Source organism: Flavobacterium sediminilitoris, from assembly GCF_023008245.1.
Taxonomy (GTDB): Bacteria; Bacteroidota; Bacteroidia; order Flavobacteriales; family Flavobacteriaceae; genus Flavobacterium; species Flavobacterium sediminilitoris.
On record NZ_CP090145.1, the window covers coordinates 1 to 57,671 of the forward strand.

52 protein-coding genes are annotated in these 57,671 nt (G+C 29.4%); 11 read left to right on the forward strand and 41 right to left on the reverse strand.

Annotated elements, in window-relative coordinates:
• From dnaA to LXD69_RS00020, 4 genes are all read left to right on the forward strand, one after another.
• Positions 1-1,428 (forward strand): chromosomal replication initiator protein DnaA, encoded by a 1,428-nt coding sequence (gene dnaA / locus LXD69_RS00005; protein ID WP_045972440.1) that lies wholly within the window; start codon positions 1-3, stop codon positions 1,426-1,428.
• Between the two features lies 1 nt (position 1,429).
• Positions 1,430-1,882, forward strand: a complete 453-nt coding sequence (locus LXD69_RS00010; protein WP_246916487.1) for a low molecular weight protein-tyrosine-phosphatase — start codon at positions 1,430-1,432, stop codon at positions 1,880-1,882.
• Between the two features lie 121 nt (positions 1,883-2,003).
• Positions 2,004-2,684, forward strand: a complete 681-nt coding sequence (gene cas1, locus LXD69_RS00015) for a type II CRISPR-associated endonuclease Cas1 (protein WP_246916489.1) — start codon at positions 2,004-2,006, stop codon at positions 2,682-2,684.
• A gap of 79 nt (positions 2,685-2,763) precedes the next feature.
• Complete coding sequence (locus LXD69_RS00020) at positions 2,764-3,495, forward strand: SAM-dependent methyltransferase (protein WP_246916491.1); 732 nt, start codon at positions 2,764-2,766, stop codon at positions 3,493-3,495.
• A gap of 4 nt (positions 3,496-3,499) precedes the next feature.
• Here LXD69_RS00020 and LXD69_RS00025 read toward each other — a convergent pair whose 3' ends face one another.
• From LXD69_RS00025 to dapF, 4 genes are all read right to left on the reverse strand, one after another.
• A complete protein-coding gene (locus LXD69_RS00025; protein ID WP_246916493.1) occupies positions 3,500-4,159 on the reverse strand; it encodes a peptidoglycan-binding protein LysM in 660 nt (219 codons plus the stop codon).
• Positions 4,160-4,369: 210 nt separating this feature from the next.
• Positions 4,370-5,410 (reverse strand): endolytic transglycosylase MltG, encoded by a 1,041-nt coding sequence (mltG, locus tag LXD69_RS00030; RefSeq protein ID WP_246916495.1) that lies wholly within the window; start codon positions 5,408-5,410, stop codon positions 4,370-4,372.
• Positions 5,411-5,420: 10 nt separating this feature from the next.
• A complete protein-coding gene (locus LXD69_RS00035; RefSeq protein ID WP_045972506.1) occupies positions 5,421-5,951 on the reverse strand; it encodes a GNAT family N-acetyltransferase in 531 nt (176 codons plus the stop codon).
• A gap of 21 nt (positions 5,952-5,972) precedes the next feature.
• Positions 5,973-6,755, reverse strand: coding sequence for a diaminopimelate epimerase (dapF, locus tag LXD69_RS00040; protein ID WP_045972507.1), 783 nt, complete (start codon positions 6,753-6,755; stop codon positions 5,973-5,975).
• Positions 6,756-6,943: 188 nt separating this feature from the next.
• On the opposite strand from dapF, the gene LXD69_RS00045 reads away from it, so the two are divergent.
• The 3 genes from LXD69_RS00045 to LXD69_RS00055 all read left to right on the forward strand — a co-directional run bounded on the left by LXD69_RS00045 (position 6,944) and on the right by LXD69_RS00055 (position 11,165).
• A complete protein-coding gene (locus tag LXD69_RS00045) occupies positions 6,944-8,323 on the forward strand; it encodes a Do family serine endopeptidase (RefSeq protein WP_246916497.1) in 1,380 nt (459 codons plus the stop codon).
• A gap of 142 nt (positions 8,324-8,465) precedes the next feature.
• Positions 8,466-9,914 carry a glyceraldehyde-3-phosphate dehydrogenase gene (locus LXD69_RS00050; protein WP_045972512.1) on the forward strand — a complete coding sequence of 483 codons (1,449 nt, stop codon included), beginning with the start codon at positions 8,466-8,468 and terminating at the stop codon, positions 9,912-9,914.
• A gap of 294 nt (positions 9,915-10,208) precedes the next feature.
• Complete coding sequence (locus LXD69_RS00055; protein WP_246916499.1) at positions 10,209-11,165, forward strand: carbon-nitrogen hydrolase family protein; 957 nt, start codon at positions 10,209-10,211, stop codon at positions 11,163-11,165.
• Positions 11,166-11,202: 37 nt separating this feature from the next.
• Here the strand turns inward: LXD69_RS00055 and LXD69_RS00060 are convergent, their stop codons facing one another.
• Positions 11,203-11,868, reverse strand: coding sequence for a Crp/Fnr family transcriptional regulator (locus tag LXD69_RS00060; protein WP_045972515.1), 666 nt, complete (start codon positions 11,866-11,868; stop codon positions 11,203-11,205).
• A gap of 173 nt (positions 11,869-12,041) precedes the next feature.
• Here LXD69_RS00060 and LXD69_RS00065 point away from each other — a divergent pair, with 173 nt between their 5' ends.
• Positions 12,042-12,707 (forward strand): complement C1q domain-containing protein, encoded by a 666-nt coding sequence (locus tag LXD69_RS00065; protein ID WP_246916501.1) that lies wholly within the window; start codon positions 12,042-12,044, stop codon positions 12,705-12,707.
• Between the two features lie 69 nt (positions 12,708-12,776).
• On the opposite strand, the gene LXD69_RS00070 is transcribed toward LXD69_RS00065, so the two are convergent.
• Both LXD69_RS00070 and LXD69_RS00075 read right to left on the reverse strand, forming a co-directional pair.
• Complete coding sequence (locus LXD69_RS00070) at positions 12,777-15,041, reverse strand: aconitate hydratase (protein ID WP_246916503.1); 2,265 nt, start codon at positions 15,039-15,041, stop codon at positions 12,777-12,779.
• Between the two features lie 253 nt (positions 15,042-15,294).
• On the reverse strand, positions 15,295-16,407 hold the full coding sequence (locus LXD69_RS00075; protein WP_246916505.1) for an acyltransferase family protein: 1,113 nt from the start codon (positions 16,405-16,407) through the stop codon (positions 15,295-15,297).
• Positions 16,408-16,448: 41 nt separating this feature from the next.
• Here LXD69_RS00075 and LXD69_RS00080 point away from each other — a divergent pair, with 41 nt between their 5' ends.
• Complete coding sequence (locus LXD69_RS00080; RefSeq protein ID WP_246916507.1) at positions 16,449-17,576, forward strand: hypothetical protein; 1,128 nt, start codon at positions 16,449-16,451, stop codon at positions 17,574-17,576.
• Positions 17,577-17,691: 115 nt separating this feature from the next.
• Here LXD69_RS00080 and LXD69_RS00085 read toward each other — a convergent pair whose 3' ends face one another.
• The 6 genes from LXD69_RS00085 to LXD69_RS18000 all read right to left on the reverse strand — a co-directional run bounded on the left by LXD69_RS00085 (position 17,692) and on the right by LXD69_RS18000 (position 24,332).
• Positions 17,692-18,423 (reverse strand): M949_RS01915 family surface polysaccharide biosynthesis protein, encoded by a 732-nt coding sequence (locus LXD69_RS00085; protein WP_052705403.1) that lies wholly within the window; start codon positions 18,421-18,423, stop codon positions 17,692-17,694.
• A 226-nt stretch (positions 18,424-18,649) separates the two neighbouring features.
• Complete coding sequence (locus tag LXD69_RS00090) at positions 18,650-19,603, reverse strand: AAA family ATPase (RefSeq protein WP_246916509.1); 954 nt, start codon at positions 19,601-19,603, stop codon at positions 18,650-18,652.
• A 205-nt stretch (positions 19,604-19,808) separates the two neighbouring features.
• The gene (locus LXD69_RS00095) at positions 19,809-21,167 is read right to left on the reverse strand and encodes a peptidylprolyl isomerase (RefSeq protein WP_246916511.1); all 1,359 of its coding nucleotides are present in this window, start codon (positions 21,165-21,167) and stop codon (positions 19,809-19,811) included.
• Positions 21,151-21,999 (reverse strand): hypothetical protein, encoded by an 849-nt coding sequence (locus LXD69_RS00100; RefSeq protein ID WP_045972527.1) that lies wholly within the window; start codon positions 21,997-21,999, stop codon positions 21,151-21,153. Before LXD69_RS00100 ends, LXD69_RS00095 begins: the two co-directional genes overlap by 17 nt.
• Positions 21,999-23,963 (reverse strand): peptidylprolyl isomerase, encoded by a 1,965-nt coding sequence (locus LXD69_RS00105; protein ID WP_246916512.1) that lies wholly within the window; start codon positions 23,961-23,963, stop codon positions 21,999-22,001. The genes LXD69_RS00100 and LXD69_RS00105 overlap by 1 nt, the downstream gene beginning before the upstream one ends.
• 234 nt (positions 23,964-24,197) lie before the next feature.
• The gene (locus LXD69_RS18000) at positions 24,198-24,332 is read right to left on the reverse strand and encodes a hypothetical protein (protein WP_255350306.1); all 135 of its coding nucleotides are present in this window, start codon (positions 24,330-24,332) and stop codon (positions 24,198-24,200) included.
• Between the two features lie 395 nt (positions 24,333-24,727).
• On the opposite strand from LXD69_RS18000, the gene LXD69_RS00110 reads away from it, so the two are divergent.
• Entirely contained in the window at positions 24,728-26,323 is a 1,596-nt protein-coding gene (locus LXD69_RS00110; protein WP_045972531.1) for a peptide chain release factor 3, read from the forward strand.
• A gap of 57 nt (positions 26,324-26,380) precedes the next feature.
• On the opposite strand, the gene LXD69_RS00115 is transcribed toward LXD69_RS00110, so the two are convergent.
• The 26 genes from LXD69_RS00115 to argS form a co-directional block, all read right to left on the reverse strand.
• Positions 26,381-27,262, reverse strand: coding sequence for a bifunctional 5,10-methylenetetrahydrofolate dehydrogenase/5,10-methenyltetrahydrofolate cyclohydrolase (locus LXD69_RS00115; RefSeq protein WP_045972533.1), 882 nt, complete (start codon positions 27,260-27,262; stop codon positions 26,381-26,383).
• Positions 27,263-27,348: 86 nt separating this feature from the next.
• A complete protein-coding gene (gene ffh / locus LXD69_RS00120) occupies positions 27,349-28,686 on the reverse strand; it encodes a signal recognition particle protein (protein WP_045972535.1) in 1,338 nt (445 codons plus the stop codon).
• Between the two features lie 149 nt (positions 28,687-28,835).
• Entirely contained in the window at positions 28,836-29,912 is a 1,077-nt protein-coding gene (gene cydB, locus LXD69_RS00125) for a cytochrome d ubiquinol oxidase subunit II (protein WP_045972537.1), read from the reverse strand.
• 3 nt (positions 29,913-29,915) lie between these two features.
• The gene (locus tag LXD69_RS00130) at positions 29,916-31,241 is read right to left on the reverse strand and encodes a cytochrome ubiquinol oxidase subunit I (RefSeq protein ID WP_045972539.1); all 1,326 of its coding nucleotides are present in this window, start codon (positions 31,239-31,241) and stop codon (positions 29,916-29,918) included.
• A gap of 119 nt (positions 31,242-31,360) precedes the next feature.
• Positions 31,361-31,567 (reverse strand): hypothetical protein, encoded by a 207-nt coding sequence (locus LXD69_RS00135; RefSeq protein ID WP_045972541.1) that lies wholly within the window; start codon positions 31,565-31,567, stop codon positions 31,361-31,363.
• Positions 31,568-31,864: 297 nt separating this feature from the next.
• Positions 31,865-32,683, reverse strand: coding sequence for an alpha/beta hydrolase (locus LXD69_RS00140; protein WP_246916514.1), 819 nt, complete (start codon positions 32,681-32,683; stop codon positions 31,865-31,867).
• Between the two features lie 444 nt (positions 32,684-33,127).
• Complete coding sequence (locus tag LXD69_RS00145; protein WP_045972543.1) at positions 33,128-33,622, reverse strand: VOC family protein; 495 nt, start codon at positions 33,620-33,622, stop codon at positions 33,128-33,130.
• A 75-nt stretch (positions 33,623-33,697) separates the two neighbouring features.
• Positions 33,698-34,513, reverse strand: a complete 816-nt coding sequence (locus LXD69_RS00150) for an AraC family transcriptional regulator (RefSeq protein ID WP_246916516.1) — start codon at positions 34,511-34,513, stop codon at positions 33,698-33,700.
• A gap of 476 nt (positions 34,514-34,989) precedes the next feature.
• Entirely contained in the window at positions 34,990-36,510 is a 1,521-nt protein-coding gene (locus LXD69_RS00155) for a S41 family peptidase (protein ID WP_246916518.1), read from the reverse strand.
• A gap of 64 nt (positions 36,511-36,574) precedes the next feature.
• Positions 36,575-37,348 carry an AraC family transcriptional regulator gene (locus LXD69_RS00160; RefSeq protein ID WP_045972549.1) on the reverse strand — a complete coding sequence of 258 codons (774 nt, stop codon included), beginning with the start codon at positions 37,346-37,348 and terminating at the stop codon, positions 36,575-36,577.
• A 279-nt stretch (positions 37,349-37,627) separates the two neighbouring features.
• On the reverse strand, positions 37,628-37,948 hold the full coding sequence (locus tag LXD69_RS00165) for a hypothetical protein (protein WP_246916520.1): 321 nt from the start codon (positions 37,946-37,948) through the stop codon (positions 37,628-37,630).
• 393 nt (positions 37,949-38,341) lie between these two features.
• A complete protein-coding gene (locus LXD69_RS00170; protein WP_246916522.1) occupies positions 38,342-39,283 on the reverse strand; it encodes a hypothetical protein in 942 nt (313 codons plus the stop codon).
• A 197-nt stretch (positions 39,284-39,480) separates the two neighbouring features.
• The gene (locus LXD69_RS00175) at positions 39,481-40,884 is read right to left on the reverse strand and encodes a hypothetical protein (protein WP_246916523.1); all 1,404 of its coding nucleotides are present in this window, start codon (positions 40,882-40,884) and stop codon (positions 39,481-39,483) included.
• A 263-nt stretch (positions 40,885-41,147) separates the two neighbouring features.
• The gene (locus LXD69_RS00180; RefSeq protein ID WP_246916525.1) at positions 41,148-41,726 is read right to left on the reverse strand and encodes a YdeI/OmpD-associated family protein; all 579 of its coding nucleotides are present in this window, start codon (positions 41,724-41,726) and stop codon (positions 41,148-41,150) included.
• 2 nt (positions 41,727-41,728) lie between these two features.
• Positions 41,729-42,118: a DoxX family protein gene (locus LXD69_RS00185; protein ID WP_246916527.1), complete on the reverse strand. Its 390-nt coding sequence runs from the start codon at positions 42,116-42,118 to the stop codon at positions 41,729-41,731.
• 7 nt (positions 42,119-42,125) lie between these two features.
• On the reverse strand, positions 42,126-42,590 hold the full coding sequence (locus LXD69_RS00190; RefSeq protein WP_246916529.1) for an SRPBCC domain-containing protein: 465 nt from the start codon (positions 42,588-42,590) through the stop codon (positions 42,126-42,128).
• A 3-nt stretch (positions 42,591-42,593) separates the two neighbouring features.
• Positions 42,594-42,917, reverse strand: coding sequence for an ArsR/SmtB family transcription factor (locus LXD69_RS00195; RefSeq protein ID WP_246916531.1), 324 nt, complete (start codon positions 42,915-42,917; stop codon positions 42,594-42,596).
• A gap of 242 nt (positions 42,918-43,159) precedes the next feature.
• Complete coding sequence (locus tag LXD69_RS00200; RefSeq protein WP_235271024.1) at positions 43,160-43,615, reverse strand: hypothetical protein; 456 nt, start codon at positions 43,613-43,615, stop codon at positions 43,160-43,162.
• A 309-nt stretch (positions 43,616-43,924) separates the two neighbouring features.
• Positions 43,925-44,128: a hypothetical protein gene (locus LXD69_RS00205; RefSeq protein ID WP_246916533.1), complete on the reverse strand. Its 204-nt coding sequence runs from the start codon at positions 44,126-44,128 to the stop codon at positions 43,925-43,927.
• A gap of 370 nt (positions 44,129-44,498) precedes the next feature.
• On the reverse strand, positions 44,499-44,678 hold the full coding sequence (locus tag LXD69_RS18065; RefSeq protein WP_394799757.1) for a DUF6597 domain-containing transcriptional factor: 180 nt from the start codon (positions 44,676-44,678) through the stop codon (positions 44,499-44,501).
• 239 nt (positions 44,679-44,917) lie between these two features.
• On the reverse strand, positions 44,918-45,460 hold the full coding sequence (locus LXD69_RS00210) for a hypothetical protein (RefSeq protein WP_246916535.1): 543 nt from the start codon (positions 45,458-45,460) through the stop codon (positions 44,918-44,920).
• Between the two features lie 195 nt (positions 45,461-45,655).
• Positions 45,656-46,483 (reverse strand): hypothetical protein, encoded by an 828-nt coding sequence (locus LXD69_RS00215; protein WP_052705408.1) that lies wholly within the window; start codon positions 46,481-46,483, stop codon positions 45,656-45,658.
• 716 nt (positions 46,484-47,199) lie between these two features.
• Positions 47,200-48,714: an MBOAT family O-acyltransferase gene (locus tag LXD69_RS00220; RefSeq protein WP_246916537.1), complete on the reverse strand. Its 1,515-nt coding sequence runs from the start codon at positions 48,712-48,714 to the stop codon at positions 47,200-47,202.
• A gap of 1 nt (position 48,715) precedes the next feature.
• Positions 48,716-50,146, reverse strand: a complete 1,431-nt coding sequence (locus LXD69_RS00225; RefSeq protein ID WP_246916539.1) for a GDSL-type esterase/lipase family protein — start codon at positions 50,144-50,146, stop codon at positions 48,716-48,718.
• The gene (locus LXD69_RS00230; RefSeq protein ID WP_246916541.1) at positions 50,136-51,533 is read right to left on the reverse strand and encodes an SGNH/GDSL hydrolase family protein; all 1,398 of its coding nucleotides are present in this window, start codon (positions 51,531-51,533) and stop codon (positions 50,136-50,138) included. The genes LXD69_RS00225 and LXD69_RS00230 overlap by 11 nt, the downstream gene beginning before the upstream one ends.
• Before the next feature lie 94 nt (positions 51,534-51,627).
• Complete coding sequence (gene argS, locus LXD69_RS00235; protein WP_246916543.1) at positions 51,628-53,412, reverse strand: arginine--tRNA ligase; 1,785 nt, start codon at positions 53,410-53,412, stop codon at positions 51,628-51,630.
• 184 nt (positions 53,413-53,596) lie between these two features.
• Here argS and LXD69_RS00240 point away from each other — a divergent pair, with 184 nt between their 5' ends.
• The gene (locus LXD69_RS00240) at positions 53,597-55,951 is read left to right on the forward strand and encodes an outer membrane beta-barrel family protein (protein WP_246916545.1); all 2,355 of its coding nucleotides are present in this window, start codon (positions 53,597-53,599) and stop codon (positions 55,949-55,951) included.
• 41 nt (positions 55,952-55,992) lie between these two features.
• Here LXD69_RS00240 and LXD69_RS00245 read toward each other — a convergent pair whose 3' ends face one another.
• The gene (locus tag LXD69_RS00245; RefSeq protein WP_161794170.1) at positions 55,993-56,427 is read right to left on the reverse strand and encodes a DUF4348 domain-containing protein; all 435 of its coding nucleotides are present in this window, start codon (positions 56,425-56,427) and stop codon (positions 55,993-55,995) included.
• Positions 56,428-56,520: 93 nt separating this feature from the next.
• On the reverse strand, positions 56,521-57,528 hold the full coding sequence (locus LXD69_RS00250) for a 3-oxoacyl-ACP synthase III family protein (protein ID WP_246916547.1): 1,008 nt from the start codon (positions 57,526-57,528) through the stop codon (positions 56,521-56,523).
• Between the last annotated feature and the right edge of the window lie 143 nt (positions 57,529-57,671).

Sequence of the window (57,671 nt, forward strand, 5' to 3'; positions counted from 1 at the left end):
ATGGATAAAACTGCGCAATCGGTATGGAAAAATTGTCTGCTATTCATAAAGGATAACATTCAGGAGCAAGCCTACAAAACATGGTTTGAACCCATACAGTCGGTTGACTTAAATGACAATGCGCTTTCTATTCAGGTTCCTAGTAAATTCTTTTATGAATGGCTAGAAGAACACTATGTTAAACTTTTAAAAGTTGCACTTACTAAAGAACTTGGTCCAAGTGCAAAATTATTATATAAAATTAGAATGGAAAATACCTATGGTAATAAACTTCCATTCACTGAACAAATTCCTAGTAACAATAGACAACCTGTAAAAACACAAGAAGTAGATGTACCTATAGTTCAGAAAAACCCTGAATTGAAAAATCCTTTTATTATTCCTGGTATTAGAAATATTAATATTGATTCTCAATTAAATGCTAATTATAGCTTCGATAATTTCCTTGAGGGAGATTCTAATCGTTTAGCTAGAAGTGCTGGTTTAGCTGTTGCAAACAAACCTGGAGGAACATCATTTAACCCTTTATTAATTTTTGGAGGAGTTGGATTAGGAAAAACGCATTTAGCACATGCAATAGGTGTAGAGATTAAAGATAAATTTCCTGAAAAAACTGTTTTATATATTTCAGCAGAAATTTTTACACAACAATATATAGATTCTGTTAAAAAGAATACTAGAAATGATTTTATTCACTTCTATCAATTAATTGATGTTTTAATAATTGATGATGTACAATTCTTATCTGGAAAAACAGGAACACAAGATGTATTCTTTCACATATTCAATCATTTACATCAAAATGGTAAGCAAGTTATCTTAACATCAGATAAAGCACCTGTTGATATGCAAGATATTGAACAACGTTTATTATCACGCTTCAAATGGGGATTATCAGCAGAGTTGCATCAACCTGATTATGAAACTCGTATTTCTATCTTAAAAAATATCTTATTTAGAGATGGTGTTGAAATGCCTGAAGATATTATAGAATATGTCGCAAAAAATATAAAATCTAATGTTCGCGAATTAGAAGGTGCTATTATTTCATTAATTGCTCAATCTTCTTTCAATAAAAGAGAAGTTACTATTGAACTTGCAAAACAAGTTGTAGAAAAATTTGTTAAGAATGTTAAACGAGAAATCTCTATTGACTATATACAAAAAGTAGTTTCTGATTATTTCCAATTAGATATTGAAACATTACAATCTAAAACAAGAAAAAGACATGTTGTACAAGCACGTCAGTTAGCTATGTTTTTTGCTAAGAAATATACAAAGTCATCATTAGCAAATATTGGAAACCAAATTGGAGATAGAGATCATGCCACTGTTTTACATGCATGTAAGACGGTTGATAATTTAGTTACTACAGATAAACAATTTCGCAAATTTGTAGATGATATAAATAAAAAGTTGTCATTATAAAATGAGTACAAAAATCTTAATGGTTTGCTTAGGTAATATTTGTCGTTCACCTCTTGCTGAAGGCATATTACAAAGTAAGTTGCCAAAAGATCAATTTATTATAGACTCTGCCGGAACAGGTGGTTGGCATGCGGGTCAATTACCTGATAAACGTTCGATAGAAACTGCAAAAAAACACGGAATAGACATAACAAATCAAAGAGCTAGACAGTTTAAGTTAACTGATTTTGAAGATTTTGATTATATTTATACAATGGATATATCTAACTACAAAAACATCTTATCTCTTGCTCCAAGTGAGATGGCAAAATCAAAAGTAAAACTTATCTTAAACGAACTTTTCCCTAATAAAAACATAGAAGTTCCTGATCCATATTATGGTGGACAAGATGGTTTTGAAGAAGTATTTAAAATGCTCGATGAAGCTTGTAATGTTATTGTGAAAAAATTATAGTATTCTCTTTCTATTTTACATTCATATTATCTAAAATTAAAACTAAAAGCTTTACCCATTTTTCTATTTACGGAAAACCGTAAAGAAAAACTATTGATTTTAAATAGATTAGCAATAAAAAATGCTAAAAAAATCTATATTACTCGAAAACAAAGCTTCTATTAACACTAAAAATATCCAACTTATAATAAAATCGGAAAGTAGAGAAAGTACTATTCCTATTGAAGATATTGGTTTTATAGTAATTGATAATCCTGAAATTTATATTAGCATTCCTGCATTAAATTTACTCATTGAGAACAATACTTCTGTAATCATCTGTAATACAAATCATTTACCAAATGGAATGTTTTTAAATCTAAATAGTCATCATGTACAACAAGAAATTTTCAAACAACAAATTAACGCTAGCATTCCATTAAAAAAGCAACTTTGGCAACAAACTATTATTGAGAAAATAAATAATCAAGGTATTCTACTGTCACACATCACAGAAAAATCAAATCATTTTTCTTACTTAGCATCAAAAGTATTAAGTGGAGACACTACAAATATGGAAGGTGTTGCAGCTAGTTTTTACTGGAAAACCTTTTTTGACGCAAAGAACAGTAAATCATCTAAATTTAAGAGAGAACGTTTTGGCGATTACCCTAACAATTTTCTTAACTATGGTTATGCTATCTTAAGAGCAGCAACTGCTAGAGCTTTATCAGGTAGTGGATTATTAAATACACTTGGCATACATCATAAAAGCAAATACAATGCTTTTGCATTGGCAGATGATATAATAGAACCTTTTTAAACCTGTTGTAGATGAAAATCTTTAGTCCTGCTTCGGTGGGACTTTTTTTGTATTTTTGCAAAAATTAAACAAATAATCGATGAACACTTCTTTTGGCAAACTATACTTAATTCCTTGTACATTGTCTAATCCTGGTGAAACAACTGTAGTTCCTGAGGATGTTTTACCTCATACTGTAAAAAGAGCTATTGATTTTATTGATTATTATATTGTTGAAAATGAAAAAACAGCCCGTAGGTTTATAAAAAGTATTCATCCTGAGAAAAAACAACCAGAATTAAATATTTCTGTTTTGAATAAGCATACTGAAATAGCTGAGCACTATGATTTTATCAAACCTTTATTAAATGGTAAAAGCATCGGTTTATTAAGTGAGTCTGGATGTCCAGGTATTGCCGATCCTGGAGCAGTAATTGTAAAATTAGCCCATGAAAAAGGTATTCAAGTAGTGCCATTAGTTGGACCTAGTTCTATTTTGCTAGCCTTAATGGCAAGTGGCATGAATGGACAAAGTTTTGCTTTTAACGGATATTTACCTATTGATGCCCATGAGAAGAAGAATGAGCTTAAACATTTTGAGCGTTTATCACAAGAAAGAAATCAATCGCAATTATTTATAGAAACTCCTTATAGGAACAATAAATTACTAGAAGATTTAATTCAAATATTACAGCCTTCTACACATTTATGCATTGCTTGTGATATTACTTTACCTACAGAATATATTAAAACTAAAACTATAAAAGAGTGGAAAAAAGACAAGGTCGACTTACATAAGCGACCTTGCATTTTTATTATTCACAAAATGTAAAATATTAACTTAATTTAACTTTTGCATTTCTATTTGCTGGGATATGAGAAACGTCATATCCTCCAAATTTCTTAATGTAACTTCTTAATGAAGTTCCAAAACCATCTTTGAATCCGTTTCTTCCATTACTTCTCAGGTATTTTTTAACTGATCCTGCTCCACCTAAATGTGCAGCTGCTAATAATCCTGATTCTGTAATCTTTACTCCGTTAATTACTCTACCGCAATATTTTTCAATTTCCTTTCTTAACTCCCACTTATTTTTAGCTAATAAAGCTTTAAAAGCTTTATCTTGCCAATCAGCGTTTCTTAAAAATTCTTGAAAATCATAAATTCCAATAGAGCGTAATGTACTCTTTCCAAATTGGTATCTCCCCATGTATCCATAAGGATTAACCATTGTTAGAATACCTCGAGATTCTTTAAATGCTAGTGCTTGTTTAAAGCCTACAAAAGTTTTTCCCACATAAGGAACAGCAATCTCTTTATTTACTGTTTCAGTTTCGATTTCATCCTCATTTTCACTTCTTACGTGATAGGAAACTATTTCGTTTTCCTCTAAATGAAATCCTTCTACTTTTTCAGTTTCAAAAGAATTGAATCCTGATGAAACTAATACTACTAGGACGGTCAATCCTAAAAAATATGAACCTTTTCTTACCATAAATTACCATTTCTCAGGAACTGTCACTTCACTGAAATTTGCGAGGGCAAAGATACGTAAAATTTTATAATATTGATTTGCAAGGTGTTAAACTTTTCTAAAAACATTTTTTATCATGTTTCAGCCCTTTAAAATTAACCCTTTAGAAAAAATATAGTTCTAAAATTTTATATCTAATTAGGACATAAAATCACATAATATGTTTGAACATTATCTATTAATTCCAAGTTTATTTACCCATTCACTATATTTTCTTGCATTAATTTGATGTTGGGTATAATTTGATGCAAATGCATGATATCCTGGATTATCTGGACTAGCACAAAAATATAAATAATCGTGTTTTTCAGCGTTTAAAACAGCATCTATAGCTGAAATATCAGGCATTGTAATTGGTCCTGGTGGCAAACCTAAATTTATATAAGTATTATATGGAGATATTATTTTTAAATCATCATATAATACTCTTTTTATAACTTGATCAAAATCGCCTGTTTTACTTTTAATAGCATAAATAATAGTTGGATCTGCTTGTAATGGCATTCCTGTTGTTAATCTATTTAAATAAACACCTGCAACCCTTGGTCTTTCACTTACTTTAGCTGTTTCTTTATGTACAATTGAAGCCAAAACTGAAACTTCAATAGGCGTTAAATCATGGTTCAATGCTTTCAATTTTCTTTCATTATTCCAAAATTTTCTATACTCCTTTGCCATTTTATCTGCTACTTTTGTTGCTGATGTATTCCAATAAAATTCATATGTATTAGGGATGAACATAGCCAAAATATTCTCTTCAGAAAAATCATTTTCAGCTAAAAAATCTGGATTCGTAAAAGCTTGTATAAAAGCGAGACTATCTGGTTCAGTTTGAGAAGCTAATCGTTGTGCCAATTTCCCAATACTTTCTTGATTATTAAAAGCTACTTTCACAGGAATATTATAACGTAACGCTCTTATAATATCAAAATTTGTCATTCCTTCTTTTAACAAAAATTTACCTGCTTTTATATTTTGAGCGTATTTTCTATTTGTTGCTACAAAATCGAAATTATTACTATCTTTTAAATATGGACTTAACAGTTCTTTAACCTCTTCATAATTAGCATTTGTAGGAATATAAACATATACTTCTTTTTCTGAAAATTTCGTATTTGGTACAAATGCTTTATTATAAACATAATATGATACTATTGCAGCAACTACTATTCCTATTATTGCTACAAAAGCAATGATTCTTTTTAAATTCAATTTTATCGATTTATTGATTATTAATTAACTGAAATATTAGCTCGTCGTGATAAATTCCATTCACTTTATTCCAGTCTTTTTTTATTCCTATTTTTTCAAACCCAAATTTAGAAAAAAGTTGCAGACTATGTTCATTTTCAATTCCAATATTTGCATAAAGCTGATGTAATTGCAATTGCTTAAATGAATAATCAATTAATAACGCTAATGCTTCAGTACCTATTCCTTTTGATCTGTTCTCAATATTCTGAATTAAAATTCCAATTCCTGCACGATTATTTTTGGGATCAAAATCAAATAAGTCAATTAATCCAATTGCACTAGTAGTATCGTTTAAACAAACTACCAAACGAAGTTGTTTTGCTTCATAAATATCTTGATGAGCATTTTCTAAATATTGTCGAATTAAAAAACGACTATAAGGCACTTGCGTATTACTAATTTCCCAGATAGATTCATCATTCTCTATTACATAGACAAACTCTAAATCTTCTGGTTCAAGAGCTCTTAAATGAATTGTATTTCCTTTTAATGTTACCAATTATTTTAACTTAAATTACATTTAAACTTCAATAGTTCCTTTAAAAACAAGAATAGCAGGTCCTATAAGAAATACGTTTGTAAATTTTCCATTCTCTTCTTTAAAACGAACCTCTAAATCTCCTCCTTCAACCTGAAGTTTTACATTATTAGAGTTGGTTTTTTGAGTTTTATACATTCCTATTGCTACAGCAGTTACACCTGTTCCGCATGATAAAGTTTCATCCTCTACTCCTCTTTCATAGGTACGAACTGCAAATTTGTCACTGTCAATTTGTTTCACAAAATTAATATTACTTCCTTCTTTACCATATAAATCAGAATAACGAATTTTAGCACCAATATTCTTAACATCAAAATTTTCTAGATTTTCAACCAATTCAACATGATGTGGAGAACCTGTATCTAAAAAAATATATCCTTCATTTAATGTCACATTTGACACATCTTTCATTTGTAATGATACTATATTATCACTACTAATTGTTGCATAATGGTAACCATCAATAGCTTCAAATGTTGCTTCATCTTTCACAATATCTAATTGTTTCGCAAATGCGACTAAACATCTACCACCATTACCACACATACTACTTTCATTCCCATCTGCATTATAATAGACCATTTTAAAATCATACTTATCATGATTCTCTAACAAAATAAGTCCGTCAGCACCTATGCCAAATTTTCTATCACATAATTTTGCAACAAGTTTGGTATTATTTTTGGGAAATGTACTTTGACGGTTATCAATCATAACAAAATCATTTCCTGTTCCTTGATATTTGTAAAATATAAGACTCATGTTCCTTTTTTTAATTAGAACAAAGATAAAATAAGATTATAAGATACAATTCTATAATCTTCAAAATATTTTAATTTTCCAGCTTCAATTATTAAAAAGATGTTAAACATTGTTAAGCGAGCGTTAAACTGATTTTTTGTTAATTTTTTGTATTTAACTTTACAATGAAAATAAATTATTAAATTATTATGAAAAGATTAGGAAGTATATTTTTAGTATCATTATTAAGTGGTGCCATTACATTAGGCGCATATAAATTTTTTATTGAACCTAAAAATGGATCAACAATTACTGTAGCGCCAAACTACGCAAGAAATGTTAGCCTAGGTTCTGAAAATATTAATTTTACTGATGCTGCGGAAAGCACCATTCATAGTGTTGTACACGTAAAAAACATGACAAATCAACGCATTTATAGAGATCCATTAGAGTTTATTTTCGGAATGAGGGGCGGAACTGAAAGACAAATGCAAGTAGGAACAGGCTCAGGAGTTATCATTTCCGAAGATGGCTATATTGTTACTAATAATCACGTAATTGATAATGCGAGCGAACTTGAAGTTACTTTAAATAACAACAAAAGCTACAAAGCAAAACTAATTGGTACCGATTCTAAAATGGATATTGCATTAATTAAAATTGATGCTGACGAAAAGTTACCTTATATTATATTTGGAGATTCCGAAAGTGTTAAAGTAGGCGAATGGGTTCTTGCTGTTGGTAATCCATATAATTTAACATCAACTGTAACAGCAGGAATCATATCTGCAAAAGCACGTGACTTAAGCAATGAAGGATTACAATCATTTATTCAAACTGATGCTGCTGTAAATCCTGGAAATAGTGGTGGTGCTTTAGTAAACACTCGTGGTGAGCTTATAGGAATTAACACTATGATTTCCTCTCCTACTGGAAGTTATACAGGATATTCTTTTGCTGTTCCTTCAAATATTACTAGAAAAATTATTGAAGATTTAATGCAGTTTGGTAATGTTCAAAGAGGAATATTAGGTGTTGAAGGTCGTGAATTAAATAGTACATTTGCAGAAGAAATTGGTTCTAAACAATCACGAGGATTCTATATTGAAGGTGTTACAAAAAAATCTGGAGCTGAAAAAGCAGGCTTAAAATCAGGAGATGTAATCATTGAATTAGATAATAAAAAAATCAATGGTTTCTCTGAATTAACGTCATATATCAATACAAAACGTCCAGACGAAGTTGTAAATGTAACCGTAATTAGAGATGGTAATGAAAAAACGATTCCTGTTAAACTTACAAAAAAAGAGCTTTTAATTTATGAATTTAACGGAGTTGAATTTGAAGATATTTCTTCAAACGATAAAAAACAATTCAAGATAGATTCAGGTGTTAAAATAAAATCAGTTAATAATGAAGAAATTATAGACTATGCAACAGAATTAGAAGGTAGTATTATTCTAAGTGTAGATGGAAGAAAAGTAGACGACATTGAAAAATTAACTCGCTACTTAAAAAGTAAAAAAAGTCCTAAATCTCAATATAGAATCATTACGAAAAAAGGACAACTAATTCAGGCTATTTTTTAATTTTAAAAATAATAATACTAAACCAGTCTAAATACGGACTGGTTTTTTTATTCACAAAAATCACAAAAAATTTCACGAAAACGTTTGAAAACTATATTTTTGTATAAATTTTTCAAAACAACACAATTATATTTTTTACTTCATGAGTAATAACAATTTATACGAGAAAGAACTTGCTTTTCAAGCTGATAGAAGAAAAGCATGTGTAGAGTTCATTAAGATTATTAGTGATTTATGGTACGACAAGTCTATCGAGTTAGTTTTATTTAGAAATCAACTAATTGATAGAAATGTTAGCGACATCATAAACTTACATGAATATGCTGGTGAATTTGTTGGAAAACCAATTAATGTTTTTGATTCAGTAGAAATTGCTGAAGCCATTAATAGCTTAGATTTACCACCATCAAAAATTGATATTGGAAAACTTACTTATGAATATCATTTAGAAGATGACAAATATAATGATGCTAAAGCTTTTGTAATCGATAAATTAAAGAATGCAAAAGACTATCATGAAATTAAACCTAAAGATGTCGTTCTTTATGGTTTTGGTCGTATTGGCCGATTATTAGCTCGTGAAATGATGAGCAAAATAGGAAAAGGACAACAGTTACGATTAAGAGCAATTGTTACTCGTGATAAAAATGATGCAACTTTAATAGAAAAAAGAGCTTCATTATTACGCTATGACTCTGTTCATGGAGATTTCGAAGGTTCTGTTCAAGCTGACCCAGAAAATAGCGCTTTAATTGTTAACGGAACAACTGTTCATCTTATTACAGCAAACTCTCCAGAAGAAATTGATTATACACAATATGGTATTGAAGACGCTTTAGTGATCGACAATACAGGTGCTTTCACAACAGAAGAAGCACTACAACGTCATTTAGTTTCTAAAGGAGTTAAGAAAGTATTATTAACTGCTCCAGGAAAAGGAGTTCCAAATATTGTTTATGGAGTAAATCATAAAGAATTTAATCCTGACGAAACTAATATTTACTCTGCAGCTTCTTGTACTACAAATGCTATTACCCCTATTTTAAAAGTAGTTGAAGATACTTTAGGAGTTGTTAAAGGACATATTGAAACAATACACGCATATACTAACGACCAAAATTTGGTTGATAATATGCACAAAAAATACAGAAGAGGTCGTTCAGCAGCTTTAAACATGGTAATCACAGAAACTGGAGCTGGAAGCGCGGTTGCAAAAGCACTACCTAATTTAGCTGGAAAACTAACTTCAAATGCTATCCGTGTTCCTGTTCCAAATGGATCACTAGTAGTTTTAAACTTAGAAGTTAACAAAGAAACTTCTGTTGATGAGTTAAATAATATTATGAAAAAATATGCTCTTGAAGGAAATCTTGTTGAGCAAATTAAATATTCATTAAATAATGAATTAGTTTCTTCTGATATAGTAGGCACACCTGCTCCATCAATTTATGATAGCAATGCTACAATTGTTTCCGCAGATGGAAAAAACATTGTTATGTATGTATGGTATGACAATGAATATGGTTATAGTCACCAAGTAATAAGATTAGCTAAATATATTTCTAAAGTAAGAAGATATACTTACTATTAGTAGATACAAATATTTAAATCAAAAGCGCGCTCAATAGATTATTGAGCGCGCTTTTTTTATAGTTAATAATCGGTTAATTTTCTACTACTTTTAAAAATGTTAAGTGTTTGATAACTAAAATTTTCAACATAGTAAATGTCAAGTTCTGCTATTATAAACTATTCATTTATTAATCAAATATTAAAACAAACTTATAATTATTCTTTTCAAGACAATGTTAGATGACTAACATTTCTTTCTTTTTAATAGTTTTACTTTACAAATAGTATTTTCACTTTTAAAATCTAACTAAAAATGGAGAAGAATAACAAATTAAAAATTGCAATAGCACAAATTTCACCTGTTTGGTTAAACAAGCAAAAAACTATTAAAAAAATTAAAAAGACAATAGAAGAAGCAGGTAAAAACAAATGTGAACTAATTGTTTTTGGAGAATCTTTTTTACCTGGCTATCCTTTTTGGCTTTCCATTACAAATGGGGCTACTTTTAACAATTCTCAACAAAAAGAGATTCATGCACATTATGTAAAAAACTCAATTCAAATAGAAATTGGAGAATTAGATACTATATGCGAATTGGCAAAAAAGTACAAAATTGCAATTTATCTAGGGTTAATGGAACGTGCAAAAAACCGTGGAGGTCATAGCATTTATTGTTCATTAGTATACATTAATTCTTTGGGAAAAATAAAATCTATACATCGAAAATTACAACCTACATTTGAAGAACGATTAACTTGGGCAATGGGTGACGGTAATGGACTACAAGTACATGAATTAAAAAACTTTACTGTTGGCGGACTGAATTGCTGGGAAAATTGGATGCCATTAGCTAGAACTGCTTTGTATGGAATGGGAGAAAATCTTCATATTGCTGTTTGGCCAGGATCAGAGAACAATACGGCTGATATTACAAAATTCATTGCAAAAGAATCTCGTTCTTTTGTTGTTTCTGTATCTGGTTTAATGAAAAAAGAAAACTTTCCCGAAGATACTCCTCATTTAAACAAAATACTTGAAAATTGTCCTGACGTATTAGCAAATGGCGGCTCTTGTATCGCCGGACCAGATGGAGAATGGATTATTGCTCCTGTTATCAATAAAGAAGGATTAATAATTGCCGATATAGATTTTCAAAAAGTATTAGAGGAAAGACAAAATTTTGATTGTGTTGGACATTATTCCAGACCTGATGTAACAAAACTAATTATAAATAGAGAACGACAATCGATTATTCAAATTATAGATTAAAAAATAGTAAGGATTTCTTGAAACTTTTATTTTTAGTCTAACTACTTCTTAGAATAATTTCCTTTCTATTAAAATTTAAATATTCTTCTTCTTTTAATTCATTAAGTAAAATATTTAATGTAGGTCTAGAAGTACCTATTAATGCTGCAATTTCTTTTTGAGTATAAGGATGTTTTATCACAATATCCCCAGAAACTTGATTTTTATACCCAAAATCTTCTGCCATTTCTTTTACATATTCTTTAAGCCTAGTTTTTGTGTCTTTAAAAAGCAACAATTGAAGTCTTCTTTCTAGTTTTTTAAACCTAAAACCAATAAACTTATATATCTTCAAACTGAATTCTCTATTTTCTCTTAATAACTCTATCATTAAATCAGATGTAATAGGACAAACAGTAGTGTTATCTTCAATTGCTTGTGCAAATTCATTTCTTTTATCTTCACCTAAGATTGCTTTCTCTCCAAAAATTTCTCCTCTAGACAAAATAGCTAAAATAATTTCATCCCCTTCTTCTGTTACGTAACCTATCTTGATTTTTCCTGAACTAATTAAATAAATCTTATCCGCACTGTCATCTTCAAAATAAACATAATCATTTTTATTGAAATCATTAAACTGATGAGTCTTTTTATACTCTTTAAAATTATGTGGGCACAATATTCCGAATAGATTAACATCTTCAAAAAACCAAAGTGAATTCATATTTAATTTATTTATTCAAAGTTAAACATTTTAACAAAACAATCATAAATAACAATACCTCAATACTTTAACAAAATACACATTATAGTTGTAAAATATTAACTATAACAGTAATTATCTTTGATAATAAACTCAAAAACAAACAATTATAATTTTAAAAAACAAACAACTTTATGAAAAAAAAAATACTACTCATTTTAATCCTTACCTACTTTCCTTTACTAGCTCAAGTAGGAATAGGAACATCATCACCTACAAAAGAATTAGATGTAAATGGAGAATTTAGAGTCAGAACAATTCCATTAACAACTAACGAACCAGCAGCAAAAGATTCTGTCTTAGTGGTAGACAATTTAGGAAACCTCAAAAGAATATCTTCCCAAAATATTGTTAATAGTTACCTTAAATCTGCTATAAAAGGCTCTTTTTCTACTAGTTCTACAGTAAGTTTAAATCTTATATCTAACAAAGTAAAAATCCCTTTTGACAATGCCGAATTTGATGTAAACTCTGAGTTCAATACCACTACAAATAGCTTTGTTGCTAAACAAAATGGAATTTATTCTATCAAAGTACAAATAAAATCAACTTCAGCAGTAGGTGCGGCTACAAACTTTGGTGTTGCTATTGTAAAAAACGGAACTGTAGTTTCTCAAAACAGTTATGCAAATCTTAGCGTATTAAGCATTAATGTAACACCACCTATTAGAAGTTCAGAAACACTTGTTTCATTGGCTGCTGGAGACGACATTACATTTAATATTGTAAGCGATTTACTTAATGTCAGCATTCTAGGAACAAGTGAAGATTGCTATTTTACTATTCAACAAATTAGATAAATTATTAATTCTTTATTTCAACAAAAAAGCGCTCAATTGAGCGCTTTCATATTTATTATTTATTATAAATTAAGCTTTTCCAGCAGCTATTAAGTTTAATGCAGAACCTGCTTTAAACCATTCTATCTGCCCTTCATTATATGTATGATTAGCCAAAATTACATCTTTAGATCCATCAGCATGAACAAATTCTAATGTTAAAGGTTTTCCTGGTGCAAAAGAAGTTAAGTCTAAAAAGTTAACTGTATCATCTTCTTGAATTCTATCATAATCTGCTTCGTTAGCAAATGTTAATCCTAACATACCTTGTTTTTTAAGGTTTGTTTCATGAATACGTGCAAATGATTTTACCAAAACAGCAGTAACTCCTAAGAAACGAGGCTCCATTGCTGCATGCTCACGAGAAGAACCTTCTCCGTAATTATGATCTCCTACAACAATTGAATCAACACCAGCAGCTTTATATGCTCTTGCAACAGCAGGAACTGCATCATAATCGCCTGTTAGTTGATTCTTAACTTTATTTGTTTGTTGATTGAATGCATTTACTGCTCCAATCAGCATATTATTTGAAATATTATCTAAATGTCCACGGAAACGTAACCATGGTCCTGCCATAGAAATATGATCTGTTGTACATTTACCAAATGCTTTTATTAACAATTTAGCCCCTGTAATATTTTCACCATTCCATGGTTTAAAAGGCTCCAACAACTGTAGTCTTTCCGACGTAGGAGAAACTACAACTTCTACAGATGATCCATCGGCTGCTGGTGCTTGAAAACCTGCATCTTCTACATCAAATCCTTTGTTTGGTAATTCATCTCCTTTTGGAGGATTTAACCTAACTTCTTCTCCTTTATCATTTAACAAAGCGTCTGTTAAAGGATTAAAATCTAATCTTCCTGAAATTGCTAAAGCAGCAACCATTTCTGGTGATGTTACAAAAGCATGTGTATTTGGGTTACCATCTGCACGTTTAGAGAAGTTTCTATTAAACGAGTGAACAATAGTATTCTTCTCTTCTTTATCAGCTCCTTCTCTATCCCACTGTCCAATACATGGCCCACAAGCATTTGTAAATACTTTAGTTCCCATTTTTTCGAAAGTAGCAATAATTCCATCTCTTTCAATTGTATAGCGAATTTGCTCTGAACCTGGGTTAATTCCAAATTCAGCTTTTGGAGAAATTCCATGAGCAACTGCTTGTTCTACAATTGAAGCTGCACGAGACATATCTTCATAAGATGAGTTTGTACAAGATCCTATTAATCCCCATTCCACTTTTACTGGCCAACCATTAGCAGCTGCTTCCTCTTTCATTTTTGAAACTGGAGTACCTCTATCTGGTGTAAAAGGACCATTGATATGTGGTTCTAATTCCGATAAATTGATTTCAATTAATTGATCAAAATACTGTTCTGGATTAGCATATACTTCTTTGTCTGCTGTTAAATATTCAGCTACTTTATCTGCTGCATTTACTACATCTTGACGATCCGTTGCTGCTAAGTATCTACGCATTGAATCATCGTATCCAAAAGTTGAAGTTGTAGCTCCAATTTCTGCTCCCATGTTACAAATTGTTCCTTTTCCAGTACATGACATTGATTCTGCACCTTCTCCAAAATATTCAACAATAGCTCCAGTTCCACCTTTTACAGTAAGAATATCAGCTACTTTTAAGATAACGTCTTTAGGAGCAGTCCATCCATTTAATTTACCTGTTAATTTAACTCCGATTAATTTTGGAAACTTTAATTCCCAAGACATTCCAGACATTACATCAACAGCATCAGCACCACCAACACCAATAGCTAACATTCCTAATCCTCCTGCATTAACTGTATGAGAATCGGTACCAATCATCATTCCACCTGGGAAGGCATAATTTTCTAAAACGATTTGATGAATAATTCCTGAACCTGGCTTCCAAAACCCAATCCCATATTTATTAGAAACTGAAGATAAGAAATCGAAAACTTCACTTGATTGTGACTTTGCGCGTGTTAAATCTGCATCTGCTCCTACTTTTGCTTGGATCAAGTGATCACAATGCACTGTTGTAGGCACAGCTACCGTTTTTTTACCTGCATGCATAAACTGTAATAACGCCATTTGAGCTGTTGCATCTTGACATGCTACTCTATCTGGAGCAAAATCCACATAGTCTTTTCCTCTTGTAAATGCTTGTGAAGGTGTTTTCTCCCACAAATGCGAATATAAAATCTTTTCAGACAATGTAAGTGGACGACCTACTAACTCACGTGCTTTATCAACACGTTCCGCCATAGTTGCATACACTTTTTCAATCATTTCTATATCGAAAGCCATACTATTATAATTTATTTTGTGATTAGTTTTAAAGTGGTACAAATTTAAGTAATCTTAACGAGATTTAAAAATTTTTAATAAAAGCATGTTTTCTGAGAAATATTATTTAAAAACATTCTATTTTACTGAAAATTATTCATTAAAACAGTCTTTTAGCTCCTTTTATTAAACAATTCTTAATTTAGAAATTAAATTTTATCAAATTCTCAAATTTTAAAGAAAAAGACTAAAAAGATAAAAACTAAAAAATAAGTTAAATTTTATTTTCCCTTAGATTTGTCATTGGTTTTTCATAGAATTTATACAATAAAAAGCTTGCTGTTATAGTTACTAATAAATAAACTATTGTAAACATATGAAGTTGTATATTAGAAAAAGAAGAGGTATCAATCCAATATTTCATTAATTGCATAACAATACAATAGTGAATTAAATATATTGAATATGATATTAGGCTAATAAACTGAACTGGTTTTACATATATACTTTTTGATGTTTTCCATTGGGATAAAACAGGTAAAAACATTGCAAAACATATTGAATTTAATGGCAAATAGAATATGTTCCAAAAATATGGATTTGTATCTATTAAAATTCTTAACGTTCCTATTCCAAGAAAAATAAATCCCATTAAAGCACATCCTATTAAGAAGAATAATTTCTTATGTTTTTCCCAAAAAGACTTATAATTATACGATATCCAAAACATTAAGAAACCTATCAAAATCGCATCTATTCTATATATAACAACCGATTTTAAAGAAAGATTCCATTGTGTCATACTTGAATTATCTGTTGTTACTGCATATACTATTTTTGTTATTAAGAAGAATAGTATTAGTATTATAATTACAGATAGAAATCGAATTGACTTGTTTTTTACTTTAATTTTCAACGAACAAAAAAGCACAATTGGCACAAGTAAATAAGTAAATTCTTCTACAGACAAACTCCATGACTCTGGAAAAAAAGGTAACATCGTAGAGCTAAAATTCTGTAAAAAAAAGAAATATCGCCACAAAGATTCCATTTCATAACCAATATAAGTAGCAACAACAATATTAATTATTAAAACTAGGTAATAATTTGGCAACGTTCTAAACCATCTTCTCTTTAAAAATATAAAAACTTCATTTATACTAAAGTTAGTGCTTGTGTATGTTTTATAAAGAATTCCTCCAATTAAAAATCCACTTAATACAAAAAAGATTTCTACACCCCAAAGTCCAAACATTTCAAATATATTAGAAATAAATCTGTTTTTTGAAGGATATATCCAAAGTATATGTGAACATAAAACCATTGTTATTGCAATGGCTCTCATTAAGTCTAATCCAAAAATTCTTTGTTTACTATTATCATTCATTATATAATTTGCTATTTTTGTTTATGATGAAAATATAATTAATGAGAAAATCAAAGATATATAAAAATTTAGGAGTTATTTTCCTAATTATTACTTTTAGTTCAGGAATTGGATACTATCAGTTATCCAAAAAGAAAAAAGCAGCAGTAAAGACTACATTACTTCACAAGCTTGGATTAGTTAGTAATGAATGGGAAATAAACAATACTTCGCAAGATTATAAGATGCTTTCTCCAACGTTTTTAGTTGATGACATTTATAAATCTATGGAAGGGCCTAGTGCATCTCGTTATATACAATTAAGTCAAGAGAATGATTTAATTTGGATTACAGGTTTTGATATAAAAGCTATTGATGCAAAATCAAATGAAAAAATATCAAATGATTTTATTTGCCACATGAATGTTAATTTAAATGACGCTAACTATTACTCTCACTGGAACTTAGAAGATCGTATTGGTAAACAATATCCAAGATTAATTTCTTTATCAAATGGTTTTATTCATTCTAATTTTCCAAAGGGTTATGGCATTCCTATAATGGGAAACGATTTCTTACATATTACTTCCCAAGCTTTAAATCATAATTATAAATCTATTTTTAAGAAAATAAAACATGAAGTTTCTATTACTCATGAAAAATATGATGGTACTCAAAAGCCTTTAATGAGTAGAACTGTTTACATTCAACTACCTTATAATAAAGAAACACCTTATAAAACATTAACTTCAGGAAGTAATCAATGTATTCCTGTGGATCCAAAATACCATAATTATACTGACAATATGGGAAACATGTTATCAGGTCATTGGATTATTCCTAAAGGAAAAAACACATATAGAAGTTCTATTAATGAACAGTTACAACTAAAGGATAGCTTACGATTGCATTATTCTGCTATTCATGTTCATCCTTTCGCAACATCTATTGCTTTGCATGATAAAACTTTGAATAAGAACATTTTTAAGAGTGAAATAACCAATTATAAAAATAAAATTGGATTACAAAATGTAGAACCATTTAGTTCAATCGAAGGTGTTTGGTTATATAATAACCATGATTATGAATTGGTTTTAGATGTAGACAATACTTCAATTACCGACGAAGACATGATGGGAAGTATGTTTTTGTTTTTTTACGACAAAGAGCTAGAAAATAAAATTAAGTAGGTGTTTTTAAACTATTTATTAAACCAAAGCTAGGTGTTTTTAAGTATAGAACATAAACAACATGTTTTTGGAATAAAATAAGATTGCGGATAATTGCTGTTTTTACTAATTGTTTCTAATAAAACCTATCATTTTCGCATTTATGAGTTTCCCAACGCTTTTTAAGAAAATCATATAGAGTACTTTCCTTTTTTAAATTATCACTTGGTTCAAATTCTCCTCCATAGTGCTCTTTACTTTTACACATAAGCATGGTTGTTCCTCTCAAAGCATATTTTACATTATCTTCATACATTATAATTTTCATTTCTCCTGGATCCATTCCACCTCGACAAATTAAAACATAAGGTAAAGTAATTTCAGATATTCCATCTTTATCAATATCCGTAATTGTTGTTGCTTTTGGAATAAAACCTGTAAACCAATCTACTCCGTAACATTTATTGTAATCATATAGTTTCCAAACTCGACTGAATTCATTTTCTGATCTTTTTTTTCGAAATAGATATGCAAAAAGTTCGGATTTGTCTTGTAACATAAAATCTGTTAAATTCTCATCATAATCTTTCCAATTAAAATGACCTGTTACTGTTTGAATGAGTATATTTTCTCCTAAAGCATCATTCCATCTTAATGCTTCCACAACTGTTCCTCTAAATTCTAGGTATTTTGGAATTTCATCGTAAAAAAGTGTGTCAATTTTAATGGATTTATCTGAATTTTCTTTATCCCAAATATTTAACCAAACATCTGGTTCAAGAGTTTTAAATTTTTCTGAATGATTTTTATTTTGTCCAAAAAACAAGCCAAATGTAAATACTAAAAATAATACTAGATTTTTTTTCATAAAATTATTTATAAAGCTAAACAGATGATGTGAAATTTACTATTGACAACAGTAAACAATTAAAATTTTTCTGGAGTAATACATGAAATCAACTTTCCTTTTTCAGTCGCCCCAATATAACCTAATCCTTTTTGATAATAAAATTTATAAATGAATAAATTCTAACCATCTCTTAAAAGCATACTAAAATAGAAAAATTAGAAAAGCGAACTTATTCATCATTTAATTAAAACAATTTTTTAATAATTTCTTCTTCACTTATTCCTTCTGCATCTGCTTTGTAATTTTTCACAATACGATGACGTAAAATACCTGTTGCTACCGATTGAACATCTTCTATATCTGGTGAAAACTTCCCATTTAAGGCAGCTTGTGTTTTTGCTGCTAAAATAAGGTTTTGAGACGCTCTTGGTCCTGCTCCCCAATCGATATAAGTTTTAACAAAGTCGTTTGTTAATGGATTATCTGGTCTAGTTTTACTAACTAAGGTTACGGCATATTCTATAACATTATCTGCTACTGGAATTTTACGAATTACGTTTTGAAAATCGGTAATTTCTTGTGCTGTGAATAATGAATTTACTACAGGTTTAAAATCGGAAGTAGTTGCTTTTACAACATCTACTTCTTCTTGAAAAGAAGGATATTCTAATTTTATTGCGAACATAAAACGATCTAACTGCGCTTCTGGCAAAGGATATGTTCCTTCTTGTTCAATAGGGTTTTGTGTTGCTAAAACGAAATACGGTAATTCTAATTTGTAATTATGTCCTGCTACGGTTACTGATCTTTCTTGCATTGCTTCTAGCAAAGCAGCCTGTGTTTTAGGTGGTGTTCTGTTTATTTCATCTGCCAAGATAATATTTGAGAAGACGGGTCCTTTTATGAATTTAAATTGACGATTTTCATCTAAAATCTCACTTCCTAATATATCTGATGGCATTAAATCGGGTGTAAACTGAATGCGTTTAAAGTTTAGTCCTAACGCTTTTGAAATGGTATTTACCATTAATGTTTTTGCCAATCCTGGAACTCCTATTAACAATGCATGTCCGCCAGCAAAAACACTTAACACAATTTGATTTATTACTTCATCTTGTCCTACAATAACTTTTGCAATTTCTTGTTTTAATGCTTTTTGTTTTTGTACCAATTGCTGAATAGCTGCTACATCTGACATATTTATTTTTGTGTTTTTAAGTTTAATTTTACAAGTTACTAAAGTAATAAAAAATACTTACAAAAAAGAAAGACAATAACTATTTAGCCCTGACAGAAGTGATATCCTTTTATTTTGAAGAAATAAAAGATAAAAGCGAATGGCAGGAAATACATTTAAGAATTTACCTAAGCCATTCGCTTTTAATTATTGTTTAAAAAAAAGATTACTTTTTTAACCAGTTATTAGTAAAATCGCAGTCTCTGTAATCGTCTCCTATTTTAATATATGTTTCTTCTATTTTCTCTTCTGCCCATTTTGCAATAGCTTTAATTTGCTTATCGCGAAGTGCTAATTCTTTAATTTTTAAATAATCTTGAGCAAAATCTGCTTTGTGTTCGCCTATTCTATTGTTTACTGTAATTAATTTATAGAATTTACCTATTCCTCTTTCTTCTGAAAGTATTGGTAGAGAAACTTCTCCATCTTTTAATTCTGAAACTTGTCCGTACAATGATGGATCCATTTTTGTCAACTCAAAACGCGGTTCTAATGTTCTTGGGTTTAACAAAACACCTCCGTTATTTTTTGTTTCTTTTTCATCAGAGAAGGTTTTTGCTGCTTCTTGAAATGTTATAGTTCCGCTTGTTATTTTAGAACGTATTAATTCCACTTTTTCTTTTGCTTCTTTTAACGCTTCTGGAGTAACTTTTGGACTCATTAATATGTGTCTTAGCTCTATATCTTGTCCTTTTATTTTTTCAACCATAATAATATGATATCCAAAAATAGTTTCAAATGGTTCTGAAATTTCTCCTTCTCCTAGTGTAAATGCTACGTCTTTGAATTCTTTTACAAATGATGTTTTACGGTTTATTTTATAAAAACCACCATTTGAACTAGATGCTATGTCTTCTGTATACAAAACTGCTCTACTAAAAAAGCTGCTTTCTCCATCTAATACTTCTTGACGAAGTTTTTTTAGTCTGTCAATTACTTTTTGTTTTTCTTCTTCTGAAACTACTGGTTTAACAACGATTTGTGATACTTCTACTTCTGCACCAAAAAGTGGAATTTCGTCTTCTGGAATTTCTTTAAAGAAATTGCGAACTTCTTCTGGTGTAATTTCGATACCATCAATGATTTTCTTTCTCATTTGGTCTGTTAGCTTATTGTTTTTGATTATATCAAAAAAGTAAGCTCTAAACTCATCTAAATTTTTCTTTCTATAGAATTTAAGTACTTTATCTATTGATCCTACTTGTTCTACCATTGCATCCATTTGCTCATTCATGAATCCGTTTACTTCTTCATCTGACACAATAATACTGTCTTGAATGGCTTGATGTGCGTATAACTTATCTTCTAATTGTTTTCCAAATAATTCGCAACGGGTAATTTCTTTTATATCTACTCCTTGCGCTTTTAATTGAATGTATTCTAAATCTATGTCTGAATCAAGAATAACATAATCTCCCACAACACCAACTACTCCATCAACCTTTTCTTTTTTTGCTTGTGCCATTATTACTGCTCCTGAAAGCAAAAAAAGTGCTAGTATTGATTTTTTATTTATAAATCTCATATTTATTATTTTTGATAGCATCATTTGTAATTTCCTTTTCTATTGTATTTATTAATTCTAGTTTTCTATTGTTTATTATAACTTGTTTTATTGTTGGTCTTAAAAATTGTAATGGTGCTGTACTATTTTTTGGCAGTACTTGCTTTACTTTTACCAACCATACTGTTGACGAATCTGGATATTGATAATTAATTCCATCTGATAAATATTGTTGTTTATTTTCAAGATTTATGAATGGTAATTTCTCATATATTTGATTAACATCTACCCAAACAGAATCATTAAAGGCATAACTTTTAAATTGTATTGATAATTCTTCTAGCTCTTTTTTATCTTTGGAAGCAAAGGAAGTAAACTTTGCTTTAATTTTTTCAAATTTTGGATTTTCTTTAACTAAATTAATATAGCGAAGTTTCACTAACTCTGATGAATTTTTAAAAAAATCTTTATTCTTTTCATAGTATTGTTTTATCTCTTCTTCTGTAATTATAGTATCTATTTTTCTAATTACTAATTCTTCAATATATGCTTTTGTGTATAAGTCTACTTTATATTGCTGAATTAAAGCATCAAATTCTACTGTTTTATCTTTACTTAAATTAATTTCGGCTCCTTTATATAATAGTTTTTGTGTTGCCCATCTATCTATATAAGCTTTAATAATAGCAATACTATCGTTTTTAGATGTTTCTTTTGGTATTAAATTTAAGATATCTTCCTTATACAAATAATCATTTCCAACTCTGGCTATTGCTTCGGGTTCTTTTGGCGTTTTAAAATATTCGCAAGAAGTGGTTAGTACAACTAATATGATTATTTGAAATAGTTTCATTATTTTTCTAATTGTCCTTTTATATTATTAAATACATCTTGATTTACTTGAACGGAAAATTCTTTCTTTAATTCATTAACCCAATTACTCTCTAAATATTGTTGATAATCGCCTATTAATTTTCCTTTACATTCATTAAATTCTTTTGGCTGAGGCTCTTTTACTTCTTTTACATTCGCCACAAAGTAATAACCATCTTTTGAAACAACTGAAGTTATTCCTTTAGATTTTACATTAAATGCTGATAAAACATCGTAATCTTCTTCAAATTCTCCCGATTTCACCATTACATTTACTTTTTCCTCTGTATTCAATTTTTCTTTAATGTATTCTAATGTTTTTCCTTTTTTCAAATAAGATTTTGCTTTTTTGATTATTTTTTCATCTGTAGAAGACAATAAATCTACATCTAATCTTTTCTTCCACATATAATCTTTTTCATGTTCTTTATGGAACTTAAATAATCCTGTTGTATCCGTTTTTGCTTTCGTCCATATTTCTTTTTCCATTAAATCAAATAGCAACAGACCGTCTCTATATTCGTCCATAACATATTTAAATTCTACAAATTCTTTTTCTAAGTTATTATCGTAATACTCTATCAATTTTTCATCCATCCACTTTTCAAAAAGTTCATCTATTAATTTTGAAATTGGTTTTGTTTTAATTCCATTTTTTTGTTGATTAAGAATATATTTCACAAAATCTGGAGTATATAATTTTCCATCACCATTTATAACAGCTATTTCTCCTTCAATTCCTTTTTTATCTTGTGGAATTTCCCATTTTTCATTGTAGTAATCGTTTGTTACAATCGATTTTATTGCAGTTAAAACATTATCATTTTTCTCAAATGAATATTTAGCTCTAACTTTTTTTGCTAATGAATTTGTAATTAATAATGAACGTTCATCTCTTTTTACTTTATTTTCTAACTCATATCGCATTTCTTCCAATGATTGCACTGGATGTTTTTCTATTAGTTTAACGATATGCCATCCGAATTGTGATTGAAATGGTTCAGAAATTTGATTTTTATCTTTTAGTCCAAAGGCTATATTTTCAAATTCAATTGAGGTTAATTGTCCTGTTCCAAATCGTTGTAAAAGACCTCCTTTTGCTGCACTAGATTTATCTTCTGAGAATTGATTTGCCAAGCTCTCAAAACTTTCCCCTTGTTTAATTTTTTTATAGATATCTTCTATTGTTTGTTTTGCTTTCAATTCTAATTCAGCATTAGGCGTAGCTGGTTTCATAATCATTATATGAGACACTGTAACTTCTCCTCTATTCTCTCTTTTATCAGTTACTTTTAAAATATGATATCCAAAACGAGTTCTAAATGGATTTGATGTTTTTCCTACTGAGGTTTTATATGCTGCTACTTCAAACGGATATACCATTCTAAATGCTGAAAAATATCCTAAATCTCCTTTATTTTCTTTTGCAGAAGGATCTTCAGAAAAACGTGAGGCTAAATCATCAAAATTTTCTCCTTTATCTATACGTTTTTTTATATCTACTATTTTATTATATGCTTTTAAAGTGTCTTCTGCTTTAGCATTTTCATCTACCATTACTAAAATATGCGACGCTCTAACTTCTTTTTTTATTCTATCATATGCTTCTTCAACTAACGCATTAGTTACTTTAGAATCATTTAAATAGTTTTTAGCTAATTGAGTTCTATATGAATTTAATTCATTTTGATATTTTGTATTGTTTTGTAAACCTAATTTATAAGCTTTTTCTACTTTTAATTTATATCCTAAAAAAAGTTCTAAATATTTATCTAAATCTTTTTGAGAATCATCTTTAACTAAATCTAAGTTTTTATTATAAACTCTTAAAAATTCGCTTGTATAGTATGGATGATTATCTATTGTAAATAATATTTCTTTTTCTTGAGCAGATAAAAAGAATGACGAATAAAAGCATATTACTATGAATACAAAATTTTTCATACAAAATTTATTTATTTTATTTCTAACCAACAAAAATAATAATTCAAATGTATAAACCAACTATATGTTGTACTATTAATAAAAAAATTAAGTAAATAAAAAAGCATCAATTTCTTGACGCTTTTATGACTTTAAAAATATAGTCTCATTTTTACAATAATAAATTTATTATAGTTCATTTCTCAATTCTTTTTCTCTAAGTACTTGCTATCTTGCTTTTATCAATTTTGATTCTCACACACCTTCTCTATTAATCAATCCGTTAGTAGTAGCTCTATTTTCAACCATCCATGCTATAATAGATTTAGCTTTTTTATTAGAAAGCTCTTCATTATAATAGTTATAAAATTTTAACCAAATTACTTTCATCTTTTTTATTGGATTTATTTTCTGTACCACTATAAAGTGGACAAAAGACAGAAAGACTATCAGTAAAAAAAATCTGTTTCTCATAACTCTGTTTTATTTTAGTTATACCATAAAATATACTTTTAACATCTATTACATCTTATTATAAATAATATTTAGACAAACACATTTAAAACTATTGTAAAAATAAACCGATCTCTTTATCTAAAAATGAGTATAAATACCTGTTTTGAATTCTTTAAAAGAAAGAATGAGCTAATTTCTTTAATATACTTTATAAATAAGGTTTCTATAATTTCATTATTTTTTGTTAATAAGTGACAATCAAATAGTGATAAAGACTTTTTTTTATAATGTAATAAGTGTAAAAACTTATATTTGCAAAAAATATTTTGATGAGCTTTAAAGACGAAATAAAAAGAAGAAGAACGTTTGGGATTATATCACACCCTGATGCTGGTAAAACAACTTTAACAGAAAAATTACTTTTATTTGGTGGTGCCATACAAGAAGCTGGTGCAGTAAAAAGTAATAAAATAAAAAAAGGAGCCACTTCAGATTTTATGGAAATTGAACGTCAAAGGGGAATTTCTGTAGCTACATCTGTATTAGCATTTAATTATAAAAACAAAAAGATTAATATCTTAGATACTCCTGGACATAAGGATTTTGCCGAAGATACTTTTAGAACACTGACTGCTGTCGATAGTGTAATTGTTGTAATTGACGTAGCAAAAGGTGTTGAGGAACAAACAGAAAAATTAGTAGAAGTTTGTAGAATGCGTAATATTCCTATGATTGTTTTTATTAACAAATTAGATAGAGAAGGAAAAGATGCTTTCGACTTACTGGATGAAGTAGAACAAAAATTAAAATTAACAGTTTGTCCTTTAAGTTTCCCTATAGGAATGGGGTATGATTTTAAAGGAATTTATAATATTTGGGAGAAAAACATCAATTTATTTAGTGGTGACAGTAGAAAAGACATAGAAGATACTATTTCATTTACTGATATTCTTAATCCTGAATTAGATACAATTATAGGTCAAAAACATGCTGACAAACTAAGAGAAGAACTAGAGTTAGTTAATGAAATATATCCTGAATTTGACAAAGAAGCTTATTTAAATGGAACTTTGCAACCTGTTTTCTTTGGTTCAGCCTTAAACAACTTTGGTGTTAGAGAATTATTAGATTGCTTTATTGATATTGCTCCAACTCCAAGAGCAAAAGAATCAGACACAAGACTTATTCAACCTGATGAAGATAAATTTAGTGGTTTTGTTTTTAAAATCCATGCTAATATGGATCCTAAACACAGAGACAGATTAGCTTTTGTTAAAATTGTTTCTGGTACGTTTGAAAAAAACAAACCTTATTTACACGTAAGACAAGGTAAAAAAGTAAAATTCTCTAGTCCGAATGCATTTTTTGCTGAGAAAAAAGAAATTGTAGATATTTCTTATGCTGGTGATATTGTAGGACTTCATGATACTGGAAACTTTAAAATTGGAGATACGTTAACTGAGGGAGAAAATATGATTTTTAAAGGCATTCCTAGTTTTTCACCTGAGCATTTTAGGTACATAAACAATGCTGATCCTTTAAAATCTAAACAATTAGAAAAAGGAATAGATCAATTGATGGATGAAGGTGTTGCTCAGTTATTTACTCTTGAAATGAATGGAAGAAAGGTAATTGGAACTGTAGGAGCATTACAATATGAAGTGATTCAATATCGTTTAGAACACGAATATGGTGCGAAATGTAACTATGAAAATTTTCCAGCTCATAAGGCTTGTTGGGTTAAACCTAAAGATCCGAAAAGCGAAGAGTTTATGGAGTTTAAAAGAGTAAAACAAAAATTCTTAGGCCATGACAAATATGGTCAACTTGTTTTCTTAGCCGATAGTGAATTTTCAATTCAAATGACACAACAGAAATACCCGAGTGTTGAATTATTTTTCACTTCTGATTTTAGAACGATATAATACTAAACAAAAGAGCTGCAATGAATTGCAGCTCTTTTGTTTTATAGAAATTAAATATTATTTATTCTTTTTTTGCTCTCTTGCCAATAATGTATTTTTTAAAAGCATTGCAATAGTCATAGGTCCTACTCCACCTGGAACCGGTGTTATATATGACGCTTTTTTAGACACAAACTCAAAATCCACATCTCCTGTAATTTTATATCCTTTTTCTGAGTTTTCATCAGGAACACGTGTAATACCAACATCAATAATTACAGCATCATCTTTAATCATTTCTGCTTTAAGGTAATTTGGAACTCCTAATGCAGTGATAATAATATCTGCTTGCGATGTTATTTGATTAATATTTTTAGTATGACTATGTGTTAATGTAACTGTTGAGTTTCCTGGAAATCCTTTTCTTCCCATTAAGATACTCATTGGTCTTCCTACAATATGACTTCTTCCTATAACTACAGTATGTTTTCCTTTTGTTTCAACATTATATCGTTCTAACAATTCTAAAATTCCAAATGGTGTTGCAGGAATAAATGTTGTCATGTCTAATGCCATTTTTCCAAAGTTTTCTGGATGAAATCCGTCAACGTCTTTACTAGGATCTATTGCCATAATAATTTTTTGAGTATCTATTTGCTCTGGCAATGGTAATTGAACTATAAATCCATCTATATTATCATCCTGATTTAGTTCTTTTATTTTTTTTAGCAATTCTGTTTCTGAAGTTGTACTTGGCATTTTAACTAAAGTTGACTCAAATCCAACTCTTTCACAAGATTTCACTTTACTTCCTACATAAGTTAAACTTGCCCCATCATTTCCTACAATAATTGCAGCTAAATGAGGTACTTTCTCGCCATTTGCTTTCATCTTTGCGACCTCAGCAGCAATTTCATTTTTAATTTCTTCCGAAACTTTTTTACCGTCTAATAAGTTCATTGTGTTGTGTTGTTGTTTACTAATTATCCTTTGAAAACTATAAAAAATTGTTATAAAAAAGACGCGAATTTTCGCGTCTCATTTTTTTATCTCATTCCTTTCATTCCGCCCATCATCTTCATAAGATTTTTTCCTGCTCCTCCTTGCATCATTTTCATCATCTTACTCATCTGATCAAATTGCTTCATTAATTGGTTTACTTCTTCTACTTTTCGTCCTGCTCCTTTTGCAATTCTTGCTTTTCGTTTTACATCTATTAATGATGGTTTACTTCTCTCTGCTGGTGTCATCGATTGAATAATAGCTTCTATATGTTTAAAAGCGTCATCTTCAATTTCTACATCTTTTAGGGCTTTTCCAGCTCCAGGTATCATTCCAACAAGGTCTTTCATGTTACCCATTTTCTTAATTTGTTGTATTTGTGATAAGAAATCATCAAAACCAAACTCGTTTTTAGCAATTTTCTTTTGTAACTTTCTTGCTTCTTCCTCATTATATTGTTCCTGAGCTCTTTCTACTAAAGAAACAACATCTCCCATTCCTAAAATTCTTTCGGCCATACGTGATGGATAGAAAACATCAATTGCTTCCATCTTTTCACCTGTACCAATAAATTTAATAGGTTTATTTACTACTGATTTAATAGAAATTGCTGCTCCACCACGCGTATCTCCATCTAATTTTGTAAGGATAACTCCATCAAAATTTAAACGATCATTAAATGCTTTTGCAGTATTTACCGCATCTTGCCCAGTCATCGCATCCACTACAAACAATGTTTCTTGTGGTTGAATTGCTCTATGAACGTTTGCAATTTCGGTCATCATTTCTTCGTCTACTGCTAAACGACCAGCAGTATCGACAATAACAACATTGAATCCGTTTGCTTTTGCATGCTTTATTGCATTTTGAGCAATTTCAACTGGATTTTTATTTTCTGGTTCTGAATATACTTCAACTCCTATTTGATCTCCTACAACATGCAACTGATTAATAGCGGCTGGACGATAAATATCACAAGCAACTAATAATGGTTTTTTATTTTTTTTAGTCTTTAAAAAGTTGGCTAATTTCCCTGAAAAAGTTGTTTTACCAGAACCTTGTAGACCAGACATTAATATTACAGATGGATTTCCAGATAAATTAATTCCTTCTACATCTCCTCCCATTAATTGAGTTAATTCGTCTTTAACGATTTTAACCATTAATTGTCCTGGTTGAAGTGTAGTTAGAACGTTTTCTCCTAATGCTTTTTCTTTTACTCTTGTTGTAAAATCTTTTGCTATTTTAAAGTTAACATCGGCATCTAATAATGCACGACGCACTTCTTTTAAAGTATCGGCAACATTTACATCTGTAATTTTACCGTGTCCTTTTAATATATGAAACGCTTTATCTAGTTTATCGCTTAAATTATCAAACATATTTGTATGTGATTTTAATAAGTTGCAAAGATAGTATAAACTGTAAAAGTTTCAAAGTTAGAACATAGTAAAATTATTTTTTTAATGCTATTACTTATACACTTAAATATTGTTAGAAATAAAATACATTATGATTTAACAAACTTTTTTTAATGCTCACCATAACCTACATCATCCATTTTTCCTTTAAATACTCTATATTGGATTACGAAATAAACAATTACTAATAATATTGCAATAACAAACCAATAAACACCAACGGAAAGTCCATAATTATCAGCCGCTACATTATAAAGTGTTAAAGATGGATTTACTTTATTTGTTGATGGTAATAAATTTGGAAAAATAGAAGCAACTGTTGATGCTAATCCACCAACCAAGAAGAGCGTTGAAAACATAAAACCTTGTCCATCTTTCTTGAATGTTTTTACTTTAAACAAACCAAACAGCCCTATGAGCATAATTATAGGCAACAACCAAAGAAATGGATATTTAAAATAATTATGAAACGGTTTTGGTTCTATAATATGCCAAACGAATAAAGAAACAATTACTAATGCTAAAAGCACAAAATTCAATTTAAAGATTACATTTTTTAATTTAGTATTAATATCGGAATTCGTTTTAAAAATAATCCAATTGGCACCATGAATTGTCAAAGCTATTACACTTATAACACCTAACAACAAGGTAAACCAATCTATAATACCTAAATGATTTGCTTGTGGACTAAAAGTAGGATTCCATAAGGGTAGGAAAAAATAATGTGGTTCTACTGTAGAAACTCCATTTTCAACCATTCCTAAATTTACTCCTCTCACTACATTGCCAAGTGCAACGCCAAAAAACAGCGCTAAAAGTAAACTAGCTATTCCAAAAGCTTTATCCCAAATAACTTCCCACATAGGATGATGAATTTGTCCTCTTAATTCTAATCCGATAGCTCTAAAAATAAGCAACCATAAAATCATAATTAAAGGCAAATAAAATCCACTAAAAGAAGAAGCGTACAAAGTAGGAAAAGCAAAAAACAAAACACCTCCTGTAGCTATAAGCCAAACCTCATTTGCATCCCAAAACGGACCAATAGCATTAGTAATTGCTTTTTTATCCTTTTCATTTTTTGCAAAAAAGAAATGTACAATACCTGCTCCAAAGTCATAACCATCTAGCACTATATAAGTAGCTAACATAATTATTAAAATGATATACCAAAAAAATTCCATAGTTTAATGTGTTTGTGGTCCTTTTCTAATGATTTTACCTACTAATAATAGGAACAATAAGCCTAATAAAAGATATAAACCAATAAATCCTAATAAAGTAAACAAAGTATTTCCAGAGGAAACTGTTGGAGAAGCTCCTGCTGATGTTCTTAATAAATTATATACTAACCAAGGTTGCCTTCCTAGTTCTGCTGTGTACCAACCTGTTGTATTAGCTATATATGGAAATGGAATTATAAATACTAATGCCCATAAAATCCATTTTGTAGTATAGAGCTTTTTCCGAATTAATTGAAAAACAGCAAAAGCCATTAAGCCTATAAAGATAGTTCCCAACCCAACCATAATATGATAAGCATAATACAACCCTGAAATATTAGTTGGATGTACTTCTTCTGGATATTCTTCTAATCCTTTTATTTCTTGTTCCCAATTCCCATAAGTTAAAAAACTTAAAATATTAGGCACTGCAATTTTATTATCTAGTTTTTTATTTTTCACATCAGGCTGTCCTATCAAAATAATTTCCGAACCTCCTTTTTCAGTATGAAAAATCCCTTCCATTGCTGCAAACGTTACGGGTTGATATTTTACTACATTTTTAGCTAACATATCACCTGTAGGCATGGCTACAATTAAAGAAGATATTAAACCAAAAATAACCCCTGTTTTTAAAAATAGTTTTCCAAATTCTATATTTTTTTTGTTTAAAATATAGAATGCTCCTACTCCTGCAACTACAAAAGAGCTAGTCACTAAAGAAGCTGCTTGATTATGTAAATAAGAAGGCCAAAGCCAAGGATTAGTAAATAATGCACTAAAATTATTTAAAACAAATTTACCATTGGTTAAAATTTCATATCCTACAGGGTTTTGCATCCATGAATGAGTAGCAATAATCAGAAATCCACTTGCCCAAGATCCCAAAAAGACCAGAAAACCTGTGAGAAAGTGCATTTTTTGTCCGAGTAATTTTTCTCCAAATAAAAAAAGTCCTAAAAAGGACGATTCTAAGAAAAAGGAAAACATACCTTCCATTGCTAAAGTTTGTCCGATAATACCTCCTGTTAACTCTGAAAATTTTGCCCAATTAGTTCCAAATTGAAATTCCATTGGAATACCAGTAACAACTCCCATAGCAAAATTAAGTGCAAAAATACGCATCCAGAATTTGGCTGCATCATTATAGTGTTCTAATTGTGTTTTGATAAATTTCCACTTGAAATAGACTATCATTAAAGAAAGTCCCATGGTTAATTGTGGAAATAAGTAATGAAACGTGATAGTAAATGCAAATTGCATTCTATCGTAGAATAACATTTCTTCCATTGTAGTTGTATTTTTACAAATTTACGGAACAATGACTAGAATGTAAGTAACATTTGTTATCTATTTTTCAAAAAAAATCCATCAAAATTTGATGGATTTCTATTACTATAAAATAATTATTAGTCTTCTTTTTTTGCTTCTGCTTTCGTTTTTTTAGAACAACAAGATTCTTTAGCTTCTGTTCCACAAGACTTTTTTTCTTCTTTAGAGCATTCTGCTTTTTTCTCTGTTTTCGCTTTCTCTTTTTTAGTTGTCTTTTTCTCTTGAGCACTCACTCCTACAGAAAACAACAATGACAACGCAACAATTGATACAATTTTCTTCATGATAATTTTATATTAAAGTGTCTATTTTTTTATTGTTTCTCAAATATATATAAAATTATTTAATCATACCCTATAAATTAACCACCAATAAACTCAATTATAAATTCCGAGTCGTTTAATTCTGAAATTCATATTAATATTTTAAATTTAGAACAGTGTTTCAAATTACTGGCAACGGTTCGGATATTTATGAAAGACGGAAAATCCAGTTTTGTACTATCGCTTGATAGAAATACAAATGTTGAATTTATAACTCTTAGCTTGCTTTTCATAAATACCGTGTTGTGCGTTCGTTTATTATTCAATTTTATTCAAAGTCCAAATGATTGCTTTTTCTTTTGTAGCTCTAAAAATGGTCGTGTGTTTTTCTTTAGGCTCGTCAGAATATTTCCACATTAAATTTGGTACAGTTTCAGTTTTAAAAATGTCGGCTAATTGTTTAGTATAAGGTGAAACGTCAGTAGCATCAGAACCTGCAAACCAAAGTCGCTTTTTCGGTGTTGGAAATTTTGCCAAATGTTCTTTTGCTGTTCTAACTAAATAATGATTATTCCACCATAACGATGGGTCAAAAGCAATATAACTGTCAAACATTTCAGGTGTTAAAAAGAAAGTTTCCATTACAAAAAGTCCTGATGCAGATTCTCCAATGATACTTTTTTCAGTCATTGTTCTGTATCTTTTATCAATTTCTGAAAAAAGCTCGTCTTTTATAAATGCTCTAAACTTTTCTGAACCACCAACAACAGGTGCAATTTCTTTGTCTTTTTCCACTTCGGTATAACCCGTCAAGTCTCTTCTTCGTTGAGTGTTCTCTATACCGACAAGAATTAAAGGTTTTATCTTGTTCTCCTTTATAAGTTTAGCCAAAGTATTAGCAATATGAGGAAAATCTTCCTTTATTCCACCGTCTGCCATATACATTACAGGCAAAGAGTCGTTACCTGTTTTATAATTTTCAGGTGTCCAAACATTAATTGTTCTCTCTTCCCCAACTTGTTTAGATTGAATTTTAAAAGTTTCATGCTCTGGAATTGGATCATTTGGTTGCGAAGCGTTTGAACAACTTACGCAGAACAAAATTCCGACAAGTAAAGTGTAAAAAATGTTTTTCATTATCTATTTAATTTTTATATTTTTTTTGTGCATAAGTTTAGGTAAAATGATGCACAACGATCTCAGCTATGAGTAGTTTCGTAAATTTAAGATAAAAGATTTCAAGTACAAAACTCCTCATGGAATTTTCGAAGACTCGAACACTTGATGCGAACTGACGTAGCAAAATTCCGAACACAAGCCATAACAGCTGTTGTGCAAATTATTTATATAAGGTTCTGAATAATACCTAATTACTTTGTCATTTTACACATAATGTTTAAAATTATATAGCCTTTATTCAGAACGAATCAGTATGTTACACAACAACTTCGCGTATGAGCAATAGCGGATATTATATACTTAACTGTTCAGTTTAAAAAATACTTAAATGAAATGAAAAACGGTTCAAGTTACCACTTAAACCGCTATTATTTATGCACATTGTTGAGCGTTCGTTCTTTTTTAATTTGGAGAATGAAGTCCCATTTTGTTTCCTTCCGAGTCATGGAAAATGGCAAAAAATCCACTCTCGTCAGCGTGAGGTGTTTTAGGTATAATGATTTTCCCACCGTTACCTCCTACTTTATCAAGAATGGTCTGTAAATTATCTCCACCGTTCAAATAAATAGTAACTCCTTTAGCAGAAGGTTCGTAACCTTCTCCTTTTATAATAACTCCTGTAACCATCTGGTCTTGATATGAAAACAAACCCATTTCCATACCTGGAAATTCTATTTTTTCAATATCCACTCCTAAAATTTCCTTATAAAAATTGATTGCTCGTGAAATATCCGTTGCTGGGATTTCAAAAATTGAGATGTAACTGTTCATATTCTTTACGTTTTTTGTATTTGTTTCTTTAGTTTGGCTTTGTTCAGAAGTTGAAGAATCTTTGTTTTTACAAGACACAATACATAATGTCATGGCAATAATTACAATAAATATTTTTTCTTTCATTTCTAGTTTGTTATTGATAGAACAAAATTAGCAATAGAAAGTCGTGTTAAATTGTAAAAATGCGACACCTTTAAACTATTTGTAAAAAAGGGCAGAAAGAGCCAAACTTTCGTGAGCAAGAAACTCTTTGGGGTTTATTCCCGTAAATTCTCTAAAATCTTTTATGAAGTGGGCTTGGTCAAAATATTCACTTTTATAGGCAATATCGGTCAGATTTTCCGACTTTTGGTTAAGCAACATTTTTAAAGCGGTTTGTAGGCGAATTAGCTTTCCCAATTGTTTAGGACTTACACCAATTTGTTTTCTGAAGTTTCTTTCAAGTTGTCTTCGTTTTGTGGGTTCATCTTTAAAAATTGAAGTTATTGAAGCACTTCCGTTTGTAGATAGAAGGGAATCAATGGTGTTTTTTACAATTGTATTAATTGTCTTTTCCTCATTGAGCCTGTCCAAAAGAAATTTTTCGATAATGCTTATCCGTTGTTCCGTGTTTTCCGCTTTAATTATTTTTTGTTCCAAATCATCTACGGTTTCTATTCCAAAAAGCTGATTTATAGGTGTTTCTTTATTCACTAAATTTTTAATTGGTTCAGAAACAAAGTTGGCAAATCCATAAGGATAAAACCGGATAGCAAATGTTTTGACAAAACCTGTTGGTTCAATGTAAAAAGGCTCAATTGTTTGTCCGAGTACCATTGAACGAGGTTGAAGTATAAATTCATTTTCGGAAGTGTACCGTTTTATGTCATCTCCAAGAATAAATGCCATTTCAATGCAACCGTCTGGTACGATTCGTTGCTTTTGTGGTTCGGTTTGCATTGGTACTTCCAAAGTCCAATAACAGCTAATAAGCGATTTTAAGTCTGTATGTGGTTCGTATGTTTGATAGTCCATATATTTTTGGAAGTTTTTCAGCGTGACGCACAACGGTTTGCCTTGCTTGAGGCAGTTACGTAAATTTAAGACAAAAGTTTACAAGTACAAAACTCCTCGTGAAATTTTTGAAGACTCGAGCACTTTGTACGAACTGGTGCAACAAAATTTAGAGTATCAAATTCAAAAGTTGTCACTGCGTATTCTTTATTCGGAAGTTCTTCATTTTTAATTCGGTCAATTTCATTCCTAAAATTATTATCAGAATTATTGTTTTTACAAGAAATTGAAAGTATTATGATTATCGAATAAATTGTCTTTTCACTTGAATATGTTTTAATTATAGCTAACGTCAGTTTGTCTAAAAATCTTCATATGTATTACGTTTTATTTAAAATAAAAATAGCTGATTTAAGCTATTCTATTTTTATTAATTGTTTTAAAAAGTTAGTTTTTAGAAGAGTTGTGCAACAGCTACCTGTGTTAGGCAACGTTTTTTATTCTGAACTGTTCTTTTTTATCAAGTCAAGAGTAAAATTCATTTGTGTGTCTTTTTGGTTTAAATAATCCTCAAAATTTTGATTCACGTTAAAATCAGGAATAATTCCTCGGTTGTAAGCTTGGTTTTTTTCTTTCGGAACATCTTGTTCTAAATTTACGATAGAAAATGATGTTGAAATTTTAGATTTCGGAAGGATATAGGTAAAAGGTGTATGTCCGTTGTGTCCATAGTAGCCTCCCATTGTTTCCTCTCCAATTACAGTAGTATTGCTATTCCCTGCGACCATAGAAGCAAATAAGCTTCCTGCTGAAGCAATTCTTGGGCTTATGAGCAAATATATTTTTCCTTTAAATGCTTGTTTGTTCGGTGTTCTTATTTTGTGATCTTCGCTTAAAGGACCTTGATAAAAGCGATTTTCTTTTTCTGTGTAAAATTCTTTTTGAAACCATTTGTTGTATTTCCCAACGCCTAGAAATCTCAAAAATGAAGGGATTTTACTTTCTATATATTTTAAATGAGGGATTTTTTTAAAACTTATCCAAGCTTGCTTATTTTCTGAAAAATTTCGGTCGGTCAAATATGAGTATGTTACTAAATCATTAGGGTCTGTTCCACCACCATTATAACGAACATCTACAATTAAATTTTTTATATCATTCTTTTTTATAGCTGTAAAAACACTATCTAAAAATGAAACATATTTTAGATGTCTGGAATCTTCTTCATTTCCCATAGAAAAACTATTTATAGTTAAAACACCTGTTTCTTTGCCAATTGATTTATAAATGTAGATTTCATTATCCTTCCAATCTTTATAATTCACATCATCGTAAGGTTTTGAAAATCTGTTTTTTACATTTACATAGTAGTTTTTATAACCAATGCTTTTAATAGTTATTTCGTTTATTTTACTTGATTTATTTTTCTTATATTTTACTAAAAATGTATCTGTTAATCCATAATTTAAACGATAATACTTACTAAAACTATAATTTATTCCTATTTGCTTTCCTGTTTTATTTATTCCGTCTGTAGTATAGTATTTATAGAGTTTTTTTATAATATCTTCAATTTTTTCATTGTTGATTGATATGATTTCGGAGCCTAAAGGAATTTCTCCTTTTTCAAAATTAATAATCCATTCGCCTTCAATCCATTTTATTGGATATGGGAAATAACCTTTTTTTTCAGCTCTTAAAGATTGATTTAATTTCTCTCGAATAGATGTATTATTATGCACACTGCCTTCAAAATCTGTTAGCTGTAAAATGATATTATAAAAATCTCTATAGGTAGAAGATTTATCGATTTGCATATTTGCCCAATTATATATGCTATCGATTTGTTGTGCTGTTCGGTATTTGTAAAGTCCAGAATTTGTCTTTAATCGGATTTCTTTAAACACTTCTAAATCTTTTCGCATTTTCTCTTGTGAAAAAGCATCGTCTATGGATTGTGCAAATAATAGGCTGGGAAGTATGGAAAAGAGAATTAGGAAATAAGCCGTTTTTGTCATTTGGTTTTATTTTTTTTCCAAATGTAATGCTCTTACAATACTACCATTTGTATAATGTTGGCAATTATTGTTTTCTGATAATACTTTGTTGGTAATTCTTAGGTGAAATTCCAACAAAACGCTTGAAGGTTTTAGAAAAATGTGCCAAGTCTGTAAAATTGTATTGATATGCTATTGTTGTAAGTTCTGTATTAGGTTTAATTGACATTTTACTTGAAAATACTTTTTTCATCAAAATGTAGTTAATTGGTGTCATCCCTGTTGATGCTTTAAATTTTTTCGCAAATCCATATTTATTAATATTCGCAATTTTCGCTAATTCATGTAAACTAAACTTGTCGTAAATATGATTTTCAATATAGTGGTTAATCTCCTTAAAATTATTTAAGTTTAATCCAGCATATTCTTTTTCGTTTTCTTGCGAGTAAGGTTTTAAGCTACTCATAAACTGACGTAGATAAAACTCGATGTTTTGAGTTTCTCGCTTGTCAATAGCGTTTTTAAGTTCTACAAATAGTTTGTTGGCATTTTTATTCTTTATTTTTCTATTAGTAAATTTAATATTCTTTCCATTTAATATACTTTTCATCAATTGACTAGAGATGTAAATAGTATCAAATTTCAATTGCGTTTTTTTGTCAAATAACGGATTAGAATGTATTTCGTAAGGATTAGTTATTGAAATACTACCAGCTTCACTAAAAAGGCTTTGATTTTCAAAATCAATTTGTTCAATTCCTTTATGGATTAGTGAAATACAAAACGTTTCGTGAAAGTGTTTTGGAAATTCGGTGGTTTGGTTTTCAATAGTTATATATTCTAAATCATCTAAAATCATTCTTGTTTTCTCGATGTTTTTTTATGTTGCTTAACGTCAGTTTGTCTAAAAACCTTCGTATGTATTACATTTTATTTTAAATAATTAAAGTAAAAATAGCTGATTTAAACTACACACAAAAACTTTTTTGGAGTAATGTTTCGTCTTTACAAAAGACGAAATTATATGAGTTAAAAACAACTTTTAAAAGCTATGCTATTTTTATAAAATGTACCAACCTCAAAAAACAAACCTCTTTTAGAAGGGTTATGCAACAGCTATCATTGTTGTAAACTGGCTTTAATCATATGCTATCCATTCTTTATTCAGTTTGTTATATTGCAAATTATATCCATAATACGATTTAAATCCAATACTATAATTTCCGTTTTCAAAAAATTTATAGGAGTATTTTGTTCCTAAAGCTGTCCATTTAGGAACATCTGATTTCATTTTCTGGTCTATTTCAGATAATGATTTTGGATAATCTCCATAATTCATTTTATATTTTTCTACAAGCTCAACGATATCTATTCCTTTTTCTTTAGAATATTCAATTTGCCAATTTCTAACAGGAATTGATAACAACCAAATAATTAGAAGTTGAGTAAATGAGATCATAAAATAATATTTAAGTTTTGATTTCTTTTTTTTGTCAATTTTTGCAGAAATTAAAATTCCAATAAACAGAATTGCTAATAACAAAATAATGTAGAAAACTACACTAAACACAAACTCCCAAGTAAAAGAAAAATTCCAAACATAAAGAGTCAAAATCACAAATGATAAAAGGATATAAACTATCAGTGTATTTTTATTTGGTCGTAAAATTCTATTCAATTTAGTTGGATTTTCAGCTTGTTTACAATGTTTAATGTATGAAATGTAGTGATTTAAAGTTACTACATTTCGGATTAGTACTTAGCCAAATTGCGATTTGGCGGTGCTTATAGAAATGCGTAAATTTTCAGTTTAGCACTTACTTACTATATTTTATACACGTGTTAGCACCAGTTATTTTCTTTTCATATTCCAAGTTCCTGTAGTTTTTATGTTTAGTGGAATTAATCCTAAAAATTTTCTAGCTACAGAAATTGTCCAATTACCTTTAAATGAATTCGTTGAATTGTTAAAAAAACCAACATACTGTATTTTAGGACCTTTTCTAGTAGTATCAATTTTAGCTTTATCTGTATTAGTTACACTATGACTGATTCGGTATTGCTTTGTAAAACTAATTCTCAATCCTTCTATTTTTCCATTAATATCAGCAGGTTCTGGATTTATTCCAAATCCACTTATATCAAAGGATAAACCTTTTATTTTATTGTTTAATTGAGATAATTCAGATTCATAAAAAATTTCTTTCCCTTCATTCTCTTTATATTCTTTCCCTAATGTTATAATTCCTTCCCATCTACCATTTAAGTCAATTCCGATTGAGTTTTCTTTAGGTTTAAAAGCTTCTTTTTTGTCTTTTTCGGACAACCATTCAAATCGCTTTAGCATATAGTCATATTTTCCAATTTCAGATTCATTTTTGGAATTAGCCATTTTAGATTTTATATGACTTAATATTTCATTTATTCTTTTATTACTCAAGTCTAAATGTCCACTTGAAAGTCCAGTATCCATACTTTTTGAAGCTCCTTCAATATACTCATCAAAGTATTTTATTCCTGTTCTTTCTAATAATTCATTAGCAAATAAATGAAAGCTGTTATATACTCCAAATGTTTCTTTTGCACATTTTGATAATTCTAGGTACAAATCAAGTATTAATTTTTCAGAAGAGTAAGAGAAGTCTTCTTTTATAATTTCACAAAGTTGCATTCTGAAATCATAATTTTTATCCTCAAAGTCATCTCCGTATTTTCCGTTCCAGTCAAATTTTATTCTGTCAAAATCTTTTTCAGAATAATTTTTTGCAAATGTCTGGATTTCGTTTTTTGTCATATTTCTAATTGGTGATAACGTCAGTTTGTCTAAAAACCTTCGTATGTATTAATCAAAGTAAAAATAGCTGATTTAAGCTACACACAAAAACAAATCTCGCTTAAAAACCAATTAAATAAGGGTGTTTTTTTATACGTTTTAAAATTGTTTTTGAAAATCCAAGGTTGTGCAACTGTTACTTGTGTTCTGTGCTATTTTTATTTTTCGGTTATTTTTTTTATTGCATTTTCAGTTGAATTTACATTATCAAAATATGTATTAATAATCAATTCTACTTTTTTATCATTCTTTAATGTATTCTTTAAAGTTGAAACTAAAAATTCATAATTAGTAAACTCTACTTTTGTTTCTAAAATATTTCGCAACCATTCCCACATTTTCTTTTTACCAATTTCTTTTTCAATAGCTATAAAAATTATTGGAGCATAATCATAAACATAAGTTTGTCTATCAGCAATGTCTGTTATAGATTTAACAATTGAAAAAGAATTAGGCTTAAAATCTTTTAAGTTTTCATACTTTGTAACTAATATATCTTGATATGCTTTTTCTCCTTGAATTTCTTCGGTCAATTTTAACGCCATATATTCTGTAAAACCTTCAGACATCATATCGCCTAATTCTGAATTAAATACCTTAACAGTTCCAAAATAATAATGACCTAATTCATGTGCTATCATTGGCTTGTAAAATTTTTGAGATTTTTCTTCAAATATTCCTGCTAATCCATATTCTCCCCAACCAATTCCCATAATTGTAGGATAGGATACAAAAAGCCAAGCATTTTTTATTGAAGTAGGAGTAGTGTTTATAAAAGTAGGAGTTTGATTAAATCTTATATTTAATTTTTGCTCGTAATATTTTTTATAACTAGAAACAAGATTTGAAAACTGGTCAATCTTATCTTGAGGAAATTTAGGATTTAAAATAACAATATTTCCATCATCTACAAAATCATATTTTCCACAATACAAAGCTATTTCTTTCGGTTCGTTACTAATTAGATGTGCTGAATTGGAACTTACTGGTTTATTTCCATTTGCGTAAATTGTAGAACAATCAATGCAATTTAATTCAATATCATAAACTACTCTGTCATAAGCAATATCTTTTTTTGCGTCATATATAATAGGATACCAAGCACTTTGACTTCCATCACTCCTTACTGACATACCATTAAACGCAATATTTCCTTTCCAATCTTGTCTTGAATAATTTTCAATTGTATCATTTGCTACAGGAAATTTACCAACATATCTAAATTGTAATTCTTCTGGCAAAAATTTACTTTTTCTATTATTATTAGGAAAATAATAAGCTAATGATTCTCCTGTTGAAGTTGAGTCTTTATCTGATTTATCATAAACAAGTACAAAATCTTCTGGTTTTTTACTTCTAATATGTAATAAATTCATACCTGAATTTAAACGAATTAAATAATCTTGAATTCTAGGAATATTACTTAATGTTAAGTCGCATTCAAAAGTTCCTTCTTTGATTGAAATATTGACTTTACCTTTCAAATGTGGTGCATTTTCTTGAGAAAATATTTTTAAAGAAAATGATAATAATATAAAACACGTTAATATTCTAAAATTCATTTTTATTTATTTTATAGATTGTATTCGTTTTTTAAGTTTCGGCAGCAAAATTACCGCCAATGTCAGTTTGTCTAAAAACCTTCGTACATATTACATTTTATTTTAAATAATCAAAGTAAAAATAGCTGATTTAAGCTACACACAAAAACAAACCTCGCTTAAAAACCAATTAAAATTAAATAAGGGAGCTTTTTTATACGTTTTTAAATTGTATTTAAAAATCCTAGGTTGTACAACAGTTACGGCTGTTGGCGGTAGTATTTTTATCGTTCGTTATGTCCTTTTCCGTCAAAAATTTTTGGTCTCGCTTTTTCAATTCTAGAAACTCTTGTTTTGGACTGTTTTGCATCTGAAAAGTGAAGTAAATAACCTCTTTGTCTCCCTGGTGTCAGGTTGTAAAATGCAGTTTTAAAATCAGAGTCGTTCTCAAATTCTTGTTCAAGTTCTCTGGATATTTCATATTCCGAAGTCTTTTTCATTTTCACTTCCAAACCTGTCTTTTCCACTTCTATTGCTTCAAAAATATAAGCTTTGATAACTGTTTTTAGATCATTGATTTGTACTTTATCAGTAAACCGTATTTGACGAGCCGATTGTACATTCTCTGTCTGTTGAACCAAAATGTTTTCGGTATCTTTTAGTAATGCTCCTTTATGAAAAAGTAAAGCACAATATTTCTTAAAACCGTGAATGAGGACTATGTTTTTTCCTTGAAAAGTATAGCAAGGGTGCATCCATTTAAAATCTTCATCAAGTCCACATTCCAAGCAGATTGCTCTCAATAAAATGGTTTCATCTTTCCAACTCTTTATTTTATCTATATATCTGTCAACCTTTTCCATATTTAGTTTTGTTTTTGTAGTTCAATGATTTTTCGATTATTTGGCCTGAAATACCAAGAGATAACTGTTACCAAAAGCAATATAATGGAAGGTAAGGCTTCTATTATTGGCTGCTTAACTGCTATATGTGAAATGGTTGCTCCGGACATTGCAAAGAAAAACCCTGCGTAAGCCCATTCTTTTAACAAAGGTCTTTTAGAAATTAAAATGGCAAATACTCCTAAAACTTTCCAAGTTCCAAGAATTGAAAGCAAATAGAGTGGATAACCAAGTTGGGTAACTATTTCATTGTATCCACCAATTTGAAACATTTGCTGTATTCCGCCTGCCAACATTCCAAATGAAAGGAAAATTGTTGAAGCCCAATAGATTATTTTATTTGTTTTTGTCATTTTGTAATTATTTTGATTTGGTAAATATTTCTTCCAATCTGTTATGGGCCCAATTGATACCTTGCTTGAATGGAAGTTTTAGATTTTGGTCTCTATGGTTTACAGATTGATAGATTACTTGCTGTTTTAGGTTGCTTGTGGTTTCGGTCAATTTCTCGAATTCATATATTTCTAGTTGAACGCCAAAAGGCATACTTTCCATTTCAAAAGTCCGTATAATTCTTTGGTTTCTTTTAAAGTCGTGTATTGTGCCATTAAAACCGATTTCGTTGCCTTTTTGGTCGGTAGTTGAAAACTGGTAGTTTCCGTGTTTTTGGAAGTTAAATTTTAACACCTTTGTTCCCATCCATTGCTCGATTAATTCTGGTTCGGTGTATGCTTTAAACAAAAGTTCTACTGGCAAATCAAACGTTCGTGTTATGAGTATTTCCTGTTTGCCGTTTTCAGCTATGACGTTCGTTTTTTGTTCCATATTTTATTTCTTTGATTGATAGTTTTTCATTACCGATTCCAATTTGTTAAATCGATCATCCCATAGTTTTCTGAAAGGCTCGATAAATTCCGCTATTTCTTTCATTCCGTTTGGGTTTAAGTGATAGTAAATTTCTCGTCCTTTTTGTTTTTGCTCCAAAATTTCACATTCGGTAAGGATTTGAATGTGCTTTGAAATCGTTTGCCTTGAATAGTCAAAATTTTCGGCAATTGCTGTTGGTGTCATTGCTTGTAGTGCAACCAAAGAAATGATTGTTCTTCGAGTTGGATCGGCAATGGCTTGGAAAACATCTCGTCTTAATTTCATTATGCAGTTATTTGACTGCAAATATATGCGCAATTACTTAACTGCACAAATTTTTCATTTCAAATTTTTAGAATTTGTTTGATTTTCGGTTCTCTTATATTTCCACCAACGATTCGGCTATAATTTTGTTCCGTATTTAAGCACCTAATTTAGCAAATACAAACCGAATAGAAAATCCGTGAGGATTTTTGTAAGTAGTCTAGAACCAATTATTAATTATACATAGTGTTGTACACCGTTTTTTATTCCGTAAACAATTTTTTAGGCACTTGATAACTAGCCGAATACATTAAATTCTTTTCACGATTTTTAAATTCCGAAAACGCTTTTCTATACCATTTTGGGTCATTCGCACGAGTTTTATAATCTTCGAAATTCGAAACATCATAAAAATCTCCATTTAGCCAAGGTTCAATTCCGAAGATAGCGATTCCGTTTTTTTCTACTCGATCAAGTACGATTTCAAAGTCAGATTCAGAGAAATAGTAAATCGATTTTGAGTCAAATCCGTCATTTAGGTTTTGAAGTCCGTTAAACACGTTATCTTTCAGGTATTCAAATTCTTTTTTTCGTTCTTCTTCACTGTAATCTTTTAATTCCATTTCCGTTTCCTCAAAAATTTTTGTTTTAGTTCTATTTTTGTTGTTACAACTCAATAATAAAAATCCGATAAGTACTATTTGAAGCAATTTTTTCATATTGTGAGCAACGTCAGTTTATCTAAAAACCTTCGTATATATTAAATATTATTTTAAATGATTAAAGTAAAAATAGCTGATTTAAGCCACACAAAAAAACTTTTTTGTAATGTTTTGTCTTTTCAAAAAACGCAATTACTATGAGTTAAAAACAGCCTTTTTAAAACTATCTTATTTTTATAAAATTACATTTAACTCAAAAAAACTCTTTTAAATCACTTTAAACGAGGTGATTTTTTATAAATTATTTTAAAAAGTTAGTTTTTTAGAAAGGTTATACAACAGCTACCATTATTACCATCTGTTTTTTTAGAATGGTAAATCATCAGTTCCGTCATATAAACTTTCGTCCGTATCTTCAAAATAACTTCCTCTTAGTGTTCTCTTTGATTTTTCATTCCGAAATTGAATTCCAATAGATTTATCGTCTTGGTCTAAAAAGTAATCTTGGTTAAATGAATAAATATCAATTGATTCATCAAAAATAACGTGTAAATGATTTTCATAATTCATTGACCTTGGATATACTCTCCAACGAGTAATCGGTCCAGGGATTGTTATAATTTGATTATCGCTTAAAATAATTATTAATGCATTTTCGCATTCAACAATATTTCCAAAATATGCAGTTCCTCCATTTGTTACTTTACCTTTCCAAGCGTGTCGGTTGCGTGAATGATTTTTTGCTCCAACTCATTGGCTGTGGTTTATCCGAAAGTTCAGCGATTAGTGTTTCTTTGTTTTCTAAATTTTTAAGCGGTGTTTTTATGAAATTGGCAACTCCAACCCCATAAGGATAAAAACGAGTTGCAAAACAGTGGACATAATCGACAGGCTGAATAGTAAACAGCTCTGTAATTTGTCTCACAACTATTGATCTGGGCTAAATGATAAATTTGTTTTCAGAAGTATATCGTTTTATATCATCGCCCAATATGAATATCAATTTCATACAACCGTCATGAACAACCCTTTGTTTTTCTGAGCTGTATTCGACAGGAACTTCCAATATCGAATAACACATAATCAGTGAATTTAAGTCACTATTTGGTTGGAATATGATAGCTCATTTGTCGGATTGTGCTTATTTAGATTGCCATATAACGCTTTCGCTATTAACAGTCCGGGAATAGAAAATCAGATACTTTTAATTTAGCACGAGGCAAAACATTTTGCTTGCTTTTATCTTTTTTTGTTCAAAAGTCAAATCAAAATATTTTGACGAACTTAGTAAATATAAACTAAACTTTAAGTTAAACACTAAACCTTTATTGTTTATAGCTTTTGTTAACATTTTGTTTTTTAAACATAGAAATATTTTCCAAACCAAATACTTTCACAATTAGTCAAACATATATCTTTTAATTCAAATATTGCGGTTTGATTTTCTTGTTTAGGTTTATAAATTCCGGTTTTGATATATTCATAGAATTCATTTTTGTTTTCTCTAAACCAATTTATTTTGGTAAAGCCTTTCACAGATAAAAATAATTTTAAAAAGGTCTTATCATTTTGAACTTGTTCTTTAAGTATTTCTTCAAAATCTAAATTATCATTTTCATCATCTATGAGTTTGTTGGTTTTCAAGGTTTCTATTCCATTTGAAGTAGGAAAATCATATTTTGATTCTAAGTTAATTGTTAAATCTATCAGTCCAAGTTTAGCAATTTGCCCCATACTAATATTAAATGATAAATCAAGTTTTAGGTTATCATAAACAAATTTCTGTATGGCTTTATTAATCTCGTCTGAATTATCCAATATTAATTCTATTTCAGAGTTTATAAGCTCAGGAAATTCTTGATATTTTATATTATCTATTATGTATTCAAAATCAATTGTCATATTTTATGATTATTTTTTGAATGAATGCTAACGTGTTGCCGCTTGTTGCAGTTGCATAAATTTATGACAAAAGATTACAAGTACAAAACTCTTCATGGAATTTTCAGAGACTCGAGCACTTTGTGCAAACTGATGTAACAAATTCCCGACCAAGCAATTGCCACAAACGGCTGTTAGCACTCGTTTTTAATTTGTTTATGCTGTTCCACAGATATTTTGAACAACTGGTTCCAGTGCAGCACCAATTAAATAACCAATAATCCCAGCTAATATTAATAACCAAGGAGTTTCTTTTATTAATGCAATACAGCCAGGTAAAGTTAATCCATAAATATATTTACGTTTTATATTTACTTTAAGTTCATCATTTTCAACTCTGTGAATTATACTTGCAAGGATGTCAACTTTTTTCAAGGTTGACATGTGCAATTTTAAATATTCCTTATTATCAAAAGCAGCAGCCTCATCAGCACCTGTCATTGCATTTTGAGTAGTGATAAAATTTCTTTCGGCAAGATTTAAAAATCTTCCTTTCGGTTGGTTTTTTTCATAACCATAAGTATAAATATGTCCAAGAATTATTGGAAAATCGTATTTAAAATCATCTGCAATTTCAAAAGTTTGCCCATTTAATATTCGTATTCGATTATTTATTGCTTCAAAACCATAATTTGAATCCCTCATGTTCCAATGAATCCATCTATGTGCAGGATATGATCTAACAAACGCAGAAAATTCATTTAACATAACTTTTTCAAGAGAATCATATTCAGTATCAGTGAGATTATTAAAATCTAATCCATTTAGTTGAGCTTGTAAATGAATTGAAAATGATTTTGTTTGAGCCGTCTTTAAATTACGCATGCAAATAGACGTAACGCGTGGAGTTCTTCCATGATTTGTGATAAAAGATTCGCAAGAATAATGTATAATATAGCATTTCACTTTATCCTTTAGTAATTCGTTTAGCATGTCGAAACCTTCTTTTCTTTCACGTAATCTTGGAGAGTTGAATATCTGCATAGGTTTTTATAAAATTACTGGTAACTAGTTCATATATATAACTCTGTCATACATATACGTACTAAAATGGTTGTATAGATATGATAAGTATCCTGTTTTTATATTCTCAAATATATAAAATAATCCCTACTAATAATTAAAAGGTTTTTAATTTGCTGTAGATTTTAGGAGGCGTCATACTACACTGTACACTATTTTTCGTTGCATAGTAGATTACAATAATGGATATTTTACAAGAGAAACACAGAAAATCTAAAACCATCACCTATCAGTATTTTTTCCTCATTATTAAAAACGAAACTGTTTTCTCTGCTGTTCTTCTAGTTTCAATATGGTTTTGTTCAAACATGCTTCGAAAAAGGGGTACCACAACCCCGAACAAAACCCGAACAAAACCCTAACAAAACTCGAACGAAACTAAAATCAAATAAAAACGCACGAATGCCTATTGTAATTTCATTTTACTGTAAAAGAAAATGATTTTTTTTCTTGATCTAAAATAAAGCAAGGAAAATCATTTTTATCAGTTTTCACTTCATCAAACGATTCTGATAATTGCCCGAATATTATAATTTGGTAAAAATCGGGTGTAATTTCTTAATCTTATTTTTGTTTTCTAATCGTTATATTGGTCGTTTAACAGGGTTACTTAAGCGTGTCGTAAATTATAACATACATAGTTATTATTTTGTAGTAAAAGCTACAAATAAGTTGTATTAAAACTGAAAATAAATAAAAGGTTGTGCTCCTTCTGATGCTGTTGCAAAAACAATCCAAAAGACAAAACCTAATATAATGGCTTGTATCCAAAATGGTAATTTTCCAAAAAGTTTTTCATTGAACGTTGTAATTCTTTCTGGTAAAAAATGCCATATAAAACCAAAGGCTAACACAATAAAAACATTACTATAACCTAAAATAATAGTTTGCCATTGCTCAATATTAAAGGTTAATTTTCCTATGTTTTCGGTTATTTGAAAAGCTGTTTCAAAATCTTTTGCTCTAAAGAATAACCAACAAAAAACTACGAAATGAAAAGTTAGCAAAATTTTAATTGTTTTTACAATTCCATTTTTAGGTAATTTTATTCTTGAATCAAAGAATCTTTCAAATGCCAATGCTAATCCGTGAAGAACTCCCCAAAAAACGAACTTCCAATTTGCACCATGCCACAATCCACCTAGTAACATAGTCATAAATAAATTAAAATAGGTTCGGATTTTACCTTTACGGTTTCCTCCCATTGAAATATATAAATAATCACGTAACCATGACGATAATGATATATGCCATCTTCTCCAAAATTCTGTAATTGAAGCGGATTTATAAGGGGTTCTAAAGTTTGGTGGCAATGTGAATCCCATTAACAGAGCTAAACCAATTGCCATATCGGAATATCCTGAAAAATCGCAATAAATTTGAATTGCATAGCCATAAGAAGCCATTAAGTTTTCAAATGCTGTATAAAAATTTGGAGCGTCGAAAACACGATCAACAAAGTTTGATGAAATATAATCTGAAATTACTGCTTTTTTTATCAAACCACCTATAATTAGGTATAAGGCTTTATTAAAATCTTCTTTTGTAAGGTTTAACTTTTGATAAATTTGAGGAATAAAATCGCTTGCTCTTACAATTGGTCCTGCTACTAATTGTGGAAAGAAAGAAACGAAAAACAAGAAATCCATAAAGCTTTTCGTTGGTTCTAAATCTTTTCGATAAACGTCTATTGTATAACTAAGAGTTTGAAAAGTATAAAATGATATTCCTACTGGTAAAATAATATCTGAAAAGGTAACATTGCCTTCAAAAAGCATATTAAAATTGGCTACCAAAAAATGAGTATATTTAAAATATACTAACATTCCTAGGTTAATAAACAAACTTAAAATTAAATAAAACTTCCTGTAGAATTTAACTGTTTCTGTATAAATTAATCGTGATAAGCTATAGTCTACTACTGAGGAGAAAATTAGCAACCAAAAGTATATTCCACTAGATTTATAATAGAAAAATAATGAAAATAGAACCACATAAGTAATTCTAAAATAATGTGTTTTTCTACTTAATATATAAATAAAATAGAATACTGAAAAGAATCCTAAAAACAATCCACTATTAAACAATAATGGTTCTTTAGGATTAAAAATAAACCAGCTCTGAATTGTTTCTGTATTCAGATTTGCTATAATATTTTGTAACCACGTTTGTATAAAAAATAAGGCTTTCACTTTATTTTACAGCTTTAAATTGTTCGTAATTCATCATTAAAGCTTCAAAAAATAGCTTTCCTTGTAATTCATATCCTGCTTTTGAATAATGTACTTTGTCTTTTGACATTAGTCCTTTTTTATAATTTTCATCTACACTAAATAATCCTCCTAAGGCTTGAAACATATCCCAAACTGCAATATTATTTTCAACTGCTGTTTCTAGCACTTTCTTGGCATAATCTGCTACAATTGTATTAGGATATTTTCGTTTAAAATAAGAAGGTGGCGAAGTCGTTAACAAAATTTCAACTCCTGGATTTTTTGCTTTAATATTTTGAATCATTACTTGTAATTCCTCAAAATAAATTGCGGTTTCTTTTTTATCAAAACTTTCATTGGTTCCTAATGAAATAACAATTAAATCGCTTTCTAATGCTTTCAGTTGATTATAAAACATAGGGAATTTATTATAATCAGATGCTTTTGCTCCGTTAACACCAATAGCACTATAAACTATTCCTGGATCATTATTTTCTAAAACTAATCCGTTTAATGCAAAAGGTGATGAGGCCTTTTCGTTTGGAACCAGAAAAATAGATTCTAAAGGTTCTTGACTATAATAGTTTTGGGAAGCAATATCTTCAAATAATGTTAATGGAATGAATTCTGTTTTAATGGTATTCTTAAATTGCATTTCATTTGTTGGAATTCTTAATGTTTTTCCTGCCTGAATAGTATTAGAACGTAATCCATTTGCTTTTTTTATTGCCGCAACACTAACTTTGTATTTATCTGCAATAATGGAAAGCGCTTCTCCTGATCTAATTTTATGTGTTATTGTTTTTGGGGTAGATGATTCAATAGTAATATCTTTTGATGCTGTTGCTAAATTGAAACTTCTTTCATTGTTTGGTGTTACTAATTTTACTGAATTGAATTTGTATGCTTTATTTCTTACCGAAACTTGAACAACAAAATCATTACTTTTAGTATATAATGCTATTCCACTTAATCCCACAGGTTGTGTTGTGTCGGGATAAATATTTCGATAGCTTTCAAAAGAAGTATTTGCTGAGTATTTAATAGCATAGCTCCCATTTGTTTTGGCTAAATTATGAGGAAATGAGAAACCTAATCCTCCATTTCCATATTTTTCTTGCAATAAGCTACGCATTTTTCCTGAAAATAAATCAGCTTGAATGTGTGAATCTCCAATGTGTACAATTCTTAGTTTGCAATCCTTTTTTTGTTCTAGTTGTAATAATTTTTCATAAAAGTTTTTAATGACACCAGCATTTACAATCTCGTTTCTATAAAATGAAATATTTGTAGAATCGACAGCCATTGTATCAATAACAACTTCATCTATTTCAAAATCGGTTGAATCTATTACTTGGGCAAAAAGTGTTTGCCCTAATAAAAGGAGAAATAACGAAACTTTATTGAGCATTTAAACTGTCTTTTATTTTATGAATACTATCTTTCTTAATCTTTACTTTTGGCATTACTTTTCCTTTTAATCGCAATGTTTTATAGGTTGTATATCCTTCATTAATTTGTTTATACAACAATTTTGCTACTTCATTTGCTCCTCTAAAATTAAAATGAGTATAGTCTTTATTTGCTTTTGCTGGTTCTCCTTCAACCCATTTCACCATACTTCCATCGCCACCCATTAAAGTATATAGATTAACGAATCCTGATTCTGAAGCAATTGCATAGCGTTTTTGCGCTGTTGATAATGGTACTACTGCTGAGTCTGTTTTCATTTCTAATCCATATTTTGTGGATTTATCTGCTGTTGATACAACTAGTATTGTTACATCTGGAAAACATTCTTTCAAATGTGCAACAACTCGTTCCATTTTTCTTTCATACCAAGAATAATTTAACGAACCGTAGTTTAAAACATTTGTTCCATAATGTAGAATAATCAAATCATAGCCTAATTGCTCTTGAAATTGATTCATCATGTTTTTTGAAAAAATTGACAATGGTAATCCCGAGTTTCCTCTACTTGAAAAATTATCAACATGAATTCCTTTTCCATCATCAAAATTAAATCCGTAAATAGGAATGCTATCTGCGTCTTTAAAAAACACTTTTAAAGATGAAATATTTCCTTCAGACAACTTCATTGTATTTAACCTTTTTGAGGGTAATAACTTTTTAGTAATTGTATCTCCGTTTGAAATATAAAACACTTCTCCATCTTTGTTTTCAGATTGTCCATAAAACAAGGTTGGTTTGTTTAATTCCATTGCAAAACGTGTTTTATTTGCTTTATAGCGAACCCAAGGTGCGTTTAATGTATCATTTGCATAAAAAACATGTCCGTTTACTCCAAAAGGATATGATGGTTTTTTGCCTTTTAAATAGGATTGATATTTCCAATTAGATGAAAATTCATGTACTAATGAGCTTCTTGAACTTGCTGATTCTGATGTGATACTAACGAAACCTACTCCATTTCCACCAAATTTTTCTTGAAGATAGGTTCTAAAATCTTTAACAATCATATCGCCATCGGTCATAGAATCTCCGTAATAAGCAATACGTACATTTCCTTTCTTTTCGCTTTCTAACTGAAATAATTTTTCATAAAACGAGATTAAATATTGATTGCCTTTAAAATCATTATATTTTTCTGTTGGGAAAGCAACTCCGTTTTTCTTTTTTAGAATAACTTTCTTTTTCTGTTGTATTTTTTTATTTTCTTTGATTTTAGTATTTGCTATTGTATCATTAGCTTCAGAAATAGCATCTAATAGTAAGCTATCAACTACAACATTTTTTGTAATTGTTTTATTTTCTGGAAATAGCTTCTTTGGCAACATTTCTTTAAAAAAAAGAAAGGCTGCCGTAGCAAGTATTAAAGCAAAAAATGTCCTGAAAAAATAAGACGTTGATTTCAATTTGTTTAGTATAAAATTACATTCTTTCTGGAACTTGAATTCCCAGTAATTGAAGTGCGTTCTTTATTGTATTTCCTACTGTTTTAGATAATTGTACTCTAAAAACTTTCTTATTCATATCTTGTTCTGGTAAAATAGGCACGTTTTGATAAAACGAGTTAAATTCTTTTACCAAATCATAAGTATAATTTGCTATTAGTGCTGGACTGTGATTGTCTGCTGCATTTTGAATAATATCTGGAAATAATTGCACTAATTTTATTAATTCTTTTTCCTTTTCATGTATCTCAATTGTGCTTGGAACTGTTTGTTCATATTCAAAATTAGATTTTCTTAAAATTGACTGAATACGAGCATACGTATATTGAATAAATGGTCCTGTATTTCCATTAAAATCTACCGATTCTTCAGGATTAAATAGCATTTGCTTTTTAGGATCTACTTTCAACATATAGTATTTTAAAGCGCCTAGACCTATAATTTCATATAAAGAAGCTTTTTCTTCATTAGTATAACCGTCTAATTTCCCCAATTCTTCTGAAATCTTTTTTGCAGTTATTGTCATTTCTTCCATTAAATCATCGGCATCTACAACTGTTCCTTCACGTGATTTCATTTTTCCAGAAGGTAATTCTACCATTCCGTAACTTAAATGATATAAATTTTGAGCCCAATCAAATCCTAATTTTTTTAAGATTAAGAATAGTACTTTAAAGTGATAATCTTGTTCGTTACCAACTGTGTAAACCATTCCGCCTACATCTGGATAATCTTTTACACGTTGTATAGCTGTTCCAATATCTTGTGTCATATACACAGAAGTTCCATCAGCACGCAATACAATCTTTCTGTCTAAACCGTCTTCGGTTAAATCAATCCAAACAGAACCATCTGGATCTTTTTCGAAAATTCCTTTTTCTAATCCTAGTTGTACTACTTCTTTTCCTAAAAGATACGTATTGCTTTCATAGTAATTTGGAATATCAAAACTAACTCCTAAGTTTTTATAAGTTTGTTCAAAACCATCATATACCCATTGGTTCATTGTTTTCCAAAGCATTACTGTTTCTTCATCACCAGCTTCCCATTTACGAAGCATTTCTTGTGCTTCTAAAATTGAAGGTGCTACTTTTTTTGCTTCTTCTTCTGTTTTTCCTTGAGTTATTAATTCTTTTATTTCAGTTTTATATTGCTTATCAAATTCAACATAAAAATTCCCTACAAATTTATCTCCTTTTAATCCCGTAGATTCTGGAGTTTTTCCTTCTCCATATTTTTGCCAAGCCAACATTGACTTACAAATATGGATTCCTCTATCATTGATAATTTGGGTTTTATATACTTTTTTACCTGAAGCTTTGATGATTTCGGCTACTGAATATCCTAATAAATTATTACGAATATGACCTAAATGCAAAGGTTTATTGGTGTTTGGTGAAGAATATTCTACCATTACCGATTTTTCACTTTCTTTTGGTGTTACAAAACCAAACGTATCATTATTTTTAATTGAATTGAAGAAGTTTACATAAAAAGCATCTGAAATTACAATGTTTAAAAAACCTGCAACTACATTAAATTTTTCAACTTCTTCTACATTCTCAACTAAGTAATTTCCTATCTTATTTCCTATCTCAACAGGGTTACCTTTTAAAGCTTTTACCAAAGGAAAAACAACCATTGTTATATCACCTTCAAAATCTTTCCTAGTAGACTGAAATTCAACTTTATCAATGGTTAAATCGAATATGGATTGAACGGCTTTCTGGATGTGTGTTGTTAGTGTTTCTTGTAATGTCATTTTTCTTTGATTTTTAAAGGTGCAAAGGTAATAATTTAGAATTTAGAAATAAAATTTAGATTTCAGAATTTAAAGGGTGTAAAAATGTTAAAAAAAACACAAAAAAGTAAACCCTTGTAACAAAAACACAAATTAAATGTCTTGTAATAAATCATCAATCAATCAACGTTAAACAGTTTTTAAAATGAAATTAAAATTAGTATTTGTACTTCTTTTGAGCAATGTTATTAGTTTATTTGCTCAAAACTCTGGATCAATATCTGGAAAAGTAGTCGACAAAAAAACGAATGAACCACTTCCTTATGTAACTATTGTTGTTAAAGAAAACGAAAACATTATTACAGGAGGCATTACTTCTGAATCGGGAGAATTTAATATTGAGAAGCTTATACCAAAAAAATATGCTGTTGAAATTCAATTTATTGGTTACAAAACTATCGTTAAAGATATTGACTTAACTAATGATAAAAAAATAAATATTGGTATTATTTCTATTGTAGAAGATGTAGCTCAACTTGAAGGTGTGGAATTAGTTAAAGAACGTTCTATAATGGAACAAAAAATTGACAGAAAGGTAATCAATGTAGGTAAAGATTTGATAAGTGCCGGTGCTTCTGCTGGAGAAATCATGAACAATATTCCTTCTGTGTCTGTAGATCCACAAACCAATCAGATTAGTTTGAGAGGAAATTCTAATGTTAGAATTTTAATTGATGGAAAACCTACAAACATTTCTCCTGAGCAATTATTAAAACAAATTCCTTCTGCATCGATCAAACAAATTGAATTGATTACTAATCCTTCTGCAAAGTACAATCCTGAAGGAATGAGCGGAATTATCAATATTGTATTGCACAAAAATGCAAATGATGGTTTTAATGGTTCTGTAAACTATGGAGTTACCTTTGGAAAAACACCAAAAGTAAATTCTTCTTTAGATTTAAATTATAAGACCGGAAAAGTAAATTTCTATGGTAATTATGGTTTTAATCATGGAAAAAATGCGAATGATGGATACATTAATAGCTTTGAAACTAATAATGAGAATAATCAAAATTTTCAATTCAAGAACAAAAATACTTCGCACTTGTTCAAAGTAGGAATGGATTATTTTATCAATGACAGCAATACAATATCATTTTATACTACACAAAATCTTTTTGATGGAAATGGAACAGGAAAAACGGCTGTAGATTATGATAATATGGCTACGGCTGATATTTTACAACTTTTCAATTCTAACAATGAAAGTAATTCACAAGCTTACAATTTTGATTATAAACACAACTTTAAAAAAGAAGGAGAAAATATAGAACTTGAAGTAAATTATAATAAAAACAAGAGTCCAGAAAAAACCTCTTATGATTATCCTTTAATTCCTGATTATTCTTTAAACACTGTTGATAATACAAACGACAATCTTATTATCAATATAGATTATGTGAATCCTTTAAGCGAATCTACAAAACTTGAAGTAGGATTAGAGACAAGATTAGAAGGAACTGATAATTTGTTAGCAATTGATCATAATTATGATTCTAGTTTTAATTATGAAAGACGTATTTATTCTGCTTATACTACTTATGGAAAACAATGGGAAAAATGGAGTGCACAAGCTGGCGTTAGATTAGAGAAATTTGAAGCTGAAGCCGATTTTAAACAAGCAAATGGAAATAATTCAAAATTTTCAGATAGTTTTACTACTATTTATCCATCAGGGTTTGTGAGTTATAATCCAAATGATAAAAACTCATTTAATTTTAGCGTATCTAGAAGAGTTGACAGAGCAAGTATTCAACAAATAAGTCCAATTAGAGAATGGACAACCCCTACAATAGATTCAAAAGGGAATCCTGATTTAGATCCACAGTTTACAAATTCTTTTGAATTGAACTATACAAAGAGAACAAAAATTGGCTCAATTACTTCTGGTGTTTTTTACAGAAAAATATATGATGAAATTAACAGGTATATTTATGAGCATCCTACTGATCCAAACAAAAACATATTAACGTATGATAATTTCAAGGATAATGATGCTTATGGTTTAGAGGTTTCAGGAAATTTAAATTTCACAAAATGGTGGAGTGCTAATTTTGGAGTTGATGCATATTTTAAGAAAATAAGAGGAGTTGTTGCTACTGATTTTGTAGAGGCTAATACTACTATTTTTAATGCTAGAGTGAACAATAGTTTTAAAGCAACAAAAGATTTGCGTTTTCAACTTTTTGGAATGTATAGAGGAAAAGATATCAACTTACAATTTGTAAGAAAACCAATGTGGAGAACCGATGTAGGAGCGAGTTATACTGTATTAAAAGGTAAAGGAACGTTTAGCGCTCGTTTTAGTGATATGTTTAAGGCTATGAAGTTTAGTTTTGATGGTGATTTACCATATAAGCAAGTTGGTGCTTTTCATTGGGAAAGTCAAACGGTTTATTTAGGTTTCAACTATCGTTTTGGAGGTGGAAAAAACAAAGCACTACAACGCAAAGCACGTGATAATAATGAAACTCAAAAAAATGGTGGAATTTTATAATAACAAAAGAGCGATTCAAAATATTGAATCGCTCTTTTCTTTTATGTTGATTGATCTATCCATGTTTTTAGTTTCCATATTCCATTTTCCTTTTTAAAGATATAATCAATCATTATTCCGTTTCCAATTCCTCTATTTTCAACGATTGCTTCATTATCATTAATTACGAAATTCTGTTTATAATCTAAATATTCAGCAGGTTTCATGAAATTCAAATAAGAATAATCTTCTTTTTTAATTTCTAATTCAACTAATTCAAAATCTCCATTTGTATCTAAATATTGAATTGTTATTGGAAAATTGACTCTTTCTTCTTGAAACAAATGATTCTTACTAAATTTTTCTAAGAAGTGTAAAAAATCTTCTTCTACTTTTTCAACTTCTTCAACTTGTTTAGTATTTACTACTTCAATAGTATCTTTCTCTACTTCAATTACCTCTATTTCTTCTTTTTGATTCTCGTTCTTGCAGCTCATTGAAAAAAAACAAAGACAACAACTTACTCCAAAAAGAAACTGCTTTATCGCATTTGACAAAACAGTTCCGTTTTTATTTTTATTTATCATATATTACCAACGAATAATAACACTTCCCCAAGTAAATCCACTACCAAAAGCAGCTAAAACTACTAAATCTCCTTCTTTTATTTTTCCTTTTTCCCAAGCTTCAGTTAAAGCAATAGGAATGGAAGCAGCAGTTGTATTTCCATATTTTTGAATATTATTATATACTTGATCGTCATTCAATTTAAACTTTTGTTGAATAAACTGAGAGATTCTTAAATTAGCCTGATGAGGAACTAGCATATTAATATCTGAAATCTGTAAATTATTAGCTTGTAAACCTTCATTTATAACCTCACTAAAACGAACTACTGCGTTTTTAAATACAAATTGTCCATTCATATAAGGGTAATAGCTTTCGTCATTTGGATCATTATCTGCAATAATATCAGTAACCCAACGTTTCCCCATTCCTGGTGCAATTAATGATAGTTCTTCTGCGTGTTGCCCTTCAGAATGTAAATGTGTTGACAAGATTCCTTTTGATAAATCTTCTTCTCTACTTAAAATAGCGGCTCCTGCTCCGTCTCCAAAAATTACAGAAACCCCTCTTCCACGAGTTGTCATATCTAATCCTGTAGAATGTAATTCAGATCCAATAACTAAAACATTTTTATACATTCCTGTTTTAATATATTGATCTGCAATTGAAATAGCATAAACAAATCCTGAGCATTGATTTCGAACATCTAGTGCTCCTACAGTTTTTAATCCTAAATCGCGTTGTACTAAAACCCCTGGTCCTGGGAAATAATAATCTGGACTCAAAGTAGCAAAAATAACGAAATCAATATCTTCTTTTGCTATTCCTGCACGTTCAATTGCAACTTTTGCGGCTTTAACACCCATTGAAGTTGTGGTATCTTCTCCACGAATAACATGTCTTCTTTCTTGAATTCCTGTTCGTTCCTGAATCCATTCATCATTAGTTTCCATTACTTTAGACAAGTCTTCATTTGTAACTACATTCTCTGGAACATAATATCCTAATCCTTTTATTTTTGAATGATACATTTTTTCTTATTTATATTTTAAGGGAGGCAAATTTAATAATTTATCAATTTTGTTCCTCTACAATGTCTTTTATTTTCATTACTCTCAAAATTAAACATTTTTAGATTACATTTTAACAAAATTTACAGAATTTAAATTTATTA

What these genes read in the sequence shown, in the direction of transcription:
- dnaA (WP_045972440.1), top strand. Translation starts at nt 1, where the DNA reads ATGGATAAAACTGCGCAATCGGTATGGAAAAATTGTCTGCTATTCATA.
- LXD69_RS00010 (WP_246916487.1), top strand. Translation starts at nt 1,430, where the DNA reads ATGAGTACAAAAATCTTAATGGTTTGCTTAGGTAATATTTGTCGTTCA.
- cas1 (WP_246916489.1), top strand. Translation starts at nt 2,004, where the DNA reads ATGCTAAAAAAATCTATATTACTCGAAAACAAAGCTTCTATTAACACT.
- LXD69_RS00020 (WP_246916491.1), top strand. Translation starts at nt 2,764, where the DNA reads ATGAACACTTCTTTTGGCAAACTATACTTAATTCCTTGTACATTGTCT.
- LXD69_RS00025 (WP_246916493.1), bottom strand. Translation starts at nt 4,159, where the DNA reads ATGGTAAGAAAAGGTTCATATTTTTTAGGATTGACCGTCCTAGTAGTA.
- dapF (WP_045972507.1), bottom strand. Translation starts at nt 6,755, where the DNA reads ATGAGTCTTATATTTTACAAATATCAAGGAACAGGAAATGATTTTGTT.
- LXD69_RS00045 (WP_246916497.1), top strand. Translation starts at nt 6,944, where the DNA reads ATGAAAAGATTAGGAAGTATATTTTTAGTATCATTATTAAGTGGTGCC.
- LXD69_RS00050 (WP_045972512.1), top strand. Translation starts at nt 8,466, where the DNA reads ATGAGTAATAACAATTTATACGAGAAAGAACTTGCTTTTCAAGCTGAT.
- LXD69_RS00055 (WP_246916499.1), top strand. Translation starts at nt 10,209, where the DNA reads ATGGAGAAGAATAACAAATTAAAAATTGCAATAGCACAAATTTCACCT.
- LXD69_RS00060 (WP_045972515.1), bottom strand. Translation starts at nt 11,868, where the DNA reads ATGAATTCACTTTGGTTTTTTGAAGATGTTAATCTATTCGGAATATTG.
- LXD69_RS00065 (WP_246916501.1), top strand. Translation starts at nt 12,042, where the DNA reads ATGAAAAAAAAAATACTACTCATTTTAATCCTTACCTACTTTCCTTTA.
- LXD69_RS00070 (WP_246916503.1), bottom strand. Translation starts at nt 15,041, where the DNA reads ATGGCTTTCGATATAGAAATGATTGAAAAAGTGTATGCAACTATGGCG.
- LXD69_RS00075 (WP_246916505.1), bottom strand. Translation starts at nt 16,407, where the DNA reads ATGAATGATAATAGTAAACAAAGAATTTTTGGATTAGACTTAATGAGA.
- LXD69_RS00080 (WP_246916507.1), top strand. Translation starts at nt 16,449, where the DNA reads ATGAGAAAATCAAAGATATATAAAAATTTAGGAGTTATTTTCCTAATT.
- LXD69_RS00085 (WP_052705403.1), bottom strand. Translation starts at nt 18,423, where the DNA reads ATGAAAAAAAATCTAGTATTATTTTTAGTATTTACATTTGGCTTGTTT.
- LXD69_RS00090 (WP_246916509.1), bottom strand. Translation starts at nt 19,603, where the DNA reads ATGTCAGATGTAGCAGCTATTCAGCAATTGGTACAAAAACAAAAAGCA.
- LXD69_RS00095 (WP_246916511.1), bottom strand. Translation starts at nt 21,167, where the DNA reads ATGAGATTTATAAATAAAAAATCAATACTAGCACTTTTTTTGCTTTCA.
- LXD69_RS00100 (WP_045972527.1), bottom strand. Translation starts at nt 21,999, where the DNA reads ATGAAACTATTTCAAATAATCATATTAGTTGTACTAACCACTTCTTGC.
- LXD69_RS00105 (WP_246916512.1), bottom strand. Translation starts at nt 23,963, where the DNA reads ATGAAAAATTTTGTATTCATAGTAATATGCTTTTATTCGTCATTCTTT.
- LXD69_RS18000 (WP_255350306.1), bottom strand. Translation starts at nt 24,332, where the DNA reads ATGAAAGTAATTTGGTTAAAATTTTATAACTATTATAATGAAGAGCTT.
- LXD69_RS00110 (WP_045972531.1), top strand. Translation starts at nt 24,728, where the DNA reads ATGAGCTTTAAAGACGAAATAAAAAGAAGAAGAACGTTTGGGATTATA.
- LXD69_RS00115 (WP_045972533.1), bottom strand. Translation starts at nt 27,262, where the DNA reads ATGAACTTATTAGACGGTAAAAAAGTTTCGGAAGAAATTAAAAATGAA.
- ffh (WP_045972535.1), bottom strand. Translation starts at nt 28,686, where the DNA reads ATGTTTGATAATTTAAGCGATAAACTAGATAAAGCGTTTCATATATTA.
- cydB (WP_045972537.1), bottom strand. Translation starts at nt 29,912, where the DNA reads ATGGAATTTTTTTGGTATATCATTTTAATAATTATGTTAGCTACTTAT.
- LXD69_RS00130 (WP_045972539.1), bottom strand. Translation starts at nt 31,241, where the DNA reads ATGGAAGAAATGTTATTCTACGATAGAATGCAATTTGCATTTACTATC.
- LXD69_RS00135 (WP_045972541.1), bottom strand. Translation starts at nt 31,567, where the DNA reads ATGAAGAAAATTGTATCAATTGTTGCGTTGTCATTGTTGTTTTCTGTA.
- LXD69_RS00140 (WP_246916514.1), bottom strand. Translation starts at nt 32,683, where the DNA reads ATGAAAAACATTTTTTACACTTTACTTGTCGGAATTTTGTTCTGCGTA.
- LXD69_RS00145 (WP_045972543.1), bottom strand. Translation starts at nt 33,622, where the DNA reads ATGAAAGAAAAAATATTTATTGTAATTATTGCCATGACATTATGTATT.
- LXD69_RS00150 (WP_246916516.1), bottom strand. Translation starts at nt 34,513, where the DNA reads ATGGACTATCAAACATACGAACCACATACAGACTTAAAATCGCTTATT.
- LXD69_RS00155 (WP_246916518.1), bottom strand. Translation starts at nt 36,510, where the DNA reads ATGACAAAAACGGCTTATTTCCTAATTCTCTTTTCCATACTTCCCAGC.
- LXD69_RS00160 (WP_045972549.1), bottom strand. Translation starts at nt 37,348, where the DNA reads ATGATTTTAGATGATTTAGAATATATAACTATTGAAAACCAAACCACC.
- LXD69_RS00165 (WP_246916520.1), bottom strand. Translation starts at nt 37,948, where the DNA reads ATGATCTCATTTACTCAACTTCTAATTATTTGGTTGTTATCAATTCCT.
- LXD69_RS00170 (WP_246916522.1), bottom strand. Translation starts at nt 39,283, where the DNA reads ATGACAAAAAACGAAATCCAGACATTTGCAAAAAATTATTCTGAAAAA.
- LXD69_RS00175 (WP_246916523.1), bottom strand. Translation starts at nt 40,884, where the DNA reads ATGAATTTTAGAATATTAACGTGTTTTATATTATTATCATTTTCTTTA.
- LXD69_RS00180 (WP_246916525.1), bottom strand. Translation starts at nt 41,726, where the DNA reads ATGGAAAAGGTTGACAGATATATAGATAAAATAAAGAGTTGGAAAGAT.
- LXD69_RS00185 (WP_246916527.1), bottom strand. Translation starts at nt 42,118, where the DNA reads ATGACAAAAACAAATAAAATAATCTATTGGGCTTCAACAATTTTCCTT.
- LXD69_RS00190 (WP_246916529.1), bottom strand. Translation starts at nt 42,590, where the DNA reads ATGGAACAAAAAACGAACGTCATAGCTGAAAACGGCAAACAGGAAATA.
- LXD69_RS00195 (WP_246916531.1), bottom strand. Translation starts at nt 42,917, where the DNA reads ATGAAATTAAGACGAGATGTTTTCCAAGCCATTGCCGATCCAACTCGA.
- LXD69_RS00200 (WP_235271024.1), bottom strand. Translation starts at nt 43,615, where the DNA reads ATGAAAAAATTGCTTCAAATAGTACTTATCGGATTTTTATTATTGAGT.
- LXD69_RS00205 (WP_246916533.1), bottom strand. Translation starts at nt 44,128, where the DNA reads ATGAATTATGAAAATCATTTACACGTTATTTTTGATGAATCAATTGAT.
- LXD69_RS00210 (WP_246916535.1), bottom strand. Translation starts at nt 45,460, where the DNA reads ATGACAATTGATTTTGAATACATAATAGATAATATAAAATATCAAGAA.
- LXD69_RS00215 (WP_052705408.1), bottom strand. Translation starts at nt 46,483, where the DNA reads ATGCAGATATTCAACTCTCCAAGATTACGTGAAAGAAAAGAAGGTTTC.
- LXD69_RS00225 (WP_246916539.1), bottom strand. Translation starts at nt 50,146, where the DNA reads ATGCTCAATAAAGTTTCGTTATTTCTCCTTTTATTAGGGCAAACACTT.
- LXD69_RS00230 (WP_246916541.1), bottom strand. Translation starts at nt 51,533, where the DNA reads ATGTTGCCAAAGAAGCTATTTCCAGAAAATAAAACAATTACAAAAAAT.
- argS (WP_246916543.1), bottom strand. Translation starts at nt 53,412, where the DNA reads ATGACATTACAAGAAACACTAACAACACACATCCAGAAAGCCGTTCAA.
- LXD69_RS00240 (WP_246916545.1), top strand. Translation starts at nt 53,597, where the DNA reads ATGAAATTAAAATTAGTATTTGTACTTCTTTTGAGCAATGTTATTAGT.
- LXD69_RS00245 (WP_161794170.1), bottom strand. Translation starts at nt 56,427, where the DNA reads ATGAGCTGCAAGAACGAGAATCAAAAAGAAGAAATAGAGGTAATTGAA.
- LXD69_RS00250 (WP_246916547.1), bottom strand. Translation starts at nt 57,528, where the DNA reads ATGTATCATTCAAAAATAAAAGGATTAGGATATTATGTTCCAGAGAAT.